The organism is Vibrio sp. SCSIO 43140 (assembly GCF_023716585.1).
Lineage (GTDB): Bacteria > Pseudomonadota > Gammaproteobacteria > Enterobacterales > Vibrionaceae > Vibrio > Vibrio maritimus_B.
The window spans coordinates 1,380,729-1,438,399 of record NZ_CP071850.1 but is presented as its reverse complement, the minus strand read 5'-3'; the positions used below and the strand labels follow the sequence as shown (position 1 = coordinate 1,438,399).

At 45.8% G+C, this 57,671-nt stretch carries 53 protein-coding genes (2 of these 53 cut by a window edge); 17 read left to right on the top strand and 36 right to left on the bottom strand.

Annotated elements, in window-relative coordinates; genetic code table 11:
* From glpB to J4N45_RS06745, 3 genes are all read right to left on the bottom strand, one after another.
* Window positions 1-334: the beginning of a glycerol-3-phosphate dehydrogenase subunit GlpB gene (gene glpB / locus J4N45_RS06755; RefSeq protein WP_252014221.1), read on the bottom strand. Its footprint begins 1,028 nt before the window's first position; 334 of the gene's 1,362 nt are visible here — the first part of the coding sequence; its start codon is at window positions 332-334; its stop codon lies beyond the left edge, outside the window.
* The gene (gene glpA, locus J4N45_RS06750) at window positions 331-1,986 is read right to left on the bottom strand and encodes an anaerobic glycerol-3-phosphate dehydrogenase subunit A (RefSeq protein ID WP_252014220.1); all 1,656 of its coding nucleotides are present in this window, start codon (window positions 1,984-1,986) and stop codon (window positions 331-333) included. The genes glpB and glpA overlap by 4 nt, the downstream gene beginning before the upstream one ends.
* 184 nt (window positions 1,987-2,170) lie before the next feature.
* Window positions 2,171-2,932 carry a DeoR/GlpR family transcriptional regulator gene (locus J4N45_RS06745; protein WP_128650176.1) on the bottom strand — a complete coding sequence of 254 codons (762 nt, stop codon included), beginning with the start codon at window positions 2,930-2,932 and terminating at the stop codon, window positions 2,171-2,173.
* A 314-nt stretch (window positions 2,933-3,246) separates the two neighbouring features.
* Between J4N45_RS06745 and J4N45_RS06740 the strand changes: the two genes are divergently transcribed.
* Together J4N45_RS06740 and glpK are read left to right on the top strand one after the other, a co-directional pair.
* On the top strand, window positions 3,247-4,107 hold the full coding sequence (locus J4N45_RS06740) for an MIP/aquaporin family protein (RefSeq protein WP_252014219.1): 861 nt from the start codon (window positions 3,247-3,249) through the stop codon (window positions 4,105-4,107).
* 57 nt (window positions 4,108-4,164) lie between these two features.
* Window positions 4,165-5,688 (top strand): glycerol kinase GlpK, encoded by a 1,524-nt coding sequence (glpK, locus tag J4N45_RS06735; protein ID WP_252014662.1) that lies wholly within the window; start codon window positions 4,165-4,167, stop codon window positions 5,686-5,688.
* 92 nt (window positions 5,689-5,780) lie between these two features.
* Here glpK and J4N45_RS06730 read toward each other — a convergent pair whose 3' ends face one another.
* From J4N45_RS06730 to J4N45_RS06710, 5 genes are all read right to left on the bottom strand, one after another.
* Entirely contained in the window at window positions 5,781-6,209 is a 429-nt protein-coding gene (locus J4N45_RS06730) for a DUF3995 domain-containing protein (protein ID WP_252014218.1), read from the bottom strand.
* 168 nt (window positions 6,210-6,377) lie between these two features.
* Window positions 6,378-7,451 (bottom strand): lipocalin-like domain-containing protein, encoded by a 1,074-nt coding sequence (locus J4N45_RS06725; RefSeq protein ID WP_252014217.1) that lies wholly within the window; start codon window positions 7,449-7,451, stop codon window positions 6,378-6,380.
* Window positions 7,451-9,964 (bottom strand): ABC transporter permease, encoded by a 2,514-nt coding sequence (locus tag J4N45_RS06720; protein WP_252014216.1) that lies wholly within the window; start codon window positions 9,962-9,964, stop codon window positions 7,451-7,453. Before J4N45_RS06720 ends, J4N45_RS06725 begins: the two co-directional genes overlap by 1 nt.
* A complete protein-coding gene (locus J4N45_RS06715) occupies window positions 9,951-10,628 on the bottom strand; it encodes an ABC transporter ATP-binding protein (RefSeq protein ID WP_252014215.1) in 678 nt (225 codons plus the stop codon). Before J4N45_RS06715 ends, J4N45_RS06720 begins: the two co-directional genes overlap by 14 nt.
* A gap of 257 nt (window positions 10,629-10,885) precedes the next feature.
* The gene (locus J4N45_RS06710) at window positions 10,886-13,321 is read right to left on the bottom strand and encodes a PAS domain-containing hybrid sensor histidine kinase/response regulator (protein WP_252014214.1); all 2,436 of its coding nucleotides are present in this window, start codon (window positions 13,319-13,321) and stop codon (window positions 10,886-10,888) included.
* A gap of 276 nt (window positions 13,322-13,597) precedes the next feature.
* Here J4N45_RS06710 and J4N45_RS06705 point away from each other — a divergent pair, with 276 nt between their 5' ends.
* From J4N45_RS06705 to J4N45_RS06680, 6 genes are read left to right on the top strand one after another with little or no spacing between them, the layout of a single operon-like run.
* Entirely contained in the window at window positions 13,598-15,790 is a 2,193-nt protein-coding gene (locus tag J4N45_RS06705; RefSeq protein ID WP_252014213.1) for an FUSC family protein, read from the top strand.
* Window positions 15,791-15,803: 13 nt separating this feature from the next.
* Window positions 15,804-17,441: a TolC family protein gene (locus tag J4N45_RS06700; RefSeq protein ID WP_503056853.1), complete on the top strand. Its 1,638-nt coding sequence runs from the start codon at window positions 15,804-15,806 to the stop codon at window positions 17,439-17,441.
* Complete coding sequence (locus J4N45_RS06695; protein ID WP_128650040.1) at window positions 17,442-17,645, top strand: DUF1656 domain-containing protein; 204 nt, start codon at window positions 17,442-17,444, stop codon at window positions 17,643-17,645.
* A gap of 11 nt (window positions 17,646-17,656) precedes the next feature.
* Window positions 17,657-18,535, top strand: a complete 879-nt coding sequence (locus J4N45_RS06690; RefSeq protein WP_252014211.1) for an HlyD family secretion protein — start codon at window positions 17,657-17,659, stop codon at window positions 18,533-18,535.
* A 24-nt stretch (window positions 18,536-18,559) separates the two neighbouring features.
* Window positions 18,560-19,246, top strand: coding sequence for a potassium channel family protein (locus J4N45_RS06685; RefSeq protein ID WP_252014210.1), 687 nt, complete (start codon window positions 18,560-18,562; stop codon window positions 19,244-19,246).
* Window positions 19,239-20,366, top strand: a complete 1,128-nt coding sequence (locus J4N45_RS06680) for an AI-2E family transporter (protein ID WP_252014209.1) — start codon at window positions 19,239-19,241, stop codon at window positions 20,364-20,366. The genes J4N45_RS06685 and J4N45_RS06680 overlap by 8 nt, the downstream gene beginning before the upstream one ends.
* Window positions 20,367-20,406: 40 nt before the next feature.
* On the opposite strand, the gene J4N45_RS06675 is transcribed toward J4N45_RS06680, so the two are convergent.
* Together J4N45_RS06675 and J4N45_RS06670 are read right to left on the bottom strand one after the other, a co-directional pair.
* Window positions 20,407-22,281, bottom strand: coding sequence for a methyl-accepting chemotaxis protein (locus tag J4N45_RS06675; protein WP_252014208.1), 1,875 nt, complete (start codon window positions 22,279-22,281; stop codon window positions 20,407-20,409).
* Between the two features lie 115 nt (window positions 22,282-22,396).
* The gene (locus J4N45_RS06670; protein WP_252014207.1) at window positions 22,397-23,476 is read right to left on the bottom strand and encodes a protein kinase family protein; all 1,080 of its coding nucleotides are present in this window, start codon (window positions 23,474-23,476) and stop codon (window positions 22,397-22,399) included.
* A 204-nt stretch (window positions 23,477-23,680) separates the two neighbouring features.
* Here J4N45_RS06670 and J4N45_RS06665 point away from each other — a divergent pair, with 204 nt between their 5' ends.
* On the top strand, window positions 23,681-24,472 hold the full coding sequence (locus tag J4N45_RS06665; protein ID WP_252014206.1) for a CLCA_X family protein: 792 nt from the start codon (window positions 23,681-23,683) through the stop codon (window positions 24,470-24,472).
* A gap of 15 nt (window positions 24,473-24,487) precedes the next feature.
* On the opposite strand, the gene J4N45_RS06660 is transcribed toward J4N45_RS06665, so the two are convergent.
* The 4 genes from J4N45_RS06660 to J4N45_RS06645 all read right to left on the bottom strand — a co-directional run bounded on the left by J4N45_RS06660 (window position 24,488) and on the right by J4N45_RS06645 (window position 27,071).
* Complete coding sequence (locus tag J4N45_RS06660) at window positions 24,488-25,165, bottom strand: glutathione S-transferase (protein WP_252014205.1); 678 nt, start codon at window positions 25,163-25,165, stop codon at window positions 24,488-24,490.
* Between the two features lie 47 nt (window positions 25,166-25,212).
* Window positions 25,213-25,638 carry a phosphate-starvation-inducible protein PsiE gene (locus J4N45_RS06655; protein WP_252014204.1) on the bottom strand — a complete coding sequence of 142 codons (426 nt, stop codon included), beginning with the start codon at window positions 25,636-25,638 and terminating at the stop codon, window positions 25,213-25,215.
* Between the two features lie 80 nt (window positions 25,639-25,718).
* Window positions 25,719-26,648, bottom strand: a complete 930-nt coding sequence (locus J4N45_RS06650; RefSeq protein WP_252014203.1) for an MBL fold metallo-hydrolase — start codon at window positions 26,646-26,648, stop codon at window positions 25,719-25,721.
* 60 nt (window positions 26,649-26,708) lie between these two features.
* Complete coding sequence (locus J4N45_RS06645; protein ID WP_252014202.1) at window positions 26,709-27,071, bottom strand: MerR family transcriptional regulator; 363 nt, start codon at window positions 27,069-27,071, stop codon at window positions 26,709-26,711.
* Window positions 27,072-27,250: 179 nt separating this feature from the next.
* Between J4N45_RS06645 and J4N45_RS06640 the strand changes: the two genes are divergently transcribed.
* Window positions 27,251-27,580: a hypothetical protein gene (locus tag J4N45_RS06640; protein ID WP_252014201.1), complete on the top strand. Its 330-nt coding sequence runs from the start codon at window positions 27,251-27,253 to the stop codon at window positions 27,578-27,580.
* 265 nt (window positions 27,581-27,845) lie between these two features.
* Here the strand turns inward: J4N45_RS06640 and mnhG are convergent, their stop codons facing one another.
* The 14 genes from mnhG to J4N45_RS06570 form a co-directional block, all read right to left on the bottom strand.
* A complete protein-coding gene (gene mnhG / locus J4N45_RS06635) occupies window positions 27,846-28,142 on the bottom strand; it encodes a monovalent cation/H(+) antiporter subunit G (RefSeq protein ID WP_128650048.1) in 297 nt (98 codons plus the stop codon).
* A complete protein-coding gene (locus tag J4N45_RS06630; protein WP_252014200.1) occupies window positions 28,139-28,462 on the bottom strand; it encodes a cation:proton antiporter in 324 nt (107 codons plus the stop codon). Before J4N45_RS06630 ends, mnhG begins: the two co-directional genes overlap by 4 nt.
* On the bottom strand, window positions 28,455-28,931 hold the full coding sequence (locus tag J4N45_RS06625; RefSeq protein ID WP_042477365.1) for a Na+/H+ antiporter subunit E: 477 nt from the start codon (window positions 28,929-28,931) through the stop codon (window positions 28,455-28,457). Before J4N45_RS06625 ends, J4N45_RS06630 begins: the two co-directional genes overlap by 8 nt.
* Complete coding sequence (locus tag J4N45_RS06620; RefSeq protein ID WP_252014199.1) at window positions 28,928-30,433, bottom strand: proton-conducting transporter transmembrane domain-containing protein; 1,506 nt, start codon at window positions 30,431-30,433, stop codon at window positions 28,928-28,930. The genes J4N45_RS06625 and J4N45_RS06620 overlap by 4 nt, the downstream gene beginning before the upstream one ends.
* Window positions 30,433-30,786, bottom strand: coding sequence for a Na+/H+ antiporter subunit C (locus J4N45_RS06615; protein WP_042477366.1), 354 nt, complete (start codon window positions 30,784-30,786; stop codon window positions 30,433-30,435). Before J4N45_RS06615 ends, J4N45_RS06620 begins: the two co-directional genes overlap by 1 nt.
* Window positions 30,786-33,380, bottom strand: coding sequence for a hydrogen gas-evolving membrane-bound hydrogenase subunit E (gene mbhE / locus J4N45_RS06610; protein WP_252014661.1), 2,595 nt, complete (start codon window positions 33,378-33,380; stop codon window positions 30,786-30,788). The genes J4N45_RS06615 and mbhE overlap by 1 nt, the downstream gene beginning before the upstream one ends.
* Window positions 33,381-33,871: 491 nt before the next feature.
* Complete coding sequence (locus J4N45_RS06605) at window positions 33,872-34,222, bottom strand: rhodanese-like domain-containing protein (protein WP_252014198.1); 351 nt, start codon at window positions 34,220-34,222, stop codon at window positions 33,872-33,874.
* 46 nt (window positions 34,223-34,268) lie between these two features.
* Window positions 34,269-34,742: a response regulator gene (locus J4N45_RS06600; protein WP_128650052.1), complete on the bottom strand. Its 474-nt coding sequence runs from the start codon at window positions 34,740-34,742 to the stop codon at window positions 34,269-34,271.
* Window positions 34,729-36,054: an ATP-binding protein gene (locus J4N45_RS06595; RefSeq protein ID WP_252014197.1), complete on the bottom strand. Its 1,326-nt coding sequence runs from the start codon at window positions 36,052-36,054 to the stop codon at window positions 34,729-34,731. Before J4N45_RS06595 ends, J4N45_RS06600 begins: the two co-directional genes overlap by 14 nt.
* Window positions 36,055-36,060: 6 nt before the next feature.
* Complete coding sequence (locus tag J4N45_RS06590; RefSeq protein WP_252014196.1) at window positions 36,061-37,479, bottom strand: SLC13 family permease; 1,419 nt, start codon at window positions 37,477-37,479, stop codon at window positions 36,061-36,063.
* 224 nt (window positions 37,480-37,703) lie between these two features.
* A complete protein-coding gene (locus J4N45_RS06585; protein ID WP_252014195.1) occupies window positions 37,704-38,723 on the bottom strand; it encodes a YcjF family protein in 1,020 nt (339 codons plus the stop codon).
* On the bottom strand, window positions 38,720-40,093 hold the full coding sequence (locus tag J4N45_RS06580; protein ID WP_252014194.1) for a YcjX family GTP-binding protein: 1,374 nt from the start codon (window positions 40,091-40,093) through the stop codon (window positions 38,720-38,722). Before J4N45_RS06580 ends, J4N45_RS06585 begins: the two co-directional genes overlap by 4 nt.
* Window positions 40,094-40,211: 118 nt before the next feature.
* Window positions 40,212-40,397: a hypothetical protein gene (locus J4N45_RS06575; protein ID WP_042477374.1), complete on the bottom strand. Its 186-nt coding sequence runs from the start codon at window positions 40,395-40,397 to the stop codon at window positions 40,212-40,214.
* Between the two features lie 98 nt (window positions 40,398-40,495).
* Complete coding sequence (locus tag J4N45_RS06570) at window positions 40,496-42,016, bottom strand: fumarate hydratase (RefSeq protein ID WP_252014193.1); 1,521 nt, start codon at window positions 42,014-42,016, stop codon at window positions 40,496-40,498.
* Window positions 42,017-42,221: 205 nt separating this feature from the next.
* On the opposite strand from J4N45_RS06570, the gene pabB reads away from it, so the two are divergent.
* Window positions 42,222-43,628, top strand: a complete 1,407-nt coding sequence (gene pabB, locus J4N45_RS06565; protein WP_252014192.1) for an aminodeoxychorismate synthase component 1 — start codon at window positions 42,222-42,224, stop codon at window positions 43,626-43,628.
* Here the strand turns inward: pabB and J4N45_RS06560 are convergent.
* From J4N45_RS06560 to J4N45_RS06545, 4 genes are all read right to left on the bottom strand, one after another.
* Window positions 43,614-45,320, bottom strand: a complete 1,707-nt coding sequence (locus J4N45_RS06560; RefSeq protein WP_252014191.1) for an ATP-binding protein — start codon at window positions 45,318-45,320, stop codon at window positions 43,614-43,616. The genes pabB and J4N45_RS06560 overlap by 15 nt on opposite strands.
* Before the next feature lie 7 nt (window positions 45,321-45,327).
* Window positions 45,328-45,867: a heme NO-binding domain-containing protein gene (locus J4N45_RS06555; RefSeq protein WP_234493987.1), complete on the bottom strand. Its 540-nt coding sequence runs from the start codon at window positions 45,865-45,867 to the stop codon at window positions 45,328-45,330.
* Between the two features lie 170 nt (window positions 45,868-46,037).
* The gene (locus J4N45_RS06550; RefSeq protein WP_252014190.1) at window positions 46,038-46,979 is read right to left on the bottom strand and encodes a hypothetical protein; all 942 of its coding nucleotides are present in this window, start codon (window positions 46,977-46,979) and stop codon (window positions 46,038-46,040) included.
* Between the two features lie 27 nt (window positions 46,980-47,006).
* Window positions 47,007-48,968 carry a sensor domain-containing phosphodiesterase gene (locus J4N45_RS06545; RefSeq protein ID WP_252014189.1) on the bottom strand — a complete coding sequence of 654 codons (1,962 nt, stop codon included), beginning with the start codon at window positions 48,966-48,968 and terminating at the stop codon, window positions 47,007-47,009.
* 175 nt (window positions 48,969-49,143) lie between these two features.
* On the opposite strand from J4N45_RS06545, the gene J4N45_RS06540 reads away from it, so the two are divergent.
* A complete protein-coding gene (locus J4N45_RS06540; RefSeq protein WP_252014188.1) occupies window positions 49,144-49,488 on the top strand; it encodes a hypothetical protein in 345 nt (114 codons plus the stop codon).
* Between the two features lie 71 nt (window positions 49,489-49,559).
* Window positions 49,560-50,003 (top strand): hypothetical protein, encoded by a 444-nt coding sequence (locus J4N45_RS06535; RefSeq protein WP_252014187.1) that lies wholly within the window; start codon window positions 49,560-49,562, stop codon window positions 50,001-50,003.
* Window positions 50,004-50,015: 12 nt separating this feature from the next.
* Here J4N45_RS06535 and J4N45_RS06530 read toward each other — a convergent pair whose 3' ends face one another.
* Window positions 50,016-50,888 (bottom strand): sigma-70 family RNA polymerase sigma factor, encoded by an 873-nt coding sequence (locus tag J4N45_RS06530; RefSeq protein WP_252014186.1) that lies wholly within the window; start codon window positions 50,886-50,888, stop codon window positions 50,016-50,018.
* Between the two features lie 314 nt (window positions 50,889-51,202).
* Between J4N45_RS06530 and J4N45_RS06525 the strand changes: the two genes are divergently transcribed.
* The 4 genes from J4N45_RS06525 (at window position 51,203) to J4N45_RS06510 (ending at window position 55,168) form a co-directional block, all read left to right on the top strand.
* Window positions 51,203-51,538: an Hpt domain-containing protein gene (locus J4N45_RS06525; protein ID WP_234493993.1), complete on the top strand. Its 336-nt coding sequence runs from the start codon at window positions 51,203-51,205 to the stop codon at window positions 51,536-51,538.
* Between the two features lie 90 nt (window positions 51,539-51,628).
* Window positions 51,629-52,222 (top strand): CoA pyrophosphatase, encoded by a 594-nt coding sequence (locus tag J4N45_RS06520; protein WP_252014185.1) that lies wholly within the window; start codon window positions 51,629-51,631, stop codon window positions 52,220-52,222.
* Window positions 52,223-52,451: 229 nt separating this feature from the next.
* Window positions 52,452-53,702: an aromatic amino acid transport family protein gene (locus J4N45_RS06515; protein ID WP_252014184.1), complete on the top strand. Its 1,251-nt coding sequence runs from the start codon at window positions 52,452-52,454 to the stop codon at window positions 53,700-53,702.
* A gap of 104 nt (window positions 53,703-53,806) precedes the next feature.
* A complete protein-coding gene (locus J4N45_RS06510; protein ID WP_252014183.1) occupies window positions 53,807-55,168 on the top strand; it encodes an L-serine ammonia-lyase in 1,362 nt (453 codons plus the stop codon).
* 54 nt (window positions 55,169-55,222) lie between these two features.
* Here the strand turns inward: J4N45_RS06510 and J4N45_RS06505 are convergent, their stop codons facing one another.
* The 3 genes in view from J4N45_RS06505 to J4N45_RS06495 are tightly spaced (at most 4 nt apart) and all read right to left on the bottom strand, a layout consistent with a single transcriptional unit that may run on beyond the window.
* On the bottom strand, window positions 55,223-56,356 hold the full coding sequence (locus J4N45_RS06505) for a hypothetical protein (protein ID WP_252014182.1): 1,134 nt from the start codon (window positions 56,354-56,356) through the stop codon (window positions 55,223-55,225).
* A 4-nt stretch (window positions 56,357-56,360) separates the two neighbouring features.
* A complete protein-coding gene (locus tag J4N45_RS06500; protein ID WP_252014181.1) occupies window positions 56,361-57,353 on the bottom strand; it encodes a glycosyltransferase family 2 protein in 993 nt (330 codons plus the stop codon).
* Window positions 57,350-57,671, bottom strand: the 3' portion of a protein-coding gene (locus J4N45_RS06495; RefSeq protein ID WP_252014180.1) for a hypothetical protein. 266 nt of this gene lie beyond the right edge of the window; only the last 322 of its 588 coding nucleotides appear in the window; the start codon falls outside the window, past its right edge; the stop codon is at window positions 57,350-57,352. The genes J4N45_RS06500 and J4N45_RS06495 overlap by 4 nt, the downstream gene beginning before the upstream one ends.

Here is a 57,671-nt window from a genome sequence, read left to right as displayed (position 1 = left end):
TTTCTAGCGACTGATTATGATTCAGTGGTAATCCATGATTGCCAACAAACTGCTTAAACCATTGCAACGATTCAAGGACGCTTGCTCGACCTATTTTGGAATAAGGATGTTCAGGCATCTGTTGAGTCAAACGATCGATCTCATCGAACGGGGCTCTTACCGCTTTGCCATCGATTGGGGAATGACTGAGCACATCAATTGAACCTGAGGAAAAGTGCATAGCACTTTGTCCATGGCTTACCATGGCGGTCTTCAACCCTTGTTCAAGGAACCGCAATGCGCTGGTGTAACCAGCAACTCCACCGCCGATAACGACAACGTCATAGTTAATCATTGCAACTCCTCCCCAACTGGGCTGCGAGTCGACTCAGTATTAGTGAGCTCATCAGCACCAAATAACCCTTGATAAATCCAGTAGCTAAACTCCGCTTCTCGTAGCGCATCCCCCCACAAAACGGGCTTGGTGCCTTTCCAGCGCTCTTCTAAAAAGTCGGTAAGAATCTCCCCTACCTCGATTCCAGAAAAATTGCCGTAATCTGCCATTAAGCTCGCCGCTCGATAACTACAAAGCTCTCCTTGGCAAGGCCCCATACCTAGCCGAGTTCTCCGTCTAAGGTCGACAAGGTTATGTACATCAAGCGCTTTAATCGCATACTCGATCTCGCCGGCAGTCACCATTTCACATTCGCAAATGACAGATTGGCTTGCTTTGTCGTCAGATAAAAAGCCGAGTGCTCGCTCACCATGGCGATCAATCGCAGACTGATAGACAGGTTTTGCAATGCTTGCTGTGTTTTTCGTCTGTTTAGGAGAATTAACCGAGCCTGGCAAGGGAGTCGTATGAGTCGTACAAGGGGTAGTGTTACCCAGCTTTTGTGCTACGGAATCAGTCGCCATCTCAGCCATTAAGCGGTAAGTCATGAGTTTGCCGCCGGTAATTGTCGTAAAGCCATGTAAGCCATCATGCTGCGCATGATCGACAAGCACGATACCTCGGCTTATGTTGCGACCACTGCTATCTTCACTTAAAGAAACGAGCGGTCTCACTCCCGCATAAGCTCTGAGTACTCGGCTATGACTCATAATCGGCGCAAGCTTGGCACCTTCTTTTAACAAGGTATCGACTTCTTCAGCGGTAACGTGGAGGTTATCTATCTGGTCATAGTCAATATGTTCCGATGTAGTACCAATAAGCGAAATGGTATCCCCGGGTACCAGAATGTCAGCGTCAGATGGTTTACGGCAGCGGTTGATTACTCGATTATTAATACGATAATCGAGTATCAATAGTGACCCTTTTGCTGGAAACATCTTCACACTAAGGTCTGCATATTCGCAGATCGTTTGCCCCCAAATACCCGCAGCGTTAATGACCTCTTGCGCGAAAACCTCAAAGGGTAAATTTGTGCGAGTATTGAGTGCATTGACGCCTATTACGCGATCACCCTCTCGAATCAAAGAAGTCACAATACAGTGACTAAACAAGCGCGCACCGTGCTCTTTAGCATCAAGCACATTGGAAGCACAGAGGCGAAAAGGGTCGATCGTGCCGTCGGGCACTTGGATAGCACCTAGCATCTTTGGATTCGCATTTGGCTCAAACGCAAGCGCTTCTTTGGTTGTTAGGCGCTTAGTCTCGATTCCGGCAATATCGCACGCTGCAATAAACTCATCCTGAAAGCTCAGTTCATCTTCTGGCAGAGTGATAAAAAGACCGCCCGTATCCTCAACACAATGAGCGGCTATGGACTTGAGTATGCGATTTTCTGCAATACATTCGGAGGCAGATTCAGGATCAGTGACAGCATATCTAGCGCCTGAGTGCAGTAGTCCATGATTTCTCCCTGTTGTACCCGACGCGAGATCATCACGCTCAATTAAAATGCAGTCGATGCCTCGAAGTGCGCAATCACGCATGATGCCTGAGCCTGTGGCACCGCCCCCTATGATGATGACGTCTGTTTGATAACGAGCTGTTGCTTTCATTGCATTTTACCCACTGAATATACGCACAATTATTGTGGCATTAAAATGCAACCAGTTTCGCGATTTCGCTCACAAATGCTCGTTCGAGCATTTATTTTTGCTCATTTGCTTTCGATTTGAAGTGTAGGTACAAAAAAACCAGCCATATGGCTGGTCCTATTGACTAAAAACAAGTTATGAAAAACTAGGCAACTTCGATATTTATATCGTTTTCTTTCAGAACATTGCATATTTCTTGGGGCGGTTTCATATCGGTAATGACCAAATCGACTTCTTCAATGCCACCGAGTTTCACCATGGCGTTTCGACCAAACTTACTATGATCAACGCCCAACAAGACGCTTCGGCTGTTTTCGATAATTGCTCGTTTTACACGAACCTCATGGTAATCGAAATCTAACAGCGAACCATCATAGTCGATGCCACTTATGCCAAGAATACCGAAGTCCAATCTGAACTGAGCAACGAAGTCGATGGTTGATTCCCCGGTTACACCACCGTCTTTTCCACGCACTTCACCCCCTGCGAGTATGACTCGAAAGCTTTCTTTGTGCATGAGCATTGAGGCAACGTTTATATTGTTAGTAACAATACGTAAGTCATTGTGTTCATTCAATAAAGCTTTGGCAATCGCTTCAGGTGTCGTGCCAATGTCGATGAACAGTGTCGCGCCATTCGGTATGTGTTTGACTAGCTGAGCGGCGATCCTTTCTTTCTCAGCCTGACTCGATACCTTCCTGCTCTGATAGGATGAATTTTCAGAACTCGTCACTATGGTCGCACCACCGTGGTTACGCTTAATTTTGTTCGCATCCGCTAATTCGTTCAGATCTCTACGAATGGTTTGCGGGCTCACATGAAACTTATCGACCAAATCTTCAGTACTGACGTACCCGTGTGTCGTCACCAATTCGATGATTTCCTGATGTCGCTTTATCGCTTTCAACCACACTCCCTCGCGTTCAAACTATGTTATTACCTGAGTTTACTGTGTCTTGCACATGTTTTAAATAGCGCCAAACCGAAATGTATTCCCTCTTCACTAAACGCTCAATACCCGAGCAAAAATACACATTCAGCTGCATAAAAAACCCTTTAAACGAACATTAAATGTGCTTTAGTTAACATTTATGAACATAATGCGAACATTTTTAACTTTCGTACGCACATTTGAGATCTGACCGAGATTTCCATTTTTTTATTTTGGCTACAATCCTCACCGCATTTGATGGCATATGAATCAAGACCAAGGAAAGAACTATGAGTATAAAAAAAGATCCTGCGTTACTCGGTCAGTGTATCGCGGAGTTTATTGGAACTGGCTTGTTGATATTTTGGGGGGTCGGATGTGTGGCGGCTGTGGTATTAACCGGCGCTGAGTTCGGTCAATGGGAAGTCAGTATCGTCTGGGGTTTAGCGGTAGCGCTAGCTGTTTACTGTACGGCGGGTGTGTCCGGAGCACACATTAACCCTGCGGTGACAATTGCGCTCGCAGCGTTCCATGGCTTTGAGAAGCACAAGGTACTGCCTTACATTTTTTCTCAAGTTGCCGGAGCGTTCTGTGCGGCTGCTTTAGTCTACGGCTTATATAGCAACTTATTTGTCGACTGGGAAGTCGCTAACGGAGTAGCCCGTGATACGCCAGAGGCGCTTGCTACCGCGGGCATCTTTTCCACTTACCCTAATGCATCACTCTCATTTTTCGGTGCCGCTGCGGTCGAGTTTACGATTACTGCAGTACTGATGTTTGGGATCTTAGCCTTTGGTGACAGCAACAATGGCGGTGAGTCACGAGGTGCAATGGTGCCACTTCTCATTGGCTTATTGGTTGCAACTATTGGTGGCTCGCTTGGTCCACTAACAGGATTTGCTATGAACCCTGCTCGTGATTTTGGGCCAAAACTGTTCGCATATTTTGCGGGTTGGGATTACGCGTTAAGCGGCGCTAGAGACATCCCTTACTTTATCGTTCCAATCTTTGCCACCATTGCTGGCGGTCTATTTGGCGGGTGGCTGTACCCGAAAGTGATTGGCGCTTACCTTCCTGCTGCAGGTGGCTGCACTAGCCCAGCTCAATGCGATGACGAAGTGGAGGTTAATGACACCGAAGCTCACGTGTAAACACAACAACTCTATCCCCTACAAATAATGAATAAAAAATGAAAACAGAAGGACACTATTATGACTAAGAAATACATCGTCGCTCTCGATCAAGGAACCACCAGCTCTCGTACCGTTGTTCTCGATCATGATGCAAATATTGTCAGTGTCGCGCAGCGAGAATTTACTCAAATCTATCCAGAAGCAGGCTGGGTTGAACATGATCCACTAGAAATTTACGCGACGCAGAGCTCTACATTAATCGAAGCTCTGGGTCAAAAAGGCATTACCTCCGACGAAGTCGCTGCTATCGGTATCACTAACCAGCGTGAAACGACTATCGTTTGGAACAAAGAGACGGGCGCTCCCGTCTACAACGCTATTGTTTGGCAGTGTCGCCGTACCGCAGAGATCTGTGAAGAACTAAAAGCACGCGATGGCCTTGAAGCTTATATTCGAGAAAACACGGGTCTTGTTCTCGACCCTTACTTCTCAGGCACCAAGGTTAAATGGATTTTAGATAACGTAGAAGGCGCTCGCCAGCAAGCCGAGGAAGGCAAGCTGATGTTTGGTACCGTGGACACTTGGCTAGTTTGGAAGATGACCCAAGGTCGCGTTCATGTCACTGACTACACCAACGCATCAAGAACCATGCTATTTAATATCAATACTCTAGAATGGGACGAACGCATTCTTAAAGAGTTTGATATCCCACTTTCGATGATGCCTGAAGTCAAACCTTCGTCAGAAGTTTACGGTCAAACTAACATTGGTGGTAAAGGTGGCACGCGTATACCTATCGCTGGTATCGCAGGTGATCAACAAGCCGCGCTATTTGGTCAAATGTGTGTCGAACCAGGTCAGGCGAAGAACACCTACGGCACGGGCTGTTTCATGCTAATGAATACGGGTAAGGAGAAAATCACCTCTAAAAACGCTTTGTTGACGACCATCGCTTGCGGACCAAAAGGCGAACTTGCTTACGCGTTAGAGGGTTCGGTATTTATGGGCGGCGCTTCTATTCAATGGCTACGCGATGAAATGAAACTGTTAAATGACGCCAAAGACTCTGAATACTTTGCTAACAAAGTCGAATCCAGCAATGGTGTCTATGTGGTTCCAGCCTTTACTGGTCTTGGCGCACCCTACTGGGATGCTTATGCTCGCGGTACCATCATTGGCATGACTCGAGGCACAGGTGCAAACCACATCATTCGCGCAACGCTTGAAAGTATCGCTTATCAAAGCCGCGATGTGATCGATGCGATGCAAGCCGACTCTGGAATCAAGCTAGCTTCTCTGCGCGTTGATGGTGGCGCAGTCGCGAATAACTTCCTGATGCAGTTCCAAGCGGATCTATTGAACACAGAAGTACAGCGACCTCAAGTTGTTGAAGTCACCGCTCTCGGTGCCGCATATCTAGCAGGTATCGCAGTTGGGTTCTGGAGTGGTTTGGAAGAGGTGTCTGATAAAGCTGAAATCGATAGAACCTTCACACCATCTGATGATGAAGAAAAACGTGAAGCACGTTACAGCGGTTGGAAACGAGCAGTGCAAGGCGTATTGAGCTGGTCTGAGATTGCGCATGCAGACAAACGCTAAGTAAAGTTAACGCGTTACTCTAATAAGTTAGCTCTCTTTATCTCAAGGTAGAGAGAGCTAATATCACCACTCGCTACATTGTGCTCTATCCATCATTTCATTCCCCATGCAAGATAGAAGTAACCCGCCCCCACACAAAGACATAGCGGTGAATAAAGCCATGTATCCAATCGAGCGAACTGGCCTTGTTGGTTTTTCTTACTAAAACCAACTAGGTTGAAGTCTCCCACCGCCCTGAGAACAAAAATTGCGCCTACGAATAATGCCATCCACTCAATATAATTTTTGAGTGTCTGAGGTGTTGCTATTGCGTCAGTCAAGCTGAGAGACAATAACGCGAAAACAGCAAGAGCGGCTGCAACAAGCAAAGTGATCAACGCACCCGGAGTGAATGCCTTGCTACCTTCGACGACCGGAATCGCTAGATGGACGCCTTTCTTGCCGCCAAAAGCCCAATAAACATGTATCAGTGAGATTGCGAATAGAATGCCAGAAATAGTGAAAGCAATGAGTAAAGGCATTGAGTTTCCTCTAGAGAGTGAATGTGGGATTGACTTTCGTTTTACTCTTCCACTATGCACTTTCCAATATCAGCAATAGTTTTACGCTCCTTTACACCCATGTTTGTGTCATGGGCTGCATTCACATAAATATCACTTGAAACTTGCTTGTAGCACTTTAAGCGATGCTTAGTAGCCAGTCAGCTCCATGTATCCGCGACCTTGGTGAGTCCCTTCTATGGTAACGGGTCCTTCCCAATAAGGGACGGTCAGAGGCATTTTCGCCAAAGGATTGAGCGCCTCTATCGTTAAAGTAATCTCATGGCTGGGTATCTCAAGATGCCATACTGTGGGATAGTCAGAGCCTTGAATAGAGACCGTGTCTATAGCTTTGAGTGTAAGCTCATGCGATGATATTGAAATTCCCGAGCGGTCACGCCGCATCAGTTGACCATAGGCATAACTCGCATCGCCAGTCTCACTGTCTCTCAACTGAAATACCACCAAGCTCGTATCATTGTCGAGTCTAAGCGCAAACCAATCCCACCCTTGCTGTGAACCAAGCAGAAACTGCGGGCTCCATTCCCTATCAATCCAACCCTGCCCTGTCACCTTATGTTGTTCACCTTTGAAGGTAATCGTGCCTTCGACATCAATAAAAGGCTGGCTATAGTAATGTGAAGCAACTGAACCATCCGCGCTTTTGACACTGTAGCCCTGCTCACCCTGAAGTTGAAACGACGATTCACTAACAAGATTAAGCGAGTAACTGAACTCCTCTGTAGCTACGTTCAATGACGCTGGGAACATCTCATCAGAGTTAGAGCGCCATTGCCAATCGTCGAGAAAAACACGAAACGGTGACTTAGCCACCCCTGCCATCTTAGGATGAGCACGAGACCATTTTTCGGCAGCTAAATGATGAGTAGAGTTGGTGATCGCGCTGTGCGCCATGTATAGCTGACTGGTTTCCCAGCCTTGATTAGCAGAGCCATTTGACGCCAGCGCAATGCGAAACTGAGTCCACTGAACGCCAAATGTTTCACCTTCAGACGTGACTAAGTTTGCGGTGAAGTACCACCATTCATATCGGTAGTCTTCATGTGCTTGGTGGTCTTCTGGAAAACGGAGTTGCGTTTCAGGTGAGACCTTAGTAAATGCCCCACTATCTTCTCCCAACCAAGAGCCAAAACCTTGTGGTTGACTCTCCTTACAACCGACTAAGGTCAGCGCTAACAAAGCTACGCTTAATGGTTTCAGCATTACAACACCTCGCTTTGTAGGCTCGACATAGCGGGTTTAGACACTAAGCGCCACAGGGGTAACGCCGTGGCTGCTGATGCGGTAATAATACTCACGAAGCAGAGCATCGCTATATCACTCCAACTCCACACAAATTGCAGACTCCAGCCAAAAGCACGGAGGGTAATGACGTCGGTTAAGACATAGCCAACTAAAGCGCCAAGCGGTAACGCTAAACAGAGTGTAAAACAGACTAACAGCACCATTTGCATCACGACCATCATCAAAAGCTGGGCGCTTCTAACACCTAACGCATAAAGTCTTGCAATGGCAGCTTTGCGAGCTTCAATCAACATATAACAGGCACTGAACAGCCCAATAACCGCCACCAGTAAAGTCACGCCATTCAACGCCTTGGTTACCGCGAAAGTTTGAGAGAAGATTTGCAATGCGATCGTTTTGATTTCTTGCTGATCATAGAGCTGATTGTCACTCAAGCCAAAGCGCTCGATAAGCTGCTGGCGCATGACATCATTGTCTAGCTCCGTTTGGATCCCTAGACTGGTTGGCACTGATGAAAAACCAGCGTCTCGCCAGAGCGAAGGTGAAATCAAAAGCTCTCCTGTCGGGGAGCCATAGTCGTAGAAAATAGCGCCGATTTGAAGTGGGGTATCCACCACTGATGATAGCTCGGGAACCAGGACTTCATCGCCAAGCGATAAACCGAGCTTCACCGCCATCGGTTCACTGATCGCAACCATCTGGTTTTGGTAAAAGTTCGACCAAAATCCATCAACCATAGACTTCGCAACCATGGTTTCCTCAAGAGTATTGTTATCTTTTGTACCGAGTTTAGTGGGTAGGCCTTCGATATTGGTATCAGTGTAGCTCTGAGTATAAATAGCCGAGACGCCTGGCATTTCACTAAGCGCACCTTGAATCGCTTCCATTTCACTTTGTGCAGGACTTATATAGATGTCAGCATGAAGCCTCTGCTCAAGCCACTGTTTCAGGGTGTGCTCAAAACTCACGACTAAGGTATTCATTGCAAGGTTCGCCGTCATCGCTAGTAGCAAAGCCATCATCGCAAGCGACAGTGGAGCAATAAGCTCCTTGAGCTCTGCAACCAGATAGTGTTTCAAGCCAACCGAAAACACCTTTTCCGCCCTATGACTGAGTACCAATAAGCCTTTGGGAAGATACAAAGGCGTCGCGACAATAAGCAAACCAAGCCAAAGCATAGTGACTCGAAAATGGTTACTTAGCCATAGGCCAATGACAGCAAGAAAAGTCAGTATCAGAGCTGCAATAAATAAACGACTCGTATTTTGTGGTGCGGGTAGCGCGTAAAATCCACTGTGAATAGAAAGTGGCTGCTGAACACTTCCCTTGAAGTGATGCCAACACGCACCGAGCGCTGCGACTAGCGTGATTAGCAGTGCTTGGAGTAACCAACTCAAATGCCATGTACCGGGTAACAGCTTTGCCCCATAGAGCTGCTCTAAGGTCAGCGCGACGGTCGGGTGAAGCCAGTGACTGAGCTGCATTCCCAGTACAAAACCAAGCAGTGAGCCCAGTGACACCATGACCGCGAGCTCTACCAACAGAGCAGAAAACACAGTGTTTGCGGTCACGCCCGCTTGCTGCAACTGTACCAAGAGTCTGCGTCTTTTGAGTAAGCTGTATTTGACGCCATTGTAGGCAATAAATAGCCCCACAAGAAACGCGAGCATACTCATAGCCGTTAGATTTAAATGAAAACTATCAGTAAGCGAAGCGAGATCTGAGCTTTGCGTATTCTCTATCCATTGAGCTTGGCTTCCTATTATCTCTAACCAACTATCAAAGCGTTCACGAGAGGCATCAAATACTGCGATATAGCTCAGTTTCCCTTGTTTTTGTAGCAATCTTTCGGCAAAGCTGATGTCCACCAGCATCCGATTGCCCAATTGCCACTCATCGGGAACCGCTAAAAGACGTGTCTCAGCATTATCGAGTTGCAAAACACTCGGTTTGCCCAGTTGCTCAAAGTGGGCAGAGCTCACCAAGGCGATGGGCTCCCCCATGAGCATGTTCGTTAAGGGTAAATTTCCATCAAACAAAAAGACATCTTGTCTCTTCTCACGCTCTGAGTCGTTGCGATTCGCTGTCCGGCTCATTGTTGCTGTTACTGCCGCAACAATGTCACTGCCCTGTACTGAAAACCGGCGTCCCGTCTCGTCGCGCACTCGCCCTTCTAACACCGCAAGAGACTCGCTCATTCCAGCACTGCGCAACGAGAAGTAAAGCTGGCTGTCGATATGCTTCTGACCACTGGGTGGCACTATAAAATACTGCGCCGGTAGACTGAGCTGCTCTGCTGCATCGGAATAACTGCGTTTAGCATTGAGGTTTATCGCCTGCACTGCGACAAACAACATCACGGCCAACACTATCCCAATGAGAATAGATGCTGCCTGTAATGGCGCTTGAAAGTAGTGCTTGCTGTATACACGCAGCACAACAAGAAGGTGGTGAACACTAGCTCGCTTCATACAACTGCCCGTTAATAAGCTGCAAACGAGACTGCATAAAGCTTGCGCATTCTGCGCTGTGCGTCACCAAGACAATCGCTGTGTTGCCTTGATTTGTGATAGTGGAAAGTAGCTCCATGACCTCTAAGCCAGATTGCTCGTCGAGGTTCCCTGTCGGCTCATCCGCAAGCAGCAGTTCTGGCTGGCTCGCAAGTGCTCTCGCGATGGCCACTCTTTGTTGCTGCCCTCCAGACAACGCGGCAACATGTCTGTCAAGCAAGCTCGCCAGCCCTAAAGTCTCAACAAGGTAATCACACCAATCATGCCAGCCTCTGCCCTCTAATGAGAGTGGAAAGGCGATGTTTTGTCTTACATTGAGTGGAGTCAGTAAGTTGAACTGCTGAAACACCACCCCAAGCTTATGTATCCGAAAATGGCTCCACTGTTTGTCATGCCAGTTTGTGGTGTCTTGTCCTTCGAGATAAAGCTGACCAGCATTTAACGGCTCAAAGCCAGCAATAATGTTCATCAAGGTACTCTTACCGCTGCCACTCGCGCCCATCAACGCAGTGCTCGATCCTGCCTCAATCTTTAAATGACAATCATTAAGCACCGAGTGCTCTTCCACACCATCGGTGAACTGCTTAACTGCGTTTTTGAGTGAAACCAGCGAGTCATTCGCCATACCTTCCCCTTTTATCAAGACGGTCGCTACCTGATACGTAGAAGTTTAGTCGTAAGACCACGTAACTCTATGGTTTTATTTCACTAATTGGATAGGAAGTGTGACATGAAAGACAAATGCTTATCCCTAGTTATTCAGAGAGGCGTTAGGCGAAACCCTAGCCCTCAAAGCGTCAAGTTTATTGCACTCGTGTAAGCTTGAGCACTGCTTTCGAGCGGCGGCAGTTCGTCAAGGTGTGATGGTAGTGCTTAACGAAATCACGAGATTTTTTTTATCTCTAGTTTATCTAAATAACTCAGCAATGCTTCTTCAAAGTCCTTTTTGACCAAAGGCTTGGCTATGACGGTGTTCACACCGCTATCTAGAAACTCTTGTTTATTCTCGCTGATCACATCTGCAGTCCAACCAAAAATGAAAATACTATCACCGTACTTTCTTCGGAGTTCTGCGGCGGTGGTTGGTCCATTCATAACAGGCATATGATTGTCTAGTATCACTAGGTTGAACTTAGACGGGTCGAACATCTCTAAACATTCTGCACCGTTAGAACAACTCTCTACCTCAATCGACAAAGACTGACAGAACTTACCCGCAACGATACGATTTATCGCATTGTCATCAACCAAAAGTACTTTATAAACAGAAAAATCGGCGTTGATTGGATCAAGGCGAGACAACTGTTCGCTCTGTTCGACAATAGATGAAAGAGGTAGCTTAACGGTGAACGTTGAGCCCACGCCAAGTTGGCTAGATACGTTTATCTCTCCGCCCATGAGCAACGTCAGACTTTTCACGATAGAGAGCCCTAACCCAGTGCCGCCAAACTGACGCGTCGTCGACGTCTCTGCTTGCTCGAACTTTTCAAAGACACTATCAATTCGATCGGGTGCGATGCCAATACCGGTATCTTGAACCGTGAGTTCACACTCTCCTTGAAGCGGTGTTGATACCGTTACGGTTATTCTCCCTTTTTGGGTGAACTTTAGCGCATTTCCGACTAAGTTGAGCAATATCTGCCTTAGCCTGACCTGATCGCCAATAAACTGTTTATTTGGATCTGTGTTGTCGACTATCTCGAACAGGAGCCCTTTTTCTGAGCACAAGCTTTGATAGGTATTATTTACTGGAGACAGTATCTCCTGCATCTTAAAATGCGAGTGTTCCAAAACCAACGCTTGATTCTCGATTTTTGAGATATCTAGAATATCATTCAAAATGGATATCAAATGATTTCCCGAACTAAGAATTAGCTGAAGCGCTTCCCTATGCTTATGGTCAGTGATCTCTTTTTCGAGTATTTGTGTTAGACCAAGCACACCATTCATAGGTGTGCGTATTTCATGACTCATCGTGGCAAGAAAAGCTGACTTGGCTTCGTTAGCGGCGTTCGCCTCTTTCGCAGTAGCCATGAGTTTGCTTTCCAGTTTTTTGTATTCAGTCACGTCTCTTTCGATGGCAATGAACCGGTCAATTGCGCCATCTTGATCCGTTATCGGGGTAATATCTATATCAACCCAGTATTCATTTCCTTTGGAATCATAGTTCAGGATCTCCGCCTTGATTGGTAGGCCCTGCGACAAAGACTTTGCTATCCGAATCACGGTATTGGCATCCGTTTTATCACCTTGTAGAAACTGACCTGGTTTCTTACCTTGAACACTTTCTAAAGCGTACCCCGTCATCTCTTCAAACGCTCTATTTACCCATTCAATAGCACCATGCCTATCCGTGATCACCACAGCATCTCGCGCTGCTTTCACCACGGTCGCGAGAATCTTACTTTCTCTCTCTCGTTCAATCAGTTCACTGTTTTTGGTCGCGAGTTCTTTTTGAGATATTTCGAGCTCTCGATGCGGGTTCACAAGAACCTTGTTTCCTGCAAACAGAACAAATAAGAAACTGATACCCATGACCACGGCGATGGCGTCATAGATGTAACTCATAAAGCTATCAGATTGCAGCTTAAGGAAATCGGGATTTATCCCCTGCATCAGCGTCAACCCCGCCGTTGCAATCTGCGTGTTGTTGACCAGCCAAGAATCAAGATTATTTTGATTAATATAATCCGATACGCTGCCCTGTGTAAGCGCATACCAGCGCTCTTTTGGATCAATCAGGTCTCCAAACAGTTCATCATAATCGACTGGCGTTTCACCAAAAACCATCCCAATAAAGCGACCTTCACTCATTACTGGCATGAAGATCTTAATGCATATATGGTCTGTGTCATTGTGAAGCAGGTAGACGGGAGGTGGCGTAATCAAGTCAGAAGCCTGCTGCTTCATGGAATCAAAAATGCGGTTCTCATTGGCACGTGAAGGGTGACGAAACTTATCTTCAAAAAGAACCGTTCTCTCTTTGTTAAAAACGGCAAACAGAACAGAGCGACTGTCTCCTTCATATCGATGAAGCGTAGCATCGATATTTACCTCACTTTCACCCTCCAATAGAGCGATGATGTCATTATTACTGGAAGCAAGTTTTACACGCGCTTTTGCATTATCCAAATACTCTTCTACGAACAGCTTGGCTGCTTGTAATTCTAACTTTGTGCCTGAGTTTTGAAGATAATCTATGGCATGTTTAGACTCTCGCCCCAGAATAACGATGGATGCGACAGTAAATACACATATCACGAAAACGGTGTAGATGAATACCAGTGTTCTTCCACTTAGCCCCTTGAGTGTTGGCACTTTAAATCCCTTTTTTAAGTCCGCTACTATCAATCTAGGAGGTTTTACGTGGAAATAAAGAACTACCTCCCTAAAAGCCCTCGGATAGTTAACGACTTAGGGCAAATACCGCTTGCCCGCACGTCAAGTTCTACTGCGTCACTCATCGATGCCAAACAGGCAACTAATCACATCTTAAGACCTAAAGAATTTTTCTTAATTTTCTTTACCTTACCCTCCTAAGTCACCATTTAGCGTCTATATTTCTCTAAGGGAATATCTCTAAAATCAAGGACGATGAATAGCAAAGCGCGATTTGCCACCAAAGTGGCGCTAGGTCTTACTCTCGCCTATCTCATACCTTTTGCTATGGGATGGCCACAAGCTTCTACTGCGGCAACAACCGTGATGCTTATTGCATCGACGGGGAGTCAGCGTGAGTCATTCGAAAAAGGAACGCTAAGGGTGCTTGGAACTATAGTGGGCGCGGTGGTAGGTCTCATTTTAGTTGGCGCTTTTGCACAAGACCGCTTTCTGTATATGTTTAGCGTATCTATTGTGGTCTCGTTTATTTTCTATTTCCGAAACGCTTATCAAAGTGACCCTACTCTACTCATGCTCACCGCAGTGATGACCTTGATGATGTCCAACGGCGGCGATGCCGAAGGTGCCTTTCTGTACGGTGTTGATAGAGCGTATATGACGGTATTTGGGGTGGTAACTTATACCTTGGTGGGTGTCTATCTTTTCCCAAGCAAAGCCGAGCAGAACCTATCGGCATTACTACAAGAGACGCTGTCAATTCAGCAGCAAACCTTTACCCAAATCTCGGAATCACTTCCGGGGATGATCAAGCCTGAGACTTCCGCTGCGGCAGATGCGTCTTCCAGTGACAATGAAACTGAACATGAACCTACCGAAGAAGCGAGCCCCTCGCTTGATGAGCTTATTGAAAAGCTATTTACCGCTCAAAGCACACTTGAACAGCGTTTCAGTGTGGTCAAAAAAGAAAGCAGTGAGATCGCGGCTTATCTTCAAGAATGGAGATTGGTGATTCACCATAGTCAGAAGATAACGCAACTACTCGCCACTGCCTCTAATGCACGCTTTAACCACAATGACACGGAAAATTACCTCTCTGATTTTCCCGTTTTCATTGAACAAATCGATCATCTTTTGCAGCAAAGCCAACAGTTTTTAGTTTCGCCGGAAACCGGAGAGACCTTCCGATTCAAAGAGAATAAATTAAAGGCTAATGAAGAAAAACTATCTGGCAGCGACCACCTGACGCGAGCCTCTGTCTTAACGTTAGGCTACCTGCTAAATCGACTCTACGACAACGCCAGCAAACTTGCTGAATCAATAAGCTGTATTGACTCCATCACTAAGACTGTTTCTTTCAAAGAACAGCTCGCACCCTCTCAAAGTGCTTTTTTGTGGTGGGACGCTGAGAACTTTAAAACAGCCATTAAGGTGTTTGTCACTTATTGGGTCGCAGGTGGGCTTTGGATTGCGTTCAACCCTCCTGGTGGTTATAGCTTTGTTATCTTCTCGACGATTTTTATGGCGGTGCTCTCTTTTATGCCGCTGCACCCCAAAGCACTTGGTTTTCTGTTTACTTTTGGTTTTCTGTTTGCCATTCCAGCCTATGTGTTTATCTTGCCACAGCTAGAGCTCGGTATTGAGTTAGCGCTGTTCTTATTTATCTATACCTTTGTTGGTTTTTATCTGTTTAAAGGACCTATCACCATCTTCTTTATGTTAGGGATGTTTGTGTTGGGCATAGACAACACCATGACCTATCACTTTGGCATCATTCTAACCATCATAACGCTGTTCTACCTTGTGGTGCTGATGATTGTGTTTTCTCACTACTTCCCGTTTTCTAGCAAGGCAGAACATCTTTTCTTGGCCGTCCGACAGCGACTATTCTTCCACCTTTATCGCTTGCTACTCACAATGCAAAACCTTAAACCTACTTGGTTGACGCGCTTAACGCTCGCGCTGCATTTGAAAACCGCCAATGTGGCGTCCAAGAAGCTATTGCTGTGGGCAAGTAAGGTCGATGTCAGTTACTTCAACAACAACACTCAAGAGCAACTAGTTCTCTATGCCAAACGCTGTGGGGTGTTAATGGGACACGCCAACAATCTGGTTGCGGCACAAACAATTCTGAAAAATAACTCATTGATTACTAAGCTTAGAGAGACGCATATCGACACGGTTCTGCCGAGCTTGGTAGAAGTTCATGGCAAGGCGAAGCCAGATAGTGGTGACCATTTTGACAACGCTGAGCAAGAGTACACAAAAGCCGAACAAGCACTGGAAGCTTTCTTTGAGTCGCTCGATTTGGACCAAGTAAACAAAAATGACATCGCAGGTTTTTATCTCTTTCTTCACCTAAAAAGAAACCTGTATGAGTCACTAAAGAATGTTGAGGAAGCCAGTCAAGGTATCGATCTGGACAATCTCAAGATGCATCGATTTTAGGGATAAAATAATGATGACTCATCGGCTGATAATAGCCTCTTTCACAACACTGATAATGACTGCCTGCACGACGCTGGGTCCAGAGTTTGAGCCAGGTAGTAACGTCGCGCTCCCTCAGTCATGGAGTGACAGTGAAATGGCATCGAGCACTGCGTCGACGGCCAACTGGTGGCAGCAGTTTAATGATCCGACACTTGATCAATTTGTCGAACGCGCAGCTAAACAAAATCTCGATGTTGAAGCTGCCGGATTAAGAATTTTACAAGCGAGAGCTGTCCTTGGGATTGCTGATGGCTTGCGCTACCCACAGGTACAAACTGTGTCGGGTAATCTAGCAAGAGCTTATGTGAGTGAAAGTTCTTTTAATAATGCGGCACTGACTTTCGATGCAGGTTGGGAAATGGATGTCTGGGGTAAGTACGCGCGCGGAATCGAAGCCGCCCAAGCCACCTATTACGCGTCTATCGCATCCTACAACGACATACTCGTAACCATCACTTCCGAAGTCGCACGAAACTACATTAACTATCGCTCGTTCCAAGAGCGCATGTTGCTCTCTCAGAGAAACATTGAGATTCAGGAGCGAGTGGTCAATATTACTCGCGTCCAATTCGAGTCTGGTAACGTCACCGAGCTCGATGTCCAACAAGCACGAAACCAGCTATTTACCACCAAAGCTGCCCTACCCGCACTTGAAATAGCCATGCTACAAGCTAGAAACGCACTTGCCGTATTACTTGGCATACTGCCAGAGCAAGTGGACCCTTTGTTAGAAGATGGCATGACGCAAAGGCTTGCGGAGTATGAGCAACGTTTTCGTTCATCGGGGTCAAAGTCGCTGATCTCCGAGAATGAAGATGGCTCAATCGTACCTGAGGCGCCTGCCCTAAACTCAACGATTGATGCCAGTTTGGTCATGAGGCGTCCTGATCTCCAAGTTGCGCAATTGCAGGCCCACGCACAAAGTGCACAAATTGGTGTCGCTGAAACGGCCCTTTATCCAAGCTTCTCTCTATTTGGCTCTATCGGTATCGATAGTTCGGTGCCATCAGGTTCCAGCTTTAGCTTCAATGATTCGTTGACGCTCGTCGCTGGTCCTGCATTTAGTTGGAACATTTTTCAATATGGGCGGGTAAAGAATAACATTCGTCTCGAAGATGCGCGCTTCCAAGAAACGATGACCAACTACAACAAGAAAGTGCTTCAGGCAGTGCAGGAAGTCACTAATGCAATAGAAGCGTATGAGCTCTATGTAGAGCAAAAAGCGCTACGGCTACAATCGGTCAACGCCTCTGTTCGAGCATTCAATATCTCTTTAACACAGTATGAGAACGGTCAAATCTCCTTCGAGCGTCTGCTGAACTCTGTCGAAAAGATGACGCGCAGCGAAGATAGCTACGCCCAAATAAAAGGCAATGTCGCCAATCAGGTCGTCGCCCTATACAAATCATTGGGTGGCGGCTGGCAGGTTCAATCAGGACAAGCGTTTGTCTCGCCCGACAATATCCAAAAGATGCAAGAACGCATCGACTGGGGCACTCAGTTAGACGAAGAAAATACGGTACTCCCACCTCTTACCATCAGGACAGGGGCACCCGTCACGACGGGTACCGATGAGTCAGCCTCCGCCACCACTGAGGAGGGCCAATAAATGCCACATGAACTCGCTTGGGGCGACGTTTATTTCTCCCCCCTGTTACTCGTCGTGTGTATGGCAATTATTGCCACTTGGATTACCGTCATCATCATGAACAAAACCAAGCTGGCGCGTTTTGTTGCGTTTCCATCACTCACTTTTCTCGCCATCGTCGTGATGTATGTAGTGGCGATCGATCATTTTATTCTCAGGTTTTAGGAGCCGCTTAAATGAAGAAGACGATTATCATCATCCTAAACCTCATTCTCCTTGGTGGAGCCGCTTGGTTTGGATACCAAAAGTATCAAGACTATTTCAACAACCCATGGACCCGAGATGGCCAAGTTCGAGCCAACATTATTAAAGTGGCACCTCGTGTTTCGGGACCAATAGTCAATGTCGCCATAATCGATAACCAAAGGGTGAACAAAGGTGACTTACTGTTTGAAATCGACCCAGAAACCTACCAAGTGGCGTTAGCCCAAGCAGAGGTCGCTCTTCAGCAGTCGATTATTAGCTCTAAAGGAAAAAAGATTGAGTACGACCGATTGCTCGATATTCGTAAAAAAGACAAAGGCGCAGTCTCACATAAAGACCTAATTAGACGAGAGATCTCCTATCAAGAGTCGCTTCTAAAAATCAAAGCGTCTGAAGAGAAGCTCAAATCAGCTAAGCTCAATCTGAGCTACACCAAAGTTGTCGCCTCTGTAGATGGTTTTGTTTCAAACCTCGACATACGAACCGGCACTCAAGCCGTGGCCAACCAACCCTTAGTAGCGCTCATTGATGAAAACAGCTTCTGGGTCTTCGGCTTCTTTAGAGAGAACCAACTCCCTCAGATACAACCAGGAAGCGAGGCTCGAGTCACTTTAATGTCCCACCCTGACACGCCCATTGACGCGACGGTAGACTCAATCGGTTGGGGCATCGCACCTAAAGATGGCACGGTCGGGTACAACTTGCTGCCAAACGTTAATCCAGTATTCCAGTGGATCCGACTGGCTCAGCGTATTCCAGTTCGAATCTCTCTAAATGAACTTCCAGAAGGCGTGCACCTACGATTTGGGCTATCAGCTTCTATCATGGTAATAGAGGAACAGAACGAATAATGTCATTGAGCAAGGACAGATAAAATGAAAGTGGGAAAACGGCTTGAAAACATCAATGAAGGAAACAACTTCTTCTACTTAACCGTTGCACTCGTCGCTCTACTCATCAGCTCAGGTCTTGCTGAAGTAGTTGGTAGTGGATGGATAGATCGAGTGTTGCAGTTATTTATTATCGTGGTCTTTATCGTCTGTTTTGCCAGCCTGCGCTTTGACAAGAACTGGTCACGACTTTTAAAAACTCTCGCAACATGCTGGGTTATCGCCACGTTAGTAAAACTGATCTTTGATATTCGTGAGATGGATGTCCTTATGCTCGCTCTCACCTTCAGCTTTTTCTTTGGCACCTTTAAGTCGACAGCGAAACAAGTGCTGTTCCATGGTGAAGTGAATACCAATAAAGTGGTGGGCTCAGTCGCATTATTTCTGCTGCTCGGTCTAATGTGGGCTATCGTTTATTTAATAATCATTGAATATTCACCCAATGCATTTACTGGACTAGAAGCCATTTCGTGGGGAGAAAATTTCTCAAACGCAGCCTATTTCAGTTTCGTAACGTTAACAACCTTGGGCTATGGTGATATCAGCCCAATCAGTCCACTGGCACAAGTAGTGGTGTATTTAGAAGCGATCGTCGGCGTATTTTATATGGCCATCGTCGTGTCGAGTTTAGTCAGTGCAAATTTGGAACACAGGGAAAAAAACAATGGATAGACAAACCGAACAACGTCAAAGCAAGCTCTTTGTCAATAATATGGTGGAGTCGGCCATTCGGATCGGCTTACTCGTTCTTTTACTCAGTTTTACCTACGACATTATTAAGCCATTTATTATCCCAGTGCTATGGGGGGCCATTATTGCCGTTGCACTGCTACCTTTAACGAAAAAGCTTGAACGTTCGTTAGGAGGTAAACGCGGTCTAGCCTCAACGCTTGTTGCATTGATTGGCATTTCAGTGTTAGTTATTCCGTTTGTATTGGTTTCCGGATCAATCTATGACGGTGTCGCACATACAACCGAAGTTCTTCAGGGTGGTGAAATAAAGATCCCAGGTCCCACTGCGAAAGTTACCGAGATACCAATTATTGGTGACAAGCTATATAGCATTTGGAACTTGTTCGCGACCAACCTCGAAAAAGGCATTCAGCAATTCTTACCTGAAATAAAAGGCTTCCTTGGTACCATCGCCTCAATTCTTGGCGGCGCACTAACAAGTTTGATCATGTTTATTATTTCACTCGCGATCGCTGGCGGCTTTATGGCGCACGCAGAGAAAATATCGGGGGCACTCGAAACCGTTGCGGTTCGAGCGGTAGGTAAAAAGGCCGAACAGTGGGCGAACCTGATGGCAGCGACGATTCGTAGCGTGTTACTTGGTGTGGTAGGTGTCGCCTTTATCCAATCTGCAATCATCGGCGCGGCGATGTTTGTATTCCAAGTGCCTGCCGCAGGTTTGCTGACACTAGCAACACTCATCCTATGTATCGCGCAACTTCCAGCCCTACTGATTGTTGCCCCAGTCATTTTCTATGTGTATTCCACAGGCGATGGCACCAGTACAACTATCTTCACGATTTGGGCATTAGCAGGTGGCCTGTCGGATAACTTCCTCAAACCGATGTTAATGGGACGAGGTGTCGATGTTCCAATGCCAATCATCCTAATCGGTGCTATTGGCGGCATGTTGTTTGCTGGGATCATCGGTTTGTTCTTAGGTGCTATTGTTCTAGCAATTTGGTACGAACTCTTCTTATTCTGGATAAACTACGAATCGCAAAGTGAGCTTTCAGAACAGCCAGAGCAAGCTGAGAGCGCTGAGAACTACAGGATATAGACACGAAAAGCGGGGCTAAGAGCCCCGCTTGTTTTTCCTACTACAATTTGAAGCCTTGCAAAATTCGCTGCTGCTTCTCTATTTCAACCAGTTGTATGTTCATATGACTGTTCGTCTCTTCCGCCTGTACGGTGACCTGCTGGCTAAGTTTACTGATTTGCTGTGTATTTCTACTCACTTCTACGGAGACACTGCTTTGCTCTTCGGCCGCAGTGGCAATCTGCCCGGTACACACTGAGATATTTTCAATATTCTGCTGCACAAGATTGAGTAACTGTGTCGCTGCCCGCGCTGAACTCACAGCATCTTTGACGTTGTTCTCACTAACTCCTATCGCCTTCGACATTGAGCCAGTGGTCAGCAAAAGTTGGTCTATCTTAGTGTGGATTTCTTTGGTTGCCTCTTGAGTTTTTAAAGACAAAAGTCGCACATGGTCAGCAACGACCGCAAAGCCTCTGCCTGCCTCACCTGCTCTTGCTGCCTCAATGGTGGCGTTGAGAGCCAGCAAGTTGGTTTGGTTGGCAATCTCATTGATCACTTCAAGAATGCTGCCAATACTTTTCGTATTCTCTACCAATGTATCCGATTGGGTCGAAACCAAATCTACGTTATCTGATAAGCGCTCGATATTGCTCTCAGTCTCTTTAACAACTTCAACACTATTGAAGACATTGGTCTTTGCATCATTAGCACTCTGAGCAGCGTCTAATGTACTTTGCGCCGTTTCTTCGGCCGCTACGGTCATTTGACCGACTGCCGCAGCTAGACCATTGAGTTCAACCATTTGCTTGTTTACATTATGCTCAGTGTCGTGTGCGGCATTCTTTGTCAGTATCGCCTGGTTTTTTACGACTAAAGATAGCTCCTTAGATGCCGAAATCTGGCTCTGAAGATTGGTGACAAATTTATTAAAATGAGTTGCTAACTCGGCAAACTCTCTATCGGTATCCGTTCTTAATCTGTGTGTTAAATCCGCTTTACCGGAAGCCACATTTTTTAAAGCAGCATTGAGTTCCCCCACGGGCCTAAACAAGTGACGCATTACGACGAATAGAACAAGTGTGATAATGATGACTAAGACAGCGGTGAAGGCCAGTGTCTTTTTGATAAGTTGAGAAAAGTCAGAAAACGCGAGTTTTTCGTTGACCACAGCCCCTACGTACCAATCTGAGTCTGAAACTTTCTCCAGGCTCATCAGATAATTAACGTTATCAATCATGACTTCTGAAACACCGCTTTCAACGTCAACATTAGGCGCAAAATCCGTCACATGACGGCCATTAAAGGTATCATTCGGATGAGCAATAATGGTTCCATCGCTGGTTACCATGAACATGTAACCCGTGCCGAACAAATCCGTTTGATTCATCAAGCCGACCAACGGACTGAGTGAAACATCAAACACGGCATTACCAATCAATTGATTGTCGATATCTACCAAAGAGGACGCTACCGATATGATCATTTGTCGAGTCGAAGAGTCGATATAAGGCTTAGTGATGACAATATCACTAGCGTTAGTCGCTGCTACATACCAAGGCCGACTCCGAACATCGTAGTTCTTATCTGGCGTCCAGTTATTGTTTGACAGAAGATTACCTGAGCTCTCGTAACCGATTCCAATCGCCTGAAAGCTGCTTTTTAATGCTGGCGCGGTAATAGTTTTGAGCGCCAATTCTGTATTTGTAGCATCGATAACATTGAGTGAATGTATGACAGACTTCACCAACTCGCGTTTGGCAAGCAGCTCATGGGCGATGGTAAAACTGATGCTTTTAGTCAGCTCTTGGATGTTTTGTTCGGTATGCTTTTTAAAGGTTTGATTGGTGAAATAGTAATTCACACCGCCGACTAATGTCACAACAAACACAAATAGTAGGCTAGACGTGAGAACAACTTTTGACTGAAACTTCATTGATATATTTGTAAATAGCTATTATTTTCAAACAATATACCGTTTAGAAACGAAGTATTGGTTATATTAAATATAACCAATACTCTACTTGAATGGCCTTTACAAAACTGCTGAATCACAACTGATATTTTTCAACCAAAATGCGCTTGTGTTGATAGATGTCGATGAGCTCTTGCTGTGTCTTCCCTTCGTTATCGAAAAACAGCGCTCCTTCACCTTCCAATAACGTGAAGTGCTGAGCGATCATCTCAAGAACTGCCTGTACACGCTTCATTGTCATTGGAGTGCAACTCTTACCATGAAGGTCATCTTCTATATCTAAAACGTGGGAACGAAACATCTCAACAAGGTAAAGCTGTTCCAACAAAGCGCGGTCGTCCAGTGCCTGTTGATATCTATTTCTCAATGATACCGTTAGCGCTATAACCTCATCGCTCCCATTCTCTTTCTTCAGCCAAGCTAGTTTTGCTTCAAGGGCAATGTGGGCAGCTTGCTTAACCGTTCGAAAGACACTAATCCGGTCTTGATCATTCCCACTGTAATCCAGTGCCCAACCGGAAAAAAACCGAGTCTCAAAGCGCTCACAGAACTGAAATAGAGGCGCATTAATACCATCGCTATTAAACTCATGACGCGGCTCAAATGGGTACATATAACCAAAATCAAAAAGCTTGAGCTGGTTGTTTTCGTCTAGCAGCAAGTTACCCGAACACAAATCCCATTCGAAGAGTCCAGCTTGCTCACACGAGACTAACGTAGAGAATAAGTCGTTAAGGAGCTTTGGTGTGGGTTTAAAAGGAGTCCCTTCAATCCACTCAGATAAGATAATCCCGATCCGATAGTCCGCGTAGACTGTCTCAACGATACAGCGAAAATCATCCGCGGTAGTAGGATCGTTTTTAAGTTTGTGAAAGTCTGCACGGCGCTGGACTTCATTTAGGAAAGAGTATTCACCATCAAGGTTCTGCACTCTGGCTATGGGGCGTTTTTTCTTGAGCGTATAATCTTTACCGTCAATACGTATGTGAAATACTTCAGCCGTGAGCCCACTATCAAACGTTTCTACGACATAATGTGAATCGGAAGTCGTTTGTGCCAACTCGCCCGGAGAGATAGGACAATGACGTTTGTCACCGACAATGAGTGGCTTTCCGCTTTTATCGAATAGTTGCTGTGCTCTCTGACGCTGATTCATTCCCTTGCCTCCGTTCATCTATGAGTGTCTTACCATACACTTACCATGAACAGTTCATATCATCCTCAGGTGATTTAACGGGGGCTTAGTAAAAGGTAGTGCAACAGTACGCCTTCACCAACGTACGAATCATGTATACTTGGTTGCCCCCTTAACTCACCCAGTGCCTAAAGCAGCAGCTCAACAACAAAGCCGAGGCCCGTATTGCAACTGACTAACTTCAAGTACCGTACACGAAAAGGTCCCGACTATCGTCACGGAGATCAGGTCTCTTTTTTGGATATCAAAGAGACATTTGGTATCGGCAGTATTCGTGTCGGTAAATGGGTAAACAATGAAGAGAAAGATCTTGCTGCCAACCTTATCTTCGATTCATTGGCGGACCTTGCGTTCTTTTTAGCTCTACCTTCAAAGGCGGTCGGTTTACGTGGCAACTTGAACCTTGCATTTGGAACTGGGGGGAGAAAGGGCGTTCAAGCGCACTATGCGCCAAATCAAAGAGAGCTCGCCTTAGCAAAGAACGCGGGAGCGGGAGCACTGGCCCACGAATTTTGGCACGCCTATGACCATTACATTGCCGAGAAAGCCTTTGATATTGGCGATCGTTCCGGTCCACAAAAGCGCATTCTATTTGCGAGTGATTGCTGGCTTGCAAATGCGACGCCCTTCCCTCATCTTTTGAATGATAGATTGATGAAGGTATTTGATTCGGTATTTCTTAGTAGTGATGGGCAGGACAGACATGACTACGTGTCACGAAGTGTGAAAGCAGACAAAGCGGTTGGAACGCATTATTTTTCACAGCCGACCGAAATGATGGCACGTGCGTTTGAGGCGGTGGTCGAGTCTTGTTCAGGTATCGAAAACGCGTATCTAGTCTCTGGAACTACACACTCCGATAACATTCATCTTTACCCTGATGTCGCCCATCGACACATTATCAGCGAGGCACTAAAAGCCTACTTTCACCCACTCGGAGAAGCGCTGAGCCGTTAGATACAGCAACGCTGGCTATTTTTTAAAACTGTAACGACCAAAAATAACGTCCTCACGATGATCGAGCCATAACTCCTGCTTTTCCATTACCTTTGAAAACATCGGGCTCTGCAGATAATTGTTAAGCCATGTACGCAGCTTCGGATATGGCGCATCCCTGAACCACTGCTTATCAATGCGGGCGAATTTACGCAAAAACGGCACCAACGCAATATCAACAAGACTCTCTTTCTCTCCGAACAAAAAAGAGTGCTGAGACAATCGTGATTCAAGCAAAGCAAGTTGCACTTCGCAGTCTTTCCTTAGTGATAACATGTTGGTTTCATGGTAACGCTTCGCACATCCAAACGCGTTTAGTGCAGGGTCGAAATCATGCTCAAAGCTTTCGATTGTTGAGAGCATTCGCTCCAGTGCATAGCTATCTTCTGAATACAACAAGTTGTTTGGGTCGCTCTGTCTCAGCGCCCAAACCATAATGTCTAAACTCTGTTCAATGGCTGGCTTGCCGTCTTCGAAAGCCAATACTGGGACTGTTCCTTTGGGAGAGGCTTCTAGCATCTCGACAGGTTTGTTATCGAGTTTTATTGCTCGGATACGTACCTGTAGTTGAGCCTTCACAATGGCTAAACGAGCTCGTATTGCGAACGGACAGTTATGTAGCGAATATAAAATAGGGCGTATTTCACTGTCCATTGCCAATCGTTCCTGCACTCGTTGATTTGGAGACGAATAACTCGCTTTTATTCATCCGACTCTTTGGTATTTCTATCGACGTAAGGCCAATAATGATGCCCCGCGCGAATAATCAAAGTTGCTGCGGCCAAAATGAATGCCGCAACAGATAACCATACGACGAGCGTAGCATCCATCTCTTTCATTCCTAGCGTGATGTATCGAGCAATTGCCATCATAGCAATGTAAATCGGGTAGCGTACGGGTATCTTACCGTTGACCACAAACTGCTGAACCATGGCGAGTACTTCTAGGTAGATAAACATGAGAAGAATATCGGTCAATAGCACTCTTCGCTCGGTGAAGACGTGCATAAACTCTTCGACCATGGCGTAGATGGTCGCCAATGTAATGGCGACAAGCAGCACAGCCTCTAATACATGGAATATTTTTAGAAATGGCTTACTAAACGATTTTGGTAAATGAGAAGGCATAACACTTTAATAAGTTATTGTTAGTTATGTTGTTACTCTAGCACATTTTTATTTCGCCAATGAACCGCTAACGCAACGCATTAGGGAAGCTGATGGCCAAATATCAGTTTGATATCAGGATGCTGTGATGCAAAAGTTTTAATAGAAGCGAGGGTTTCTGCGGCTTGCTGACGTAATTCGCCACTTAGCGCTGCCGGTGCATAGTTATTGTCATAGGCATAGCCGAAATGGCTGGCGTCACCGACAACAAACTTAATGCCTTGTGTTGTATTGAGTAAATATGAAGTATGCCCCTTGGTATGCCCTGGCGTCGATACCGCCCAGACGGCGCCATCTCCAAACACATCAACCACACTTGTAAATGGCGCTATCTTTGAGCCTTTCGTGAAGTCTATGCCGTGCCAATCATAATCCTCAGTAAAGAGCGCAGTATTTGAGAGCCTAGCAATGAAGTCATACTCTTTTTCATCGGCAATGACGGAAGTGCCCGTCGGCAGGTCGCTTATTCCAGAGGAGTGATCCGGGTGAAAATGAGTGACCATTACACCGTTTATTCGACCAACTTTGTGGTTTAGTTGAAGCTCTAGGGACTTCTCCAAGCTGTTTTCAATACCTGAAAGCGAGGCAATGGTCCGCATCAGCCAGTTATAGTTGCCCCCACTATTATTTTTGAACGACTTGGAAAACCCTGCATCGACGAGATACTCGCCATAGACAGGGTGGCGAATCCAGTGACTCAGTACCGGTAGTGCGGTGTAACGTTGCGGATAAGAATCAGGGGCGCCTTGCATTAACAGATTACGGTCCATGACAATTCTACCCACCTGGAGTAGTTTATAGTCGACCATTGCCGCACCTGATAGGGCAGCTTTCCAATCGGTGAACTGAGCTGGCTTGTTTTGCTCTATGGGTTTGATCTCTGCGGGGTAACCTGTAAGCCTGTATACATAGCTTGTCAATGTAACAAGTACAATGGCCAAAAGAGCAAATAGTCCTTTTAAAATCTTCATAATCCCTCTTAACTTGATGATGTTTTTTCGGGAGTATAAAGTTTGGCGTATACGTCAGAGTCAACAGCTATTATCAATTCTCTGTTGAACATCCAACTCTAGCTTATTCAGTCTCTCCAATAATCTTTGTTTCTGAACAATCTCTTGTGACAAGGTCACTTTCCTCTCCACAATCACCTTTAAGCTCGCTTTGCAGCGCTCGCCTTTTGGTGCATCGAAAAACTGAATGAGCTCACCGATTTCGGCTAAGGTCAAACCGATCTGCTTACAACGACCTATAAAGAGCATACGCGAATGAGCATCCTGATTAAAAACGCGATAGCGCCCTTCCCTCTCTTGCGTCGGGAGTAATCCAATTGACTCATAGTGACGAAGTGTTCGCTCGCTCACCTCATGTTGTTTTGCAAAAGCGCCTATACGCATAAATCTTTTCTCGGTTGGTTTCATTGCGGATCACTATATTTCTGCTCTGCCCCCCTGCTCTATTTGCGCGGTAAAACTGCGATCAAGTTACCATTTATAATGAAAACGTCAGAGAAACCTCGAATAGCAGCAAATATTTCCTAGATTGTTTGCACGTGGCATTTATCGAGACTTTAAACATGAGTGAAAATCAAAGACAACACTATCGCCTAAATTATCCGACGCCTGAGCGGCCAACACTAAATCTGTCCCAGCAGAGCTTTGAGGTGCTACAAATCGCAGAAAGTAGCATAGTCATTTCGACTGCTGAAAATGGGCTCAACAGTGAGTATATATTTCAGGGTGAAATCTCATTCAATGACGGGACTAGTGACACGATCGCTGGCACGATATTAAAAGATAGCGATGAGCAGGCGGTGATTAGCCTGACCGAAACCTTATCGTTTAAAAGGCTTATGTCTGAGCAGCGGAGAATAAAGATCAAGTATCCCGCCTTTGACTTTAGCTAAATTCGATAAACCGCTAGTGATGCCACGCATAAAAAAAGCAGTATCGAGAAACCTGAAAAGGAGCCTCAGATACTGCTTAAATGACCTCTTAGTAGAGGCTTACCGAGTGTTCATTTCCCAACAACTAAAGTGATGAGAAAACAGACACAGGCAACGACTAATAGTGTTAGTTCTTTTCTACGCATAGGCTCTCCTTGGTTAGACAATAATAAAACTGCTAAGTCTCACAGTGAGGTAGAGAGCCCCCCCCCTTATTGCGAGACGATTACTTCTTTTTTCGCCACATTTTGTAGCCATTCCAATACATACTTTTGCTCAGCAAATGAGCGGCAACCGGTGCGGTTAGCAAGATAAACAACATGGTGCCAAGTACACGGGAAACCACGGTAATATCTGGCATCCCAAACGCCACTGCCGCAAGCAGTGCTGTCAGACCCATGGTGTTAGCCTTAGTCGATGCGTGCATTCGGGTATAGAGATCGGGCATACGCAATACCCCAATGCTCGCCACCAACACAAAAAACGTACCGATACAAAGTAAGAGTCCAGTGATAAACGTCATGACTTATCTCCTTGCTCAAGGCTTTCGTGATTTTCTGACTCGCTCTGTTGCTGATTACGCTTGGCAATAAAGCCTGCAAAAGCGATGGTTCCCAAGAAAGCGACTAAGCCAAGGGTGATCGCCACATCGAGTAGCGATTTTTGACCACTCGCCAAGGTGTGTACCGCGATAAATCCAACCGTAATAAAAGCGATAAGATCGAGCGCGACCACACGGTCCGCAAGCGTGGGACCTTTAATCAAGCGAATAAAGACCAGCACTAGGCTAAGCAGCATCCCGACGTAAGCAAAGTTGATACTAAATGACAGCCAACTATCCACGTGTCACCTCCAAAATTCGTTTTTCCATACCGTTCTTGATTGAGCGAATCACTTCATCGTGATCGGGTGCGAACATGGCGTGCACCACGAGGTGTTTCTTGTCTTCCGTCACATCCAGACTTAAGCTGCCTGGTGTCAGTGACACCATGTTAGCTAGCAAGGTGATCTCAAGATCTGAGGTCACATCAAGCGGGACATAGATGATGTCTGGATCGCTAAGATGCGTCGGCGTGACAACATCCCAAACCACATGAGCCGCAGATACCAGCATCTCGTAGCAAAAGTACAGGAACAGCTTTATAGAAGCACTAAAGCGCTTGAAATAGCTCGACTTAAGTCCAAATGGCTGACTCAACCTAAGAGCGAAGTAACCCACCACGAAACCAGTAACGAAATTCAAGCCTGTGTATTCACCATTGAGTAGCATCCATGCGCCACCCAAAAACACATTCAAAAAGAAATAGTTCATGCACCACCTCCTAGAACAGCATGGATATAAGCGCTAGGGTCAAGAAGCTGTTCCGCCGCCGTAAAGGCAAACTGGAAGAAAGGCTCTGCCGCAAAACCAATCACTAACGTCATTGAGGTCAACACAACAATGGGTGCGTAGTACAAGGCTCTGGTTTTTTTGCAAAGTTTTTCACCTGAAGTCTCCGCGTCTTGCTTTGACGGTTTTGCCTTCCAGAACACTTCGCTCCAGATCTTGGTCATGGAGAAGATAGTTAATAGACCGACGAATAACGCGACAGCTGCAAGCATGTAGTACTCGTTTTGCAGGCTATCTTTGATAACCAAAAACTTACCCCAGAATCCTGATAACGGCGGGAAGCCTGCCAAGGAAAATGCTGGTACTAAGAACAAGAACGCCAGTAACGGTGTCGCTTTGTACATACCACCTAATTCACTCAGCTCACTGGTTTGGTGCTTGCGTTCAACAAGACCACCAATGAGGAAAAGATTCGCTTTCACAATAATATGGTGAACGATATAGAAAATCGCACCTGCGAGGGCAAGCGGGGTATACAAGGCGAGCCCCATAACCATGTAGCCAATTTGACTGATGATGTGGAAAGAAAGAATCTTCTTCACATTGTATTGGCTTGCCGCTCCTAATACGCCCGTTAGCATGGTAAGTGCTGCCACCCAAATCATGAGTGGTTGCCAGCCACTGTCTGCCAATGGGAATACAAGGGTAAAAACTCGCATTAACGCATAGATACCAACCTTAGTTAGCAACGCAGCGAAGAGAGCCACCACACCGCTTGGAAGTGTATGGTAAGAGGCAGGAAGCCAGGCAAACAAAGGAAATAGCGCCGACTTAACCGCGAAACCAAATAGGAACAGCGCCGCCAGAAGTACCTTAGTCTGCGGAGCGATGTCAGCCGCTTTGCTGTGTAAATCTGCCAAACTAAGTGTGCCAGTTGCACCATAAAGTAAGCCGATAGCAAGCAAGAACATGAGTGTCGAGATGAAATTAAGCATCACATACTTAACCGCACCATCCACTTGTTGACGATTCGCGTCGAGCACCATCAGACCAAATGATGCAATCAGCATGACTTCAAACCAGACATAAAGATTGAAGATATCTCCGGTCAAGAAGGCACCATATACACCAGCAAGGAGCACATGAATCAGCGAGTGGAACACGCCATATGACGGCTTCTGTTTCAGGTCCGCCATCGCATAGAACACACTCACCACACCAATAATGGCCGTGATAACCACCATTGCCGCAGATAGGAAGTCGGCAACGAATACAATGCCAAATGGCGCAGCCCATTGACCAAACGCCACAGCCTGAGGGCCGTTATCCAGAACACCGTTGATTAAGAACACGCTGCCGAGCAAGGTAAACAGCGCACTCGTGCCGCTTATCGTCTCAGCAAGCTTATGATTGTGTCTCGTAAAGAACACCAGAACGGCGGTCAAAACAGACATGATAACAGGCAAGGTTAACCACATTGACATTACGCCTGCTCCTCAGAATATTTCATTTCATCGATATCCGCTGATTGCGTCTCTTGGTAAGCGCGGTAGAACAGCACCAAAGTAAAGACTAAGAGTCCGAAGCCAATAACGATTGCCGTCAGAATTAATGCCTGTGGCAACGGGTTAGCCGCATCTACATGCGGTAGAACAGCGTCGCCATCAATGAGCGGTGGGTTGCCTACCGTTAGTCGACCCGCGTTGAAAATGGCCAGGTTGACGGCACTACTCAGTTGTATCAGACCAAACAAGACTCTAAGCAGATGTCTTTCTAGCATCAGATAGATGCCAGATGCGACAAACACACCGACGACAACACTCCATAACATTTCCATTAGTCCATCTCCTCCGTTACATGGAGGATCATTCCCATCACCCCACCAATGACACCTAGGTAAATACCAATATCGAAAATGAGTGGCGTTCCTAGCGGTAATACATCTTTCCACCACAGGCCAGTAAGGAATGGCAGGTTAAACACTAGGCTTATCGCGCCGGCAGCAAAACTAATGAAGACCCCCAGCATAGCGATACTAAACGGTGCGTAATGCAGCCTTTCTCGAACATATTGAGGAGATTCAGCGAACATAAGCAGTGATAAGCCTATTACCGCGATAAGTGCGCCAATAAAACCGCCACCCGGTGAGTTATGGCCACGCATCAATAGATACAGTGAGAACACCAACATTAGAGCTGCAACGATATGAGACGCCGTGCCCAAGATCAGTGACTTCACCTTTGTGGATGGCACACTTCCTGGCTTAAGCAAGCTCACGGCACATAGACCTGCCAGGGCGACGACTAACACTTCACCGAAGGTATCGAACGCTCGGAAGTCAACCAGAATTACATTAACAATATTGCGACCATGACCGCCTGGCACACTCTGTTCGTTGAAGAACTGAGATACCGACATGTCCATTGGCTCAGCCGTGATCGAAAGCAGCACCATAGTGACTGCGACACCAATACTGCCCGCTACCAAGGCGTGGATAGTACGGCGTCCTGTTGAGTGTTGTTTAACCGTCGAGAGCTTAGGCACGTGGCGCATCAACAGAACTAGGAAGACAACCATTAGGGTTTCGACTAGAAGCTGGGTCTTTGCGACATCCGGCGCGCTATAGATCATGAATACCAAAGTGGTCATGAATCCAATCATGCCCAGTGCTGCCACCGCTAAGAACTTGGTTCTTGAGATAATCACTACAAACGATGAGACAATCAGCAGTGCCGCGATCACGACTTCATACAGCTTGATGCCTTCTAAACGACCCGCGAACTGACTGAGCGACATTGGGGTTTGACTGATAAGCAGTACCGCTAACGCTCCAAACGATAACAGCCCATATACGCTCATGCGCTTGGTTTGCAGCATATTAGTTTGCCACTTAGCGAAGCTCACCATGGCTTCAAGCAAGTTATCAAACACTCGGTTTGCACATGGCAATTTTGGTAGCGTACGTTCTAGCAAGGCGGTAAGCGATGGATAAACTTTGTACAGCAGCACACCAAGCAATAAGGTAATGCCACTCAAAATGAGAGGTGTATTGATGCCATGCCACACCTTCACTGGATCCGGATCAGACACAGGTGCAATGGTCGTTACCCCAGGGATAATCACTTGCTCATTCAACCAGCCCAATCCAGCAACAGTTGCAATCACACTGACAATTGCGAGCATAAACGGTGGGATCCACAGACCTTTGTTGATCTCCACAGGCTTAGCCTTGGTTGGCTCGCCTTGATGACGTGTCGTAAATGGCTTGATGAGAAGTGCCATGACCAAAGTCACGGTCAACGCGTTCACCAGCACCATCAAAAACACAGCCCAGTTGCTCACTTCCAGCCCCGCCTTATACATGTACTCCTTGCTGAGGAATCCAGGTAGTGGAGGAACGCCTGACGTCGATAGAACCGCAATCACCGCGGCAACAAAGCTTATCTTTAATACTGAGCGTAAACCGCGTAGCTGACTGATCTCACGTGTACCTGCCGCTTTATCGACATTACCTACCACCATGAAAAGGCCCGCTTTATAGAGCGCATGAGCGACGATAAGCATTAAAGCTGACTTAAGCGCTAAGTCACTACCAATACCCAACAAGAAGGTCAGTTTTCCAAGCACGACTGTGGTGCTGTATGCCAACATCAGCTTAAGGTCGGTCTGCTTGAGTGCCATCAATGCGCACCACAATGCCGTAAACCCACCCATGATCGTCAGGGTGTAGAACCAGAGTTCAGTCTGTGCATATATCGGAGATACGACTGCCAATAAGTAGATACCCGCTTTTACCATAGTGGCAGAGTGCAGATAGGCACTGACTGGAGTTGGCGCCGCCATGGCATTGGGTAGCCAGAAGTGGAATGGGAATTGAGCTGATTTTGTCAGCGCACCCAGCAGAATAAGAACCAGAGAAGGCAAAAACAGTGAATGACTAGAAAGCTCACCGGCCTGCGACAAAATGCCAGTTAGCTCGTAACTGCCCGCCATAGAACCAAGCAGAATAAGTCCAGCAAGCAGAGCCAAACCACCAGCACCGGTAATTAACAATGACTGCAGTGCATTCTTTCTAGACTTGAGCGCCTCATGGTTAAAACCGATTAAGAGATAAGAGGTTACGGTCGTCAGTTCCCAAAAGACAAACAGCAACAACACGTTGTCGCTGAGAACAACACCTAGCATCGCCACCATAAACGCCGTTAGGTAGCAGTGAAAGGCAAATCGTTGTTTATGCTCTTTCAGGTACGCTAGCGCATAAATCTGCACCATAGCCCCTATCCCGCTAATCAAGCAAGCAAACAAAAACGACAGCCCATCGAGTCGAAAACTCAATGCTAGCCCCAAACTTGGGACCCAAGGAAGGCTCCAACGGACGCCTTCAGGGGTGTATAGCGACAACACTGCCGCTAAGATCAGTAACGGAAACAACGCAAAAAGACCGAACCATAGAGATGAGCTTGGCTGCTCCGCTCTAGTTGTTTGGTCTTGTGCTCCGCTAATAATGACGGCTCTCTCGATACTCAAGGTAACACTCACTTCTCTCTAACTATTGTGCAACGTATGCGGGTTTATTTTTCGTCCAGATTAGGCTCCCTGATATAAACATCGGAAAATCCGAACCAAAAACCACATATGCACTATAAAAATCGAAGCCAATTCTATCCTTGAGCCGTTCTAAGGTTCTAGGTAGGAACTGTAAAATTCGATGCAAGAGTTAAATAAAGCGTTTCTTTAGATGAGAAAGTTCGACTATTTGCGCCCAAGTATTGCGAATTAGGCAGATTGCATGTCTATTTGTAACGAACTGTCACGAGCAAGTTAGTCATATTACATGACTAAGGTAGGAAGGTTACTAACGAGCGTTAAAAAGCCCGAATTTAAGACTGATATTCGGGCTTGAAGTTCATTGTTTTACAAAATTATTGAGGGGCTTCAATCTTCATCTCATTCAAACCACCAGCGTTATGAAGCGCTGTAAAGCCTTTGGAAGATAGATATTGCAAGGCTTGACCAGAACGATTGCCGCTGCGGCAATAAAGCACTATCGGTTGCGACTTGTCGAGATTTCCGATGTATTTATCCAATTCCGAAAGTGGATAGTTTACAGCTTGATTGAGATGGTCCTCATCAAACTCTGCTGGTGTGCGGACATCGATGACCATCGCTCCCTCCTCTATCCACTGCCAACCTTGCTGCGCCCTTTCACTTGCTTGGACAGAGCTGAATGCAAACACGAGGCAAAGCAGAAAACAGTTAATAAATGCCTTCATATTCTCTCCTTGGTAATCACACGGGAAAGCGTCGCAAACTTTGAGTTTAGCGCAACCTTTCCAATACGATATTCTGATCTAACTCTTCATGATACGGCTGATAGTCGAAGCCACGATCAAAAATATACGCCGTGACCAAGGAGCGCACGCAACTGACCAGCTCTTCAGCCTTCCAAGGTTTTTCGAAATAGTGACTCACGCCAGCAGTGTTTATTGCGGTGATGGTGTCTGAGTGTGTCGCTTGTCCAGTAAGCAACACCTTTTTAGTCTCTTTAAACCGACTGTCACGTGATAGCTCGGTCAAAAGCTCTACACCTGTCATACCTGGCATCACATGATCAGACACAATCACAGCAATGCTTTCACCGTCTGCATCAAGGTCTTCGATGAGATCCAGCACTTCTTCACCAGACTCACAGTCTTCAATGTTTAGCCAGCTTGATAAGGGTTCAAGATCTTGAATGACGGCACTGAGTACCTCTCTTTGGTCATCAACACAGATGACGTTAAGCTTCTCCATATGCTTCTCCTACTGGTAACTTGACGCGAAAGATGGTGCGAGTCTCATCGCTCTTAACGGCAATGGTGCCCCCAATCTCGCTGACGATTCGTTTGACAATTGATAGTCCTAACCCCAAACCGAATGAGAGACCACCTTTCTTAGTGGTGAAGTTAGGCTGAAAGATTTTTCTGCGTGTTGGCTCATCGATTTCAGGGCCGTTGTTGGCAATCGTGACCAAAATACGCTGATTAACGAACTTAGTTTGAATATTGATATTGGGTGCATCGGTTTGCTGAAGCGCATCACATGCATTCTTTAGGATGTTGCTCCAGATCTGAACATACTCCGTCGACGCACCTTTGATAAGTGGTAGCACAGCGGGCTGCATCCGTACCGAGACTCTTCGTAAATCACTTTGCAGCAGCGCAAGCGCTTTGTTAATAGTATCGTTGATATCTAGAAGCTCATCCGGTTCGCCATCAGTCCGACCCAGCTGTTTTACTGACTTCACGATACCTACAGTGTGCCTAGCGGCAATTTTGAGATCGTGAAGATCTCTACCCATGCCCCAGTACTTTAGGGCTTTAGAAGGATCAGAAAGCCAAGATTCTGGCACCGTGTTATCACCCAAAGCTCTGGCGAGCTGCTTAGCAATATCTCTATCTAAGCGATAGTCTCGTTGAAAGTGCTTCGCAATTCGGCGAACTTCACTCGATGAGACAGCTTGTCCCTGCATGAGCCCGACATCAAAGTAGCCACTTACTTCAGGGTGAAGCTCTTCAAGCAGTTGAAGCAAGTCTTGCTGCATTCGCTCTGTTTTACTGTTGACCACACCAATAGCGTTATTGAGCTCATGAGCGATACCTGCGGCAAGCTGGCCAAGGGTTGTCATTTGCTCTGCGGTATGAAGACGCTGCAGTGCTTTTTCTTTTGCTAACGCTTCTTGCTTGGCTCTTCGTTGACGCCGTGAGAGCTCATTCACCATCACGGGCATAAACTGAGCACTCAACGGACCGTATTGCTCGGGCTCAACCGGCTCGGTGTGTTTATCAATCCAAGCAAGCGTTACGTCAGTTTTTGCAATAACGGTTGATGACGCCACCCAAGTACCCGAGAAAAAGCTGTGTACACCAATGAATGCCCCTTGCGAGGCATTAAACAGTTTGGTGAGCTTGCCATCTTGGTCGCTCTCGAAATATCCCTCAAGCTCCCCTTCCAACACATAATAGAGTCGGTCATTGTGCGCCTCTTGACGAAGCACAACTTGCTCGGCATCGAAAGAGACCTGGCGACTCGGCTCTGAAAAATAGTGGCGAACCAATAGTTCCATTGGCATTTACCCTATATGACCTACCGCATGGAGTAGCCACACCAAGACAAAACTTAGCATCACGCCAACCACACCTAAAATCACACCTACACGCGCCATCTGACTGCTTTGTACATGCCCCGTTGCGTGTGCAAGTGCGTTTGGCGGCGTACTGATTGGTAAAGACATGCCCAGTGACGCTGCAAAAGTTACCACCAAAATCAGTGTCAATTCACCGCCGAGTGGCGTCAGTGATGTCATTGATGTGCCTAGTGCGGCCATAATTGGCATTAACAAGTTTGCCGTCGCCGTGTGCGACATAAAGTTAGCCATTAACAGACAAAGGAAAGCAGCACCAAAAAGCACCACATAAGGTGAGAACTCATCAAATGGAATGCTATGAACGACTAAGCGAGCCAAACCGGTTTTATCGAGCGCTAGACCCAACGCGATACCACCAGATACCAGCCACAATACATCCCAAGAGATCTTCTTAAGGTCTTCTTTATTAATGATGCCGGTTAGCGAGAAGATAGCGACAGGAATCAAGGCAACCGTGTAAGAGTTCATGCCATGACTCGACCCCATTAGCCACAAGATAATGGTCAGCGCAAAGGTGATGTAAACCATGATGGCTTTTGGCGTTTTGAGGAACTTACCTTTAATCGAGAGCTCAATTTTCTTTTGGTCTGCCGAATAAAGAAAGTTAATCAACATCCACGCTAGCGCCATCATCACAACGACAAACGGTACGCCAAATGCCATCCACTCACCGAAGCTGATGTAGTTATCACCGACCAAGTATTTTAGTGCTATTGCATTAGGCGGCGTGCCAATGGGTGTGCCAATACCGCCAATGTTTGCTGCGACAGGGATACACAAAGCAAAGGCGATGCGTCCAGGGTCTTTAGGTCCAAATACCGCGATCACAGGCGTCAGAATCGATAACATCATCGCTGTGGTTGCCGTGTTCGACATAAACATCGAGAAAATACCGGTAATCAGCATCAGGCCAAGCATCACAAACCTAGGATCACTGCCAAATGGTTTAAGCAGTACGCGCGCTAAGTTAACGTCTAGGCGATACTTAGTCGCGGCCATCGCAAGAAAGAAACCACCTAAGAACAGCATGATAATCGGACTAGCAAAGGTCGCCATGATTTCGTTGTAATTGAGAAGCTCACCGAAATGCGCTTGCCCTTCTCCTGACCTAAATAGATACATGCCTTTGTTGGAGACCAACAGGAGCTCGAGAACGATAATAACAACAGACGTGGCGTAAATTGGAATGGGCTCGAATACCCAGCAGAGTGCCGCCAATAGGAAGATGGCAATGACGCGTTGCTGAACTATGGTCAATCCTTCGAAAGGGAATGCGGATAATGGTAGAAGTAGTACGATCAAGGGGATCGATATCGGAATGATATACTTCAGATATTTTTGCATGATACTGCTCGTCCTGAGAATAGATTACTGTGAGCAGTATCACGCCACTATGCAGCCAACGACTTAGCGTAGGATCAAAGTTTCCTCATAAATATCATCAAGTTTCTTGGAATGTGATTTGAGTATCAATTTAGTTCTGGTTGTATTAACCATTCGCCGACTTTGAAAAAACAACGTCATCCCCTTGAAAAAGGGGATGACGTACTTAGCGGGGAAATCGGCAATTAATTCAGTTTATTTTTGAGGCTTTCAATCACGGACTTTCTGATTGAACCAAGTCGCGGTGTTTGTTCCTGTGTAAAAGGGATTGGACGCATTAGGCTGATGGTCTTCAACCCAAGACGAGCCGTCACCAAACCCACACCCAAACCTTGTCCAGCGCGAGCCGATAGTTTTTCAGCCAAATTCATCGACAGTATGTCAGCGCTCGACTCAATGGCCAGTTCACTCGCGCCAGCAATGGCAATGTTCACCAACACCAATTTAAACAGCTTTAACCTTGACCAATAACCCAACTCTACGCCGTAGATCTCAGAAATATTGTCGATCATACGAAAGTTTCGCCACGCGATAAGCAGCATGTCGGCAATAGCCAACGGGCTGAGAGCGACAAGTATGGCTGCCTCTCCGGAGAGCTTAGATACCGATGCCATTGCTTTTTTGTCTTGCTCGGTAAGCACCATAGACTGATACATATCCAGCACTTCAGCATCACTATGGGCGCTATGCACGCTGTTTTGCCAGCGATCAAACGCGGGGTTTTCTGCAGGTATCTGCGCTTCTTGCGCCAGTTTTTGGCAGAATTTTTCGCCTTTACCGACTGCGTCATTATCCAATAATGCCTGCGCTTCTTCTTGAACCGAAAAATGGTTCTTAAGCTTGCGCAGCTTGAAGAGCTCTTTACCAAACGCGCCGATACCCATAACGGCAACACCGGTGACCAACGCTGACCAGCCCAAAGATAGGTAGTCACCCGTAGTCGCAGCGGTAATGACGTTGTCGATCGCCTGCCAGCCGACAAGACCTGCAAATGCTGTTAGGAAGGTAGTCGCTATCCAGCCTTTCTTACTGCTACCGCGAATGGTCTTTTCCAGCTGTTTTTCATCTTCTTGTTCTACCGAGCTTGGCTCAACAGGAACGAAGGTTTGCTCAGGTTCAAACAGCTTTTGGCTGTTCATGTCCAAAGTTTGTTCAACGTTGGACAAATCTTCGTTAAAGACTTTTCTGTTTTTCACATCACTCATCGAAGTTTGTCTCCAATCAAATACTGCATCGCTTTATCAAGACGAATATGACCACAAGGAGCATCTTGTGCACTTTCAAGAGGTCTAAATGAGGTGAACTCAAAGCCGTTTTGCTGCCAAAATTCAGGTTTTGGCAGCCTTGCTGGTACGTCTCCTGGGTACAAGGTTAGCGTCTGGTTATCAAGCGTGGTGCCTCGCAGCGCAGGCGAGCTATCACCACCATTACCAACAAACCCGGCCTCAGTTGCCTGTATTGAAGCAACGCTCATACAACTCATTTCAATATTTTCAAATGCCGTCTCTTGCCACGCTGGGTGAACCATTTGCTGCAACAAACTCACTAAGTTGCCATGCTGGTTCGGTGTCACGTGGTCAGCTTTGGTCGCCGCAAACAGTATTTTGTCGATCCTCGAGGCAAATAAGCGTCTAAGAAGGTTCGACTGACCGTAGCGAAAGCTCTTCATAATCTGTTGAAGCGCTTGCTTCATATCATTGAATGCTTCGTCTCCCGCCATTAAAGGCTGTAGACAATCCACCAGCACGATTTGACGATCAAAGGTTGCAAAATGCTCTTTATAGAACTGTTTGACCACCTTGATTTGATACTCTTCATAGCGACGTTTTAGCATCGCGTAGCCGCTGCCTTTTTCAGGCTTATCTGTCGACGGCTTGCACGGAAAGAACTGCAGAACAGGTGCGCCTGCGAGTTCGCCGGGTAATACGAATCGACCCGGCTGCACCCAATGTAATCCTCGGTCTTTACATGCAAAAAGGTAATCAGTGAATGTTTGAGAAATATCCGCGATAACTTTCTCATTGGCTTCCGCCGCACCATCAAAACTATCTAGAGCTTCCAGCCATGGTTGTGCACACTCACTTCGAATGCCGGAGAGATTAGCAAACTGAAGTTCACTCCACTCTTCGAAAGTAAGATCGAGCAACGGCAAGTCCAGCAGCCACTCCCCTGGGTAATCGATAACATCGATAAAAAGGGTCGACGTCTTACTCAATAAGCGTTTTGCACCTTTGGCTGGCTTGTATTTCACCGCTAGTCGGATTTCGCTGACATCTCGAGTTGGCTGAGGCCATTCAGGTGGCGTCGAGTGCAGTTGCGCCATCGCATCATCATAGGCAAAGCGTGGAACCATCAAATTCGATTGTGGTACTCGCTTCGCGCCGATAAGACGACCGTCCCTCGCACACTCGAGCAGAGGCAAATTATCGTGTGTCGAGGTATGAAGTAGCTGGTTCACCAATGAGGTGATAAATGCTGTTTTGCCCGCCCTAGAAAGACCAGTCACAGCAATTCGAACGTGAGAATCTAGGCTTCGATGCAACAAATCTGAGACTTCTTGACCAATGCGGTTCATTCAACTTACTCCAATACAAATAACGAGGAACAGTGTGCACTATACGAGATTAACCAAATATGAACAAAAAACCCCTGATATTATTCAGGGGCTTAGAGTATTCGGACGCTAGAAAATACTAATCGTCTTCGATGAGTTTGTAGATAACAAACAGAGCAATTTCCAGCAATACGGTCAGCACACACGCCATGGTGACGTATTTTTCGTTGAAGATGCTGATCCCGTGTAAAATCAGGTCATAGCCAACAAAGAAACCCACTACTAGTAGTACTGCGATTTGTAATATTTGTATAAATCGAGGCATGTTTGCACTCTCCTTGGTTCTTTTTCTTCAGTATACGCCTGAATTATAGATAAAAAAAAGTGAGTATGTTTTCACACACTCACTTTTTTGAACTCAAACTAGGATGCGCTTTCCGCTTCCGCGATTTTCACTTTCCACGTATCCGGACCGATTTGGTGAGCATTCGCACCACTCGAATCCACCGCGACAGTCACTGGCATGTCTTCGACTTCAAACTCGTAAATCGCTTCCATACCCAAATCTTCAAACGCAACTACTTTCGCCTTCTTGATCGCTTTCGCTACCAAGTATGCAGCACCGCCTACCGCCATTAGATAGACAGCTTTGTGCTCTTTGATTGACTCAATCGCCGCAGGGCCTCGCTCCGCTTTACCAATCATGCCTGTTAGGCCAGTTTCAGACAGCATCATGTCGGTAAACTTATCCATCCGCGTCGAGGTTGTTGGACCTGCTGGACCTACTGCTTCATCGCCTACCGCATCTACTGGGCCAACGTAGTAGATAAATTTACCTTTAAAGTCAACACCTTCAGGTAGACCTTCACCACTTTCAAGCATGCCTTGAATACGCTTATGCGCCGCATCACGACCTGTCAGAATTTTACCCGTTAAGAGTACTGTCTCGCCTGTTTTCCACTCTTGAACGTCTTCTTTGGTAATCTCATCAAGGTTAACACGGCGCGTGTTCTCACCCGCTTCCCAAGTAATCTCTGGCCACTCTTCGAGTTTTGGTGGCGTGAGCTCAGCAGGACCAGAGCCATCTAGCGTAAAGTGCACATGACGCGTCGCCGCGCAGTTAGGAATCATACAAACAGGCTTTGATGCTGCGTGTGTTGGTGCTGTTTTGATTTTAACATCAACAACCGTTGTCAGACCGCCGAGGCCTTGCGCACCGATACCTAGCTTGTTCACTCGATTAAAGATATCTAAACGCAGCTCTTCTTCCGCATTTTGAGGACCACGATCGATAAGCTCTTGAATGTCGATGTGTTCCATCAGCGACTCTTTTGCCAGTACCGCTGCTTTTTCTGCTGTACCGCCAATGCCGATACCTAGCATACCCGGTGGACACCAACCCGCCCCCATAGTAGGGAGTGTTTTCTCTACCCACTCAGCGATATCGTCAGATGGGTTTAGCATTACCATCTTAGTTTTGTTTTCTGAACCGCCACCTTTCGCTGCGATTTGAATCTCAACCTTGTCACCCGGCACCATGTTGATATGTACGACAGCTGGTGTGTTGTCTTTGGTGTTGATGCGTTTGCCAGCCGGGTCTTTCAGTACCGATGCGCGAAGTGGGTTATCTGGGTTGGTGTAACCTTGACGAACGCCCTCATCAATCATCTCTTGCACGGTAAGATCGCTGTCCCACTGAACATTCATACCAATGTTCACGAAACACGTCACAATACCCGTGTCTTGGCAGATAGGTCGGTGACCCTCTGCTGACATACGTGAGTTGATTAAGATCTGCGCGATAGCGTCTTTCGCCGCTTGGCTTTCTTCCTTTTGATAAGCTTTGTCTAGGGCTTGAACAAAATCGAGAGGATGGTAATACGAGATGTATTGCAATGCATCAGCAACGGAGCTGATCACATCTTCTTTACGAATAACCGCCATTGAATACCTCTTATAATTTTAGCTTCCAGGGTGCCGCACTGTTTGGCCTGTCAAACCCTATCCGTTTCTCTCGAAACAACGAAGAAGTGAGTAAGTACTGCGATTACAGCGCTTAGCATCGCTCACTTTAACCATAGTTTTATCAGGGCTAAATGTCCGACTTTTTGTTGTGAAAATATGATACTCTTGCTTTCCACTATGCGCCATGAGTGCGACAACGTTTCTGTCACAGTTTAAGCAAATGAACAAAAAAGAAAGCCAATCTATTCAATTCGTTGACCTGCCTTACCAACCAGATTTAGCCAAACGATACTTCGCGTCCATCGAGCACCTCCCATGGGCGATGCTCTTAAAGTCTTCGACGCTCGAGCACGAGAACAATCGATTCGATATTTTGGTGGCGAAACCAGTGGCGACCGTGCAAACCTTTGGCGCGCAATCTCAAGTTACAGAAGGCGACCTCGAGCGCTCTAATGAAGAAGACCCTTTCACTATTATTGATCAACTGGTGAAAGCGAAAATTGGCACGCAAGAGCTAACGACTGACTGGCCTTTTATTGGTGGTGCGGTTGGTTATTTTGCTTATGACCTAGGAAGACGCGTTGAACGCATCCCGACGATTGCCGATCACGATATCAGTGCTCCCGATATGGCTGTAGGTATTTATGATTGGGCGCTACTCGTCGATCATCAAGAACAGAAGGCAGTCGTTGCTGGGGTTAATATCGATGCTCAACTGGCATGGCTAAAGAGTCAAAAGCCCAGCGAACGCACGCCGTTTAAACTGAGTACCGAATGGCAATCAAACATGACTCAAGATGATTACCAACAGCGCTTCAACTCAGTTAAAGAGTACTTAGCGGCCGGCGACAGCTACCAGATTAACCTCGCGCAGCGACACTGCGCAGAGTATCAAGGAAGTGAATGGCATGCCTTTGATGTTCTAGATGAGCACAACCAAGCCCCTTTTAGTGCATTTATACGAACAGAAGATACCGCGATTCTCAGTATTTCTCCGGAGCGCTTTTTGCAACTTCATCATCGCGATATCGAAACCAAACCGATCAAAGGGACAAGACCACGATTCAGTAACGTAGACAAAGATCGTCTCAGTGCAGATGAGTTAGCGAATGCACCTAAAGATCAGGCGGAGAACTTAATGATCGTCGATCTTCTTAGAAACGACATTGGTCGAGTAGCGAAACCCGGCTCAGTAAAGGTTCCTAAACTGTTCGAGATTGAAAGCTTTCCCGCTGTGCATCATTTAGTAAGTACCGTCGTCGGTGAGCTTGACAATCAATACAGTGCAACAGATTTACTCCGTGCCTGCTTTCCTGGTGGTTCAATAACAGGCGCGCCTAAAGTTCGCGCGATGGAAATCATTGAAGAGCTCGAGCCTCACAGACGAAGCGTCTACTGTGGCAGTATTGGATACATCAGTGCACATGGTGTGATGGATACCAGTATCACCATTCGAACGCTGATTGCTACAAAAGGAAAAGTATACGCATGGGCAGGCGGAGGCATTGTTGCCGATAGTGTTTGTGACGATGAATACCAAGAGACCTATCATAAACTTGGCAAAATTCTGCCTATCTTAGATAGCCTCTAATCCCCAAGAAGGTCCCCACTTTGCCAAAGTCTGAGTAAGGTCTTTGGCGGTATAGGGCTTAGAAAGAATATCGTCCATACCTACGTCGTAACAGTTCTGTCGCTCTTCCGACGTAGTCCCTGCGGTTAGCGCTACAATGGGTTTTACATAGCTCGCAGCTCGCAAGCGTTTGGTGGCTTCAAAGCCGTCCATAACAGGCATTCTGCAGTCCATGAAGATAATATCGTATTCCTGATTGGTCGCATGTTCGACCGCCTCAAGACCATTGACGGCTAAATCGGGAGAGATACCCAGTTTGCCGAGCATCTTGGTGATAATAACTTGATTCATCTTTATGTCGTCTACAACCAAAACCTTGAGAGATGATAAATCTAGCTCTGTGGTATTATCCGTTTGCACTTGTTCATTTGCCGCTTGTTGAACCATCGTCTTAAGCGGTAAAAGAAGATGAAATATCGTACCTTTGCCGAGCTCACTCTCAAGCGAGATAGTTCCTCCCATTAGTTCGACCAATCGACGGCAGATGGCAAGCCCAAGGCCTGTACCTTCATAATTTCGCGAACTCGACCTGTCGGCTTGGGTAAACGGCTCAAATAGTTTTTTCTGCGCGGCCGTGCTAATCCCAATACCCGTATCGGAAACAGAGATATTTAGCCCGTTGTCGCCATTGCTGACTACAACATCTACTCTGCCCTTATCGGTGAATTTAATCGCATTACCAATGAGGTTGACAAAGATTTGCGTTACACGCTCGAGATCGCCCTTTATCAGCCTTTGCTCAAAGCCATTAGACTTAATTACAAACCCTATCTGCTTTTCCTGTGCCTTGTGCTCAAAGATGCTTCGCAGGGTAGACTCCAAGCTTTTCCACGTGAAATCTGACTCAATTAGCTCCAGCATTCCTGCATCAATTTTACTGAAGTCTAATAGGTCATTAATGATCGATCGTAACAACTGCCCCGACTGACTGAGGTTGTGATGCAAATCTTTTTGGCTATCACTCAATCCGGTATCAGCAAGGAGTTCAACACTTCCTAGCAAGCCGTTCAGAGGTGTCCGAAGTTCGTGATTGATCATCGCTAAAAACTCACGAGTAGAACGCTCAGATGCCTCGGCTCGCTCCTTAGATTCGACCAAACGGATGTTGATGATTTGACGCGTTATCGAGCTAGAGAGCAACTCGCAAACTAAAGACATCTGACTACTGACAAAATCCATATCAAAGGTAGATTCATCTACGGCCAACTCAAGTTTCCCGATGACATCTTGCTCGAGTTCAATAGGTATGCAGGACCTGGCGATATCGTCTTTTTCTCCCAAGGCGAGATAAGACTTGGTTTGATATTGAGATTTTTTGAGTGTGGGTATCGGCTTGCCTGGTAACTCAATAGAACATGCAACATCATCACTGATTTCAGAGAGTTGATTAACTAACTCTATAACCAGAACATCATCAAGATTTGTGCGCAGGAAGGTACGCCCAAAATGGATTAGGATACGTTCTATTTTTTGCTGAAAATCTAAGCGCAAGAAACTCGCTTCAGAGCGAGCTTCCGTCTGTTTTAATGCAACCTCTAACTGCTGATTGGCATTAAAAAGCTCTAAGCTCTTCTGTTCTAGAAGAGCCTCTGCCGCTTTTCTAGCTGCAATCTCGCGCTTCAGCTTTCGTTCTATGGCAGAACTACTAGGCATGTCATCCTCAGGCTAGAGTCAAATTAAAACGGACGACGCTGCTATCTTCTGTTTGTGGAGTCATTTCTACTTTCACTGACTCACCAAAATGTTCAGCACAACCTTCAATCAAGCCCAGACAAACATGTGACATGCAACGAGCGCTCTGATAGTCCATTACCATGTCTGTTTCAGTCTCGCTAATAAAGTGAAACTTTGGCGGTTCAGCATCAGAATAGAGTTTCTTCACTTCAACATGAATATAATCTTCTACATGTCGAATAAACTGAAACGTAGACACGCTACTGCCAATGCTCGCATTCTCAGGAATCGAGTTAAGTAGTGTTTTAAATACAGTTTGCCCAAAGACTTGCTGCAGTGTAGCAGGGTCAATATTGGTCTTTTTACTCAAGTTAACAATGAGTTTGACGAGATCTTTGTGGTCGTAACTGCCAACAGCTGTATAAACCCCCTCATCTCCAGACATCTCCAGAACTTCGTCTAGGACATCCAAACCGAACTTCTCCTCAACCAATTCCATGAACTCGGTAAAGATAATTCCTTTCATTCACTTTCTCCATGCCAGCTAAGTATTCTAAATTGAGGTTACCCTTTAACTTAAAGTTTTAGGACAGTTCTCGACTGATTTCAAATATTGTTAGTTTTCAAACAATAAGTTAGAACTCAATGGAACTGCATAGCCCATAGAAAAAATTAAAACACGCATTATCGTTGAACTTAGTGAATTGAGTCATTATAGGCGCCCCCGCGACCAGACATAGCAGCCTCAGGATTGACTCGAGCGTTAATAGCAACGCAAAGGGCGACATGTTCAACCCCATCGCTAACCAGGTAGGCATAGGCATCGAGTTCACGGGAGCATTGACGGTTTAGGTCGACAAACGATCCATCTCCTCTGGGCTCCAAGAATTGTTCGTCTTTAAGCGAGTAGACTCGATCAACAAAGGCTATTGGACTCGCTACATCTGGAATCATCGCTTTGAGTTCACTCTGATGAAAGCAGGCAACTTTACTGTTTAAGCTCGATCTATCGGTAAAAATGCTATCAAAAATACCAGGCTCAACACACATGCTGGAGTGATGCTCCGACTCCTGTCCTACTTTGCTATATTTGAGCTTTAAATGGCATGCGGTACTATTTTTTCGATGTTCATGTGAAGTTCGTGGATACACTACAAGATAACGACTAGTTCGCTCGCACACATATCCGTTTTCTGACACTGTTGCTGACACAAGTTCCGACAGCCCTACATTTGCATACGAGTCAGAGGCATGTTTTTTTGCTATCGTTACCGGAATCATTACCGTTCCATCGCTCAATATGCTATAGCCCAAAACCTCTGGAGGTCTTACCCCGATAGCTAGCTCTTTAGGAAGTTCTAAAGCTTTCGTCACATCCAAATTACAGCAAGTTTTGAAAGACATATCTCCCAATGTACAGGTCAAAATGAGTTTGTAACTGGAAGCCGGGGTCGAGATGAACGCGTAAAACCCATTGCCAAAGTCTTTAAAAATGCCCTCCGGGTTTTCGCATAGAACTTGCTCGGGAGACAAAGCGTTCGGCTCTGAAAGTTGGCTCTTTAAAAACTCGCGATTAAACAGCAGCGCACCATTAGGTAGGCGTATCAGTAGAGCAGCATCTTGTCCTTCGCTGTCCATGTGAGCTCCAATTAAAACCACAAAAGGTTAATGTGTTCGACCCGAAGCGATAAGCTCTTGTTTCAATTGCTTTGAGCTCATCGGACGATAAAAGTAATAGCCTTGAATGTAATCAACATCGATCAGTTTAAGCGTCTCAAGTTCTCTAGCATGCTCTACCCCTTCAGCCACTACCTTAATATTGAGATCATGAGAAAGTTGCCTCAGCATGTTAACCGCAAAGAATTTTTGCTTTATTTGGTCGATATCGGTGATGAACTTACGATCTATCTTCAACTCATCAAAATGGAAGTCACTAAAATAGGAAAATGAAGAGTTACCAGTACCAAAGTCATCTACGGCTATTTTCACACCCGATGAGCGAATCTTCTCTAAAAGATTGGAGTTATTGATGTTTTTTTCGAAGTAGGACGTTTCAGTAATCTCAATTGTCACATCTTTGTTTGAAACCGGTGAAGCGTTGATAAACTCATAAAGCTCATCGAGATGAGGTGAATCTGTATCGGCAATTGAACAGTTTAAAGAAAGCGTTAGTTTCTGCGGGACACTCGCATCCAAAACGAGAAACTCCTCAATCGCGCGTTCAGCCACCAGCATATCAATGGTATTGATCATCTTTAGCTCTTCCGCCAGATGAATCATTTCTTGAACACAATAATCCAATTCGGAGAATTGGAATCTGCACAACGCTTCTAACTTCACCACTTCGCCAGACTTGGTGTCCACTATTGGTTGAAAATGAACATCGATTTGTTTGTTTTGAATTGCTTCTAAAAGCAAACTCTCTAGCTTTTTGCGGCGAATGCTCGCTTGGACGAGCACTTCATCATAGAAGTTGACGCTACTCGATTTTGAATCATGAACAAACATTGCTTGTACAGATTGGGAAATCACCTCATCCATACCGCACTTGTTAAAGCCATGAAGAGCAACACCTATCTGTCCATCAGATATGTCGTTAACTAAGTGGTCTTCTAAATATTTACTAAGCCCAGAGAAGAACTGCTTGATACATAGATTAATGGTAGCGACATCTTCAACATCATTTTCTCGTATTTTCAGTAACACAACAAAAGTGTTTCTACCCAGGTAACCAAAACTATCCGCATCATGGAAAGCTTTTAATGCAGCGAACACTTTCTGACAAGATTCCGCCTCTAGTTCACAGTAAAATCGAGGACGCAAACTTACAACTATGTACTTTCCTCCTTTAGAAGAAAGTCTCCTAGCGTTATTTCGAAACGCGACTTCATCCATCTCGTCTAAATTAGGCGCACTTGTCGAGTTTTGGACTCTGGGGTGTGCAGGCTTTTGGTGTTCGCCTAAAAATGTATAGATGAAGAAGCACTGATCTTTAGCGATTTCCACTTTCTTGATATAAACCATTTCAAGCGTAGAACGAGCATCTTTTGCTTTAGTTATTAGCGCGCCGCGCCATTTCGCTTCACGCTCAATACGCTTCTGAAAAGCCTCAATATGTCGTTTATCACTATGGAAAAGGTCAGCATCACTGATATCCCTTCCTAATAGAGAAATCGAAGATACGCCATGGTCTCGGCACAGTTTCTCGTTGGCAAATAAAACGCGATGCTTTTGATTGGTGACTAGAATCCCTCGAGTTGGGTCATCCAACACGTGCTCCAAAAGTTCGGTGCTGGCTAGGCGTGCTTCAGTATGTGAAAGCACCTCAATACACCCTTTTACGTTGTTGTCTAATATCAAATAGATTTCAAACTTAACGATGATTAGTTCACCTAGTGTTGTTTCTAAAGCAATAGGGACAGCGGAAGGCGAACCCGTAAACTGAACGTCTCTTATCAAGGTTAAGATATGGTTCACACTGTCGATAGAGGGTGGATTAATATTAGACTGATTGGCATCGTAACCCAGCACATGTTGCCAAAATGCGCCCTTCGACACTTCGGTAGTGATGTCGTGTAAATGTTCCGACCAGAACAATTTTTCTGCTTCAGCCTGCTTAGATAGCATCTTGCTCTCTCTATTTTAATCAGCCAACAACGTCTTGCTCAAAGTCTCTCTTTTGGGACTTTGTTGCACAGAAGCAAACTAGGAGAATCAAAGCTAAATTCAAGCCGATCTTTCCTTGAATCTTATTTTTTAGTTTCTAGTTTACTGTCATGTGGCTCACCTATGGAGGATTCAAATGGATTACGTCTACGTTGAAAACATCTATGACGATGAATATCGAATTGCACCTCCAATGCACACGCGGTTAATCGAGGGGGATATCCCAGAAGAAGAGTTCGAAATTAGAGAGGTATTAGAATGTTGGTACGAGGCGGGCTTTGTCCCTTTTATCGACGCCCAAGACACAAAAGTGAACTTCTGGGAGCAAGTAAGCAACTTCAAAAGACTGACTCAAACTCTAGCGGTTTTGATTCGATGTCGAGCATATCAAAGCGCTCTGAGAAGAATTACCTCACAGTGGCGAAAGGATTCACTCGAATGTCAGTACCTTCATTACTTGTTAGAAAAGCAAACTGCATAGCTAAACGGAAAAACAACGAGCGAAGACTCTAATTTCATATTTATCAATAGAGAAGCACTTTGGCTTATGATATGTTAACTGAGTCATCACTACTCATTTACATCATGTACAAATACGTAAAAAACAAACTCGATTACTCTTATTGTGAAACTCTACCTAAAGGAGTCGAACTGAGTGAGCAAGAAATACCACTTGAAGAGATAGAGATTAGGGAGATGATTGAGGCATGGTACCAAAGTGCTTACGCACCTCTATTCGGTGAGGACCAAACATTTTGGGATAGCTTGTCACTTGATTCCAAAAGCACGATTAAAGGAGACTGGCTGTCCTCTTCGGAGAAAGAAAAACGCAGCCGATTAGAACGCCTTGAATCGACAATCCTAACCGTGCTACGCAGTCACGTGTATTTTGCGTCTTTTAGACGTGTCTTAACGACTTTACCGCAATCCCCAACGCAATATCGGCTCAACAATCTGCTGTTAAAGGCCTCAAACGAAGCTCCATTGCAACACTGATTAAAATCGTCGTTAATTGCTAACCCAACCATCAAATCGGAGTCTGTTTTGAAGTTTCGCGACCCCTTCTTGCTGCAACTGTCTGACGCGCTCTTTAGAAAGCCCATACATCTCACCAAGACAATCTAAAGTGAGCACTTCTTTTCCAAAAAGTCCAAATCGATGTATCACGATATCTCGATATTTCTCTGGCAGAGATAGCACCACTCTTTCAAGACTTTTCAATAACATTTCATCGTGACAAGTATCGTACGGCTCAGGTATTGCCTCTGATCGGCACGTATCTAAGCTCATGTATTCTTTGTCTACAATATCAACTGATGAACTCGATTCGATGAAACCACTCATGTGAATAAGCTCACTGACGTGTTTTTGTGAATTTGCAGTCTGCTCGGCGATTTCTTTGACTGAAGGGGCTCTTTTCAGATCAGACACCATATCATTGGTTTGTCTGGACAAGCGGTTGATCTCTTTAATCACATGAACGGGTAGACGAACAGTGCGTCCGGTATTCATTAATGAAGATTCAATACTCTCACGAATCCACCACACCGCATAAGTACTAAAACGGAAACCTTTTTCAGGTTCAAACTTATCTATTGCTTTGATCAATCCAAGGTTTCCCTCTTCTATGAGATCAAGAATAGTGTGGTTGTTTAAGCCGCGTTTTGTATAGCCTCTTGCAATCTTAACGACAAGACGCAAGTTTGACTCAATAAGTACGTCTCTCGCCGCTTTATCACCGCGACGTGCAAGCGTCGCATAGTGATACTCTTGCTCGGGGGTTAGTAGGTCGATCCCAACAACGTCTTGGATGTACTTTGAGTAAAAGTCGGCCGTGCCGCCGGCAAACTCAGTTTTAGTGTTTTCGATCCTTGCGCTCATGTTCATCTCCATTTTTTTAAGCGCGACCCTAGCCAACTTTTTCATTCTATTCTTTCGAGGTGAGTCGCATAGTCAAGAATAGTCACGTTTATGCTATGCATCAAAATTTACTTCATACGCATTACTCAAAAAGTGAGCAAATTAGTAGGAAAGTCTTAGATCTCTGGCAAGGTCGAAGATAAAGTTTAGATCTACTGGATCACTGACTTCTCTTTTTTATAATCTATACTAAGGTTGTTAAGTATCTGAGTTTGGTAACGAAATAGGGCAATCTCTTAACCAAGTATCGGCAAACATAATATAAGGACAGTAGGATGATAGATTTCGACGTACTTCGTAGCTACATGGATAATGACGAGGACATCATCGCAGCCGTATTTATGGCGTTTATGGAAGAACATGAGAATGGCGCAGAAAAAATTCAGTCACTCTACAACGAGCAAAACTGGAGCGAACTCTTTATCACCGCGCATTCGCTCAAAGGCATTCTTGCTAGCTTTGGTGAAGGGAAAGCGGTAGAGAAACTAGAAGCGATTGAAGGAACGACTCGTAATGGTGAGGCACCTCAAGCTGACGATATTCAATTTGTTATTCAGGAACTCGGCGTGATTAAAGGTCAGATTAACGAATACCTTGCCTCTATGGTTTGATTCCTGTTTAGCTCTTCAACCACCAATAAACGCGATAAAGGCTGGAGCTTCGAGATTTTTGTGTCCAAGGTCTAGTAGTAGTGAGTTCTTATGACCAAAACCGATTTTTTAGCACGCTTTCAGCTTCTTCAGACTAAGGATTATCACAAGGATACAAAACAAAGAACTGCAAGCGTCGATAGACGCTCACTTCGAGAGGCTAGTGTACTGATCGGCTTAGTTGAACGTGAGAGTAGACTTCACGTCATACTGACGAAACGAGCTAGCCACTTGAAGCATCATCCCGGTCAAATAAGCTTCCCCGGGGGAAAAGTCGAACCTACGGACGATAGCCCGGCATTTACTGCTATTCGTGAAACTGAAGAAGAGATCGGTGTAACTCACGATCACCTTTCGATCATTGGTAACCTTCCAAAACTTGTGACCGTTACCGCTTTTCACGTCACACCCGTGCTAGCTTTTGTCGATGCAAACTACCGGCCTAAAATCGATACCAATGAAGTCGACTATCTTTTTGAGGTCCCTCTTGAGTTTTTAGCTTCTCCTGCGAATCTGTCTTCTGTTGCTTTTCGTATTCAAGGTAAGCGACATCGTGTTCTGTCTATACCTTATAAAGAACATTTTATTTGGGGTGTCACCGCTCAAATCATCGAAAACTTACAAACTCAATTATTGTTAAACTAATTACTCTAATTTCAGCCAAACGTTTGCCCTTCTTTCGCATTATTTTTTCTAATCCCTAAACGCAACTCAACTTATCAGTAGCACACAAAAAACGTGACTAAAATAACGAAAACATTCGTGCTATTTATATCCCCATCAAAATCATGACCTAGATCTAGTTTTTACCTGCAATTTACGTGCAATATTGCCGCCGACTTATTTCCTGTTCCCAAAAAATGAGTATTAACCTATGACTACCACAACTACTGCGGCAGCGAGCCGCTCTTCGTCTAAGTGGACCTACAAAGATTTCACTTGGGCCCTTTCTCTCTTCGGTACGGCTGTTGGTGCTGGCGTACTTTTCCTTCCAATCAAAGCAGGTGCTGGCGGTTTCTGGCCATTAGTAATCCTAGCCCTAATTGCAGCACCAATGACGTGGTTTGCGCACAAGAGCTTAGCGCGTTTTGTTCTTTCTGCTAAAAACCCAGATGCGGATATCACGGACACTGTTGAAGAACATTTTGGTAAAGCGGGTGCAAACCTTATTACCTTCGCTTACTTTTTCGCTATTTATCCAATTGTTCTTATCTACGGTGTAGGTATCACGAACACAGTGGACTCATTCCTAGTAAACCAAATGGGGATGGAATCCATTCCTCGTTGGCTACTATCTGGCTGTCTGATTGGTGCAATGACATGTGGCGTTGTGTTCGGTAAAGAGCTCATGCTAAAAGCGACGTCAGCGATGGTTTACCCATTGGTGTTCATCCTATTAGCACTGTCCGTATACCTGATTCCAGACTGGAACACTTCAATGATGAGCGTAAGCCCAGACTGGGGTTCAATGCCTGCTATTATCTGGCTTGCTATCCCTATCATCGTGTTCTCATTTAACCACAGCCCAATCATTTCTCAGTTCTCCAAAGAGCAACGTCGTGTTTACGGTGAGGAAGCAGTTAAGAAGACTGATATGATTACTGGCGGCGCGGCAATGATGCTGATGGGCTTTGTTATGTTCTTCGTATTCTCGGTAGTACTTTCTCTATCTCCAGAGCAGCTTTCTATCGCGCAAGAACAAAACATCTCTGTACTGTCTTACCTTGCAAACGTTCACGAGTCTCCTCTTATTTCTATCCTAGGCCCTGTTGTTGCGTTCGCTGCGATCACTTCAAGCTACTTTGGCCACTTCCTAGGTGCTCACGAAGGTCTTGTAGGTCTTGGTAAATCACGCTCTAAAGCACCTATCGGTAAGATTGAGAAAGCGTCTTTGGTGTTCATCGTAGTGACGACTTGGATCGTTGCAATCATCAACCCAAGCATCCTAGGTATGATTGAAACTATGGGTGCACCAATGATTGCTGCAATCCTATTCTTGATGCCTGTTTACGCAATGAAGAAAGTACCAGCAATGGAGAAGTACAAAACTTCTGCACCTGTACAAATCTTTACAGCAATCTGTGGTGTTGCAGCGATTACTTCGGTAATCTACGGCGCTTTTTAATTGACGCTGTCAATTGAACATCTCGATTAAACCGTATCTCGATACACAATAACGATAATTTAAGCCCCTATCATGTTTAGGGGCTTTTCTAGAGGCAAATCAGTATGATCAGTGTTTTTGATATCTACAAAATTGGTGTTGGTCCTTCAAGCTCACACACCGTTGGTCCGATGAAAGCTGGTAAAGAGTTCATCGACGACCTACGTACTATGGGTAAGCTAAGAGACATCACCAAGATCACTGTAGATGTTTATGGATCACTATCGCTGACAGGGAAAGGTCACCACACAGATATTGCTATCATCATGGGCTTGGCAGGTAACTCGCCAGAGAAAGTCGACATCGACTCAATCCCAGGATTCATAGCTCGCGTTGAAGAAACTGAACGTCTACCGGTTGGCATGCATTGCCATACGGTTTCATTCCCACGCGAAGGCGGAATGAACTTCCATACTACCAACTTGGAACTGCACGAAAACGGCATGCAGATCCACGCTTGGATCGACGAAGAGTTGGCTTACTCAAAAACTTACTACTCTATCGGTGGTGGTTTTATCGTTGACGAAGAGAACTTTGGAAAAGAAGAAATCTCTGCACTCAAAGCGCCTTATGAGTTTAATTCAGCTGAAGAGCTCGTTAATCTATGTAAGGACAATGGCCTATCGATTAGTACACTTGTGATGGCAAATGAGCATGCGATCCACTCAGATGAAGAGGCGCGCACTTACTTTGCTAACATTTGGCGTACCATGCGTGAGTGTATGGAACGTGGTATGAACACTGAAGGTATTCTGCCAGGTCCACTGCGCGTACCGCGTCGTGCTGCAGCGCTTCGCCAGCAACTTATCACATCAGAGAAAACGACGACTGACCCAATGTCGGTTGTTGACTGGGTTAACATGTTTGCTTTCGCAGTAAACGAAGAAAATGCTGCAGGCGGTCGTGTTGTAACAGCACCAACTAATGGTGCGTGCGGAATTATCCCAGCAGTTCTTGCTTACTACGACAAGTTCATCCAAACCGTGACTGAGAAGGACTATATCCGCTTCTTCGCAGCGTCTGGTGCGATTGGTGGACTGTACAAGCAAAATGCGTCTATCTCTGGCGCTGAAGTAGGCTGCCAAGGTGAAGTTGGTGTTGCATGTTCTATGGCTGCTGCTGGTCTTGCTGAGCTTATGGGCGGTAGTCCAGAGCAAGTGTGTATGGCGGCTGAAATCGCAATGGAACATAACCTAGGCCTAACGTGTGACCCAGTTGCCGGTCAGGTACAAGTACCATGCATCGAACGCAACGGCATTGCTGCAGTAAAAGCGATCAACTCAACTCGTATGGCACTGCGCCGAGCTTCGGCTCCTCGCGTATCTCTCGACAAAGTCATCGAAACTATGCTTGAAACTGGCAAAGACATGAACGCTAAATACCGCGAAACTTCTCAAGGTGGTTTGGCAATCAAGGTTGTATGCTAATTGTCGTTAGTCTACTTATTAAAAACCGAAGCCAAGGCTTCGGTTTTTTGTTTTTTAAACAGTGAAAAATACGTTTGAATAAAACCCTATCGCAAAAAACGTTGAGAGCACAGATCCTGCCAGCAATGTTGGCATTCGGGCTCTAGGGTATTTGTCCAAAAGCAGAATTATTGCAAGATAGGTAGGATACAAGCCGAAGATGTATCTCGGCATAGCGTTAACTCCTGATGAAAGAGGAATTAACAGATTAATAAGCATGAACACAGCTTCCGCGTATCGCTTTTTAGCAAATAGATACCCGTTAAGAGCAAACCCCATCAGCGATACGATGACTAGATAAAGTTTCGCACCACCTGTTTCCACGCCATAAACTAACCACTCAAGAGGGTTGCTCACCACCCTACCCCACGCGATCTGAATATGGCCAAATGCGAGTGCATCTCCCATATGGAAGTGCAAATACATCATGTAGGTAAAGAAGCCTAGTGGAATGAGCCAGATAGCTCCGATGACTGACAGAGCGTTATCTTTTAGCCGATAAAAGCTACTTGCTCCATACGCTTGTACACCGAATATCAGCACTGAAAACACCAACATCACACCTAAATTGCGAGTGATCGCGGCAACAAGACCTAACAGTCCTACCAACCACCAGTTTTGACGATAACACGTGATAAACACCCCACTTATTACAGCAATATAGAGTGGCTCTGAATATCCAGAGAGGGCGTAGACCCCGTATGGCGAGAAGCACATAAGCCAGATAGCGACTTCTTGCATCTCTTCGCGAATAGAAAGCTGTTTAAGCGCCTTCAGAAAAACGACAATGCTAATTACAAACGTTAGGTTTGAAACTAAGATCAACGCTAAGTTGGTATCTCCCACCAGCCAAGACATCCATTTTCCTAAATAGGGAGAGACAGGCATAAATGCCCAGTTAGCGGCATTGCCTCCTTTCATGTATGTTGGCACTAACGCGTAGCCATCGTCGGCGATGCGCTGAAACCACATACAATCAAAACGACAGATTTGCTTCCAAAGATCTAGATTAGCGACTGTCTCTGGATTGTAGGCGTGGGTACCAATTAAACCCGTTCCATATAACACGACTCGGCTTACCAATACCGCCACAATAATCAGCATCCACTGCTGTTTGCTGATCGCAAGGCAAGGTTTGTTGTTTTCCATCGTATTAGCCCGCCTTAGAGTTTGTGTGCTGTAGTTGGGAAGCTGATTGGTATTTTCCATATACACCTTCTATGAGATAGATGGGGCGCTGTTTAATTTCTCTATATATTCTGCTGACATACCCGCCGATTACACCAAGCGAAATAAGCTGTATTCCGCCCAAAAACAACACCACGCTGATCGTCGATGCGTAGCCGGGTGTCTTAATACCAAAGAACGTCGCCCCGATGATGATCTTCAACATGAAAAGGAACGCTAGACCCGATATACCGCAGCCAACAAAACCCCAAATGCGCAAAGGCCACGCGGTAAAACTAAAAATACCGTCTACGGCAAAATTCCATAGCTTCCAGTAATTGAACTTAGTTTCACCCGCTGCACGCTCCGGCCGCTCAAATTCAACCCCTGTCGAACGAAATGCCGTCCATGCTAATAGGCCTTTCATGAAACGATTACGCTCAGGAAGCTGGCGAATAGCATCAATCACCGTTCTATCGATAAGACGAAAATCCCCTGCATTCTCTGGGATCTTAGTTTCAGCAGCGATCCAGTTAAAAAAGCGATAAAAGCCACCAGCAGTAATCCGCTTTACCCAAGTATCTTTGGAACGATCCACTCTTACGCCATACACGGTATCCCAGTCACCTGTCTGCCAAAGTTCAATAAACTCAAGAATAAGTTCGGGAGGGTCTTGCAGGTCCACATCCATGATCACACACGCATCACCTTGAACATGATCCAGCCCTGCTGTCATTGCAGACTCTTTACCAAAGTTTCTGGCCAGATTGACTAGGCTCACTCGAGAATCAACCTCGATAACGGACTCGATAATTCGTTTCGTATCATCACTACTGCCATCATTAACAAAGACAATATCTAGCTTATCTTTAATTGAATGAAGGCTCGTTTCTAACGCATCTATAAAGGGCAATATCGACTCTCGCTCGTTATAAACGGGAACCAAAATCGACAACGTATAGTTATTTATATTTTTCATTGAGCTACCTCGGTTATCGAAATTTGATTGACGTTAAGGCTTGCGGGAGTCTCAAACTGTATTTGATGTAGTGCGGCCTCTTTAGAATATTGCGACGCAGGAAGCGTAGCTTCCAACGCATTGAGGTCATGCGGTAGCAACTTCACTTGCTTGTGACCATCGAGGGAGATATACACGGGCTCGGTTATAGAGTGCGTCAACGCTAACTTCACGCGAATGGAATGAGTTGGAGCAGCCCCTAAATTAAAAAATACACTTCCGTTGTGTACTAACTCTCTGCCATGTTGGTCAGGTTTCACAGCCCATCCCTGGCGGCTT

Excerpts from the sequence above, each read along its gene's own strand:
- J4N45_RS06690 (WP_252014211.1), top strand. The coding sequence starts at position 17,657 with ATGAAGAAGACGATTATCATCATCCTAAACCTCATTCTCCTTGGTGGA.
- J4N45_RS06590 (WP_252014196.1), bottom strand. The coding sequence starts at position 37,479 with ATGCAAAAATATCTGAAGTATATCATTCCGATATCGATCCCCTTGATC.
- glpA (WP_252014220.1), bottom strand. The coding sequence starts at position 1,986 with ATGAAAGCAACAGCTCGTTATCAAACAGACGTCATCATCATAGGGGGC.
- J4N45_RS06730 (WP_252014218.1), bottom strand. The coding sequence starts at position 6,209 with ATGCCTTTACTCATTGCTTTCACTATTTCTGGCATTCTATTCGCAATC.
- J4N45_RS06510 (WP_252014183.1), top strand. The coding sequence starts at position 53,807 with ATGATCAGTGTTTTTGATATCTACAAAATTGGTGTTGGTCCTTCAAGC.
- J4N45_RS06615 (WP_042477366.1), bottom strand. The coding sequence starts at position 30,786 with ATGGAAATGTTATGGAGTGTTGTCGTCGGTGTGTTTGTCGCATCTGGC.
- J4N45_RS06705 (WP_252014213.1), top strand. The coding sequence starts at position 13,598 with ATGAATAGCAAAGCGCGATTTGCCACCAAAGTGGCGCTAGGTCTTACT.
- J4N45_RS06645 (WP_252014202.1), bottom strand. The coding sequence starts at position 27,071 with ATGCGTATAGGCGCTTTTGCAAAACAACATGAGGTGAGCGAGCGAACA.
- J4N45_RS06600 (WP_128650052.1), bottom strand. The coding sequence starts at position 34,742 with ATGGAGAAGCTTAACGTCATCTGTGTTGATGACCAAAGAGAGGTACTC.
- J4N45_RS06560 (WP_252014191.1), bottom strand. The coding sequence starts at position 45,320 with ATGCCTAGTAGTTCTGCCATAGAACGAAAGCTGAAGCGCGAGATTGCA.
- J4N45_RS06550 (WP_252014190.1), bottom strand. The coding sequence starts at position 46,979 with ATGGACAGCGAAGGACAAGATGCTGCTCTACTGATACGCCTACCTAAT.
- J4N45_RS06670 (WP_252014207.1), bottom strand. The coding sequence starts at position 23,476 with ATGAATCAGCGTCAGAGAGCACAGCAACTATTCGATAAAAGCGGAAAG.
- J4N45_RS06650 (WP_252014203.1), bottom strand. The coding sequence starts at position 26,648 with ATGAAGATTTTAAAAGGACTATTTGCTCTTTTGGCCATTGTACTTGTT.
- J4N45_RS06525 (WP_234493993.1), top strand. The coding sequence starts at position 51,203 with ATGATAGATTTCGACGTACTTCGTAGCTACATGGATAATGACGAGGAC.
- J4N45_RS06595 (WP_252014197.1), bottom strand. The coding sequence starts at position 36,054 with ATGGAACTATTGGTTCGCCACTATTTTTCAGAGCCGAGTCGCCAGGTC.
- J4N45_RS06640 (WP_252014201.1), top strand. The coding sequence starts at position 27,251 with ATGAGTGAAAATCAAAGACAACACTATCGCCTAAATTATCCGACGCCT.
- J4N45_RS06655 (WP_252014204.1), bottom strand. The coding sequence starts at position 25,638 with ATGCCTTCTCATTTACCAAAATCGTTTAGTAAGCCATTTCTAAAAATA.
- J4N45_RS06520 (WP_252014185.1), top strand. The coding sequence starts at position 51,629 with ATGACCAAAACCGATTTTTTAGCACGCTTTCAGCTTCTTCAGACTAAG.
- J4N45_RS06555 (WP_234493987.1), bottom strand. The coding sequence starts at position 45,867 with ATGAAAGGAATTATCTTTACCGAGTTCATGGAATTGGTTGAGGAGAAG.
- J4N45_RS06740 (WP_252014219.1), top strand. The coding sequence starts at position 3,247 with ATGAGTATAAAAAAAGATCCTGCGTTACTCGGTCAGTGTATCGCGGAG.
- J4N45_RS06530 (WP_252014186.1), bottom strand. The coding sequence starts at position 50,888 with ATGAGCGCAAGGATCGAAAACACTAAAACTGAGTTTGCCGGCGGCACG.
- J4N45_RS06580 (WP_252014194.1), bottom strand. The coding sequence starts at position 40,093 with ATGAACCGCATTGGTCAAGAAGTCTCAGATTTGTTGCATCGAAGCCTA.
- J4N45_RS06535 (WP_252014187.1), top strand. The coding sequence starts at position 49,560 with ATGTTAACTGAGTCATCACTACTCATTTACATCATGTACAAATACGTA.
- J4N45_RS06695 (WP_128650040.1), top strand. The coding sequence starts at position 17,442 with ATGCCACATGAACTCGCTTGGGGCGACGTTTATTTCTCCCCCCTGTTA.
- J4N45_RS06585 (WP_252014195.1), bottom strand. The coding sequence starts at position 38,723 with ATGAGTGATGTGAAAAACAGAAAAGTCTTTAACGAAGATTTGTCCAAC.
- J4N45_RS06545 (WP_252014189.1), bottom strand. The coding sequence starts at position 48,968 with ATGCTATCTAAGCAGGCTGAAGCAGAAAAATTGTTCTGGTCGGAACAT.
- J4N45_RS06660 (WP_252014205.1), bottom strand. The coding sequence starts at position 25,165 with ATGGACAGTGAAATACGCCCTATTTTATATTCGCTACATAACTGTCCG.
- J4N45_RS06725 (WP_252014217.1), bottom strand. The coding sequence starts at position 7,451 with ATGCTGAAACCATTAAGCGTAGCTTTGTTAGCGCTGACCTTAGTCGGT.
- J4N45_RS06505 (WP_252014182.1), bottom strand. The coding sequence starts at position 56,356 with ATGGAAAACAACAAACCTTGCCTTGCGATCAGCAAACAGCAGTGGATG.
- J4N45_RS06685 (WP_252014210.1), top strand. The coding sequence starts at position 18,560 with ATGAAAGTGGGAAAACGGCTTGAAAACATCAATGAAGGAAACAACTTC.
- J4N45_RS06625 (WP_042477365.1), bottom strand. The coding sequence starts at position 28,931 with ATGAACTATTTCTTTTTGAATGTGTTTTTGGGTGGCGCATGGATGCTA.
- J4N45_RS06605 (WP_252014198.1), bottom strand. The coding sequence starts at position 34,222 with ATGAAGGCATTTATTAACTGTTTTCTGCTTTGCCTCGTGTTTGCATTC.
- J4N45_RS06680 (WP_252014209.1), top strand. The coding sequence starts at position 19,239 with ATGGATAGACAAACCGAACAACGTCAAAGCAAGCTCTTTGTCAATAAT.
- J4N45_RS06540 (WP_252014188.1), top strand. The coding sequence starts at position 49,144 with ATGGATTACGTCTACGTTGAAAACATCTATGACGATGAATATCGAATT.
- J4N45_RS06715 (WP_252014215.1), bottom strand. The coding sequence starts at position 10,628 with ATGGCGAATGACTCGCTGGTTTCACTCAAAAACGCAGTTAAGCAGTTC.
- J4N45_RS06570 (WP_252014193.1), bottom strand. The coding sequence starts at position 42,016 with ATGGCGGTTATTCGTAAAGAAGATGTGATCAGCTCCGTTGCTGATGCA.
- J4N45_RS06675 (WP_252014208.1), bottom strand. The coding sequence starts at position 22,281 with ATGAAGTTTCAGTCAAAAGTTGTTCTCACGTCTAGCCTACTATTTGTG.
- mnhG (WP_128650048.1), bottom strand. The coding sequence starts at position 28,142 with ATGACGTTTATCACTGGACTCTTACTTTGTATCGGTACGTTTTTTGTG.
- J4N45_RS06500 (WP_252014181.1), bottom strand. The coding sequence starts at position 57,353 with ATGAAAAATATAAATAACTATACGTTGTCGATTTTGGTTCCCGTTTAT.
- J4N45_RS06620 (WP_252014199.1), bottom strand. The coding sequence starts at position 30,433 with ATGTCAATGTGGTTAACCTTGCCTGTTATCATGTCTGTTTTGACCGCC.
- J4N45_RS06575 (WP_042477374.1), bottom strand. The coding sequence starts at position 40,397 with ATGCCTCGATTTATACAAATATTACAAATCGCAGTACTACTAGTAGTG.
- J4N45_RS06700 (WP_503056853.1), top strand. The coding sequence starts at position 15,804 with ATGACTCATCGGCTGATAATAGCCTCTTTCACAACACTGATAATGACT.
- J4N45_RS06515 (WP_252014184.1), top strand. The coding sequence starts at position 52,452 with ATGACTACCACAACTACTGCGGCAGCGAGCCGCTCTTCGTCTAAGTGG.
- pabB (WP_252014192.1), top strand. The coding sequence starts at position 42,222 with ATGAGTGCGACAACGTTTCTGTCACAGTTTAAGCAAATGAACAAAAAA.
- J4N45_RS06720 (WP_252014216.1), bottom strand. The coding sequence starts at position 9,964 with ATGAAGCGAGCTAGTGTTCACCACCTTCTTGTTGTGCTGCGTGTATAC.